Source organism: Thermosynechococcus sp. (assembly GCF_046299655.1).
GTDB lineage: Bacteria > Cyanobacteriota > Cyanobacteriia > Thermosynechococcales > Thermosynechococcaceae > Thermosynechococcus.
Genome location: NZ_JBKBHZ010000001.1, coordinates 221,328 through 278,657, shown reverse-complemented (window position 1 = coordinate 278,657; position 57,330 = coordinate 221,328). Strand labels below are relative to the sequence as shown.

Sequence of the window (57,330 nt, the reverse complement as noted above, 5' to 3'; positions counted from 1 at the left end):
TGCTACCTTTGCCGAAATTGACGCCAGTACCTATGATGCCTTAGTCGTGCCGGGCGGGCGAGCGCCAGAGTATCTGCGCCTCAACCCACGGGTACTAGAAATCACCAAGCACTTTGGCAAGACCCAAAAACCCATTGCCGCAATTTGCCACGGTCTGCAACTTTTGGCCGCAGCGGGGGTGCTTGTGGGTAAAACCTGTACCGCCTATCCGGCCTGTGGTCCTGAGGTGGTGAGTGCCGGGGGAAACTTTACCAGTGTGGCCGTAGATGCGGTGGTGGTAGATGGAAATCTTGTAACGGCGCCAGCTTGGCCTGCCCATCCGCGGTGGTTGGCGGCATTTTTAGAGCTTTTGGGAACCAAAATTAGTCATTAGGGTCACTAGGAAACTGTTTAGGATGCAGTGGCATGGCGATCGCCCTCAGCCAAATTGCCCAATATCTGCAACGGCACCAACTGAATTATCGGTTAAATCTGGCCAACCACCAAATTATCACGGGCGTCAATGGCGATCACCTTGAACGATTTATCGTCATTATTGAGCTAGAGGAGGGAGGTGAGTTTTTTAAGCTCTATGCCCCCAACCTTTTGCCGGGGATTAAAACCCACCGCTTTCGGGATGCCATTTTGCAAACCCTGCTGTGCATTTCGTGGCAAACCAAGATGTTGCAGTGGGAGTATGACCCCGAGGCGGGTGAAGTGCGGGCAATGATTGAATTCCCGATTGAGGACAGTACCCTTACCGAACGACAGTTTTTTCGCTGCTTGGGGGCACTGGTAGAAATTGTTGACAATACGGTGCCTCGGCTACGGCAGTTGGTGCAGGCCGAACCTCCCCCTCCAGATGCGGATCTGGCTATGGGGGAACGTCTCCTACTGACGATTCAGGAAGAGGCACCGGGGCTACTGGATCTCATTGCTCATGCCCTTGAGGCTCGTCGCCAGCGGAGTCAGATTAATTTAGATTTGGGGTAGGAGGCAGGGGGGCTTGCCGGGCATAGAAGCGGCCATGTTTTACTTCAATCAACCCCTGACACTTCTCACAACTAAAACGCCATTGCTTCCGTCGAGGAATTTTCAGCGGCTGATGACAATGGGGACACTCTCCTTGCCATACCTCCTCCTCAGCGAGCATGCACAGGCTGCCCACCAGCAGGGGTAGGCCAATAATCACTCCTAAAAGCGTGGCACAAAAGCCCAACCCCATGAGGATGCCCACTATTGCCGTTGCCCTTGTTAGGCCGTTGCGGGGCACCCTTTCCAGCGTTGGTGTGGTGTAAATTTCTGACTCGGAGGGGGGCGGCGGCGATGCTCTGGCTGTTTCAGATGGTGGGGTTTCTTGTGTCCTGTCTGCCTGAACTTGCGGCGCAGGCTCAGCCTCTAACCAAGGATCAACGAGGGGGGGATAGTCAACAGGTTCTTGAGCTTGGGGCGGAGCGTCGGCGGTGGGAGCAGAGGCGATCGCCCTCCCAGGCGAGGATTCAGCTTCAAAGGGCGTCTCAACTGGTGCACTGCTCTCAATTTCTAAGGTGTCTAGGGCGGCAAGGTCTTCAGGGGTCGGTTCTGGGAAGTTGTACTCTTCAATGCTGACTTGCGCTGGAGTAGCTTTAGAGAGTTCAGGAATCCCAGGAACACTTGCTTGGGCTTCTGGTGTTGTAATGCTCTCTTCTTGGGCTTCAAGCGGTTCTTCCACTGGGCTAGACAATGGTTCAACGGCAACTGTTGGGGCGGGCAATGCCCCTGAGAATTCACCAAGGGGGTCAGATTCAAGGGGGTTGCCCTGAAGGGTGGACAGATCAGAGGTGGGTTCCCCACGGTTGACATCTGGCAATTCAGAGGGGGTGTTGGAGTCAGAGGCAGTTGCCAAATTGGCTGCGCTCCTGTCTTCTTCCGTGGCAATTTCTGGAGGCTCCTCTGCGAAACTTTCTTGCAGCTCATTGATGGATTTTGCCACTGTCCCATCCCCCCCATTGGTAGCAACTGGCTCTGGGAGAGCGGCTACTTTGGGGGCAACAGTATCGCTATGTTCAGGTGTACTCTCTGCTGGAGTGGGCTGTTCCTTTTCTTGGGGCGATCGCGCCATCGTATCCTGACTTTCAGGGGTGGCAGACTCCTGTGAGGTCGTAAAAGCGGACATCAAATCCAGCAGCGTCGGTTCAGGGGGAGATGGCTCAGCGGTTTGTGACTCTGCGATCGCTGGCGGCGGGGGTTGAACTGCGGGTATGAGTTGTAATGAAAAATGACTTTCCCAGAGGGGAACGCCCAACACCCGTGACTCAATAAAAACCCGTTGAATCTTCGGCAAGTGCAATCTTTCCAAGGCAGTGTGGATTAGGGTTACGGCTGCCCCTTGATTGAGCATTTTTTCTGAATGCAGGGTAATCATTAACTCCTCGGCCTGACGTACCACGCTGGCCTTTACCCGCTTGGGCAGCAGAACCGCATTTAGCAGCGTACCAATCGCACGGGGGTCGCCCTGTCGCGCAATGTCGAGCAAACGGGAGTCACTCATATCCGCAATGTCAATGAAATTAGGGTACTGCTAGTTCTAGCCTACTGCGATTTCGAGAGGGTGAGGCGGGGACTCCCAGCGATCGCTCGACTAGCCTATCTATCAAACGCCATTTATAGGCTTAGCTGTTGAAAAAAATTGGAAAAAATCCCTTCGGCATCAAGGACATCCATACCATTTTCTGAAGCGGCGGCTACAGGATCCTTGCTTTGTGCGTTACCCTTTCGGCGTAACTTACCTTTTCGGGGATTTTGGTAGGGCTATACGGGGGATTGAATAGCCCGAACTACGCTTAGTTTAGCTAAGGGATAGCCAGATGACAACTCCTACAAGCGGGCAAATTATTACACACAATTACAAGCACCCACTAGACTGGGAAAAAGATGTTCAGAAGTTTCAGCAGGGCATGACAGCGGCAATACGCTCCACGGATTGGCAACTTTTACAACGCCTAATTCCTTACCTCAAGCCCTATCGCTGGGGACTGCTGGGCAGTGGTTTGCTCTTGATTCCCTTGGCGGCAGCAGCGGCATTACAACCCATCATCATTGGTCAGGCGATCGCCTTCCTCAAGGGGGAAGAGAGTACGTACCACTTTTTGAAAACTTTGCCCTTGACCCAAGGGATTGATCTACTGAGCATCGCTCTGCTGCTGACGGTGGTGCTGCGCTTTGGGATGCAGGCAGTGCAAGGGTACTGGATTCAAAAAATTGGCCAAAACATTACGGCCGATATTCGCCATGACTTATTTGACCACGTCCTGCGATTGTCCTCGCGCTTTTTTGACCGCACCCCCGTCGGCAAGCTCATTACCCGTTTGACCAGTGATGTGGATGCTCTAGGGGATGTATTTGCCACCGGAGCGGTGGGGGTTCTTAGCGATGTCTTCTCGATGCTGGTGGTCATCCTGACGATGTTTTTCATTGACCACCTGCTGGCAACGCTGCTGCTGGCTCTGGTGCTGCCGATCACCGCCCTGATTATCTATTTTCAACATCGCTATCGCGTGGCCAACTATAAATCCCGCGAGGAACTGTCGCTCCTGAATGCCGATCTTCAGGAAAACATCGTTGGGATTACGGTGGTGCAACTGTTTCGCCGTGAGGCCTTTAATAGCCAACTGTTTCGGCGGCGCAATCAACGCTACATCAAAGAGGTGGATCGGACGATTTTCTATGATGCGGCGGTATCAGCGACGTTGGAGTGGATTGCCTTTGTGGCGATCGCTGGGGTTCTCTGGCTGGGGGGCGCCTTGGTGGAGCAGCGCACGATTGACTTTGGTACCTTAGCCACGTTTATCCTCTTTTCCCAGCGGGTGTTTGATCCATTGCGGCAGTTGGCGGAGAAATTTACCACGGTGCAAGCAGGCTTAACCGCGATTGAGCGCATTCACGATTTACTCTCAGAACCCATTGAAATTCAGGATCCCGATCGCACCTTTTTGCCTTTGCCCAAGGCAGAAAATACAGCCGTTGCCGTTGAGTTTCGCGATGTCTGGCTGGCCTACAAAGACGACGACTATGTCCTCAAGCAACTTTCCTTTCAAATCCATGCTGGTGAGAAGGTGGCGATTGTAGGTCCCACGGGCGCGGGCAAAAGTTCGATTATTCGATTGCTCTGTCGCCTCTATGATCCTACGCGAGGTGAAGTCCTCGTTGGTGGTCGCAATGTTCGCGAATTCACCCAAGCAGAATTGCGACAGCACATTGGCGTGATCTTGCAGGACAGCTTTCTTTTCTCTGGGGATGTCAAAAGCAACATTGCCCTTGGTGATGACTACACCCTTGGCGACATTCAACGAGTAGCCGCCGAAATGAACATTGCCGACTTTATTGAGCAGTTGCCCCAAGGCTATGATACCCCCCTGCGGCAGCGGGGCACGAATCTGTCGGCAGGACAGCGGCAACTGTTGGCCTTTGCGCGGGTAGCCATTCGCAATCCACAAATCCTTGTCCTTGACGAGGCAACCGCCAATTTGGATGTGAGCACAGAGGTGATGATTCAGGAGGCCTTGAACCGCCTGTTGGTGAATCGAACCGCCATTATTATTGCCCACCGCCTTGCCACGATTCGCCATGTGGATCGCATTTTTGTGCTCAAACGGGGACAACTAGTGGAGCAGGGCACCCACAGTGAACTGTTGGCTCGCAATGGGGTATATGCCCATCTCTACCGGTTGCAGGCATTAACGGAGGAGAAAGCTCCTAGGCAGGATGCCTAGTCCCTTGCCGAATCCACAACAACAGCGGCAGCCCCAGCAGTTGCAGCACCACCGATGCCAACACCAATAGCCCCAAGGAGCGATCGTAGAGGACGCCCATGAGTAAGCTGCCTAGAAACCAAGCGAGGCCATAGCCAGTGCTGAAAATCCCATAGGCCGCCCCCCGCCGTTCTGGGGGGACGAGGTTAGCAACGATCGCCCGCACGATGGATTCTTGGGCACCCATGCCAATGCCCCACAGCACCATGCCCCAAATTACGGCAGAACTCAGGAAAACCAAGGGAGCAAAGCCCACCGAAAACACGACCGCAAGGATCAAGGCTAGGATGCCCATACGATCTAGGAGGTAACCAAAGAGCAGGGCAGCAACGGCGTCAACCCCCATCGCCAAGGCATAGAGAAGCGGAATTTGACCGGTTTGCAGACTGTCTGCCTGCTGTAAATGAAAGGCAATCAAAGGAAAATCCACATAACCGGCCCCCAGAAAGGCCACAGCTAAGAGGTAAATCCAAAACAGCGTTGGCAGTCTTTTGGTATCCAGATCTTGAACCACGGTTTCAAAGTCCCGTGGCGCTGGGTACCACTGCTGCGTTACCAATAAAACGACCAACCCCATCAGGGCAGGGATGGCAAGAACAGCAAAACTCCATTGATAGTGCTGGGTGAGGGCAAAGACGCCGGCCACCAGCAACGGCCCGACGACAGCACCCACTTGATCCATCGCCTCATGGAGACCAAAGCCAAAGCCGCGACCCACTTGACTGGCACCATAGGAGAGCAAAACATCGCGGGGCGGTGTACGAATCGCTTTGCCAGTGCGCTCGGCAATCATGAATCCCGCTAGGACTTCCCAACGATTGGCCAAGGCCATGAGGGGCACAGCCAAGGTATTGATGGCGTAACCCAAGCTGGTAATGCGCCAATAGGCACGGGTGCGATCGCTCACATAGCCAATCACAAGGCGCAGGCTATAACCAATGAACTCCCCCAACCCCGCCACCAAGCCCACGATAGTACCACTTGCGCCCAAGACCCCTAGATAGGCTCCCGTCAGACTGCGTGCCCCTTCATAGGTAGCATCGGCACAAAGGGAGACCAGTCCCAAGAGGATGACAAAACTGAGAGCGGATCCTTTTTTGCCCAACACGCTTCACTTCTCCTTGTCAGAATGTTCACAGTATAGTGGTGAGGAATTGGTAACGGGCGATCGCGATGGCAGATGCACTCAGCGCAGCTAGCCCCTTAGTCATTTGGACCAGTCTGGGGTTCATCTGTGGCCGCTGGTTGCCGGCAGTGATTCCCCAATGGTTAGGACGCGGTCTCTATTGGGTCGGGGTGCCCATTCAAATTTTTGCCTTGGTGCGACAGACCAACTTCGCAGGACTTATTTGGTTGGCACCGGTGCTGGCCTTTGTGGCGCTGATTGTCGGCTATACCCTTGCCCAAGGCCTCTACCATTGGCAGAAACGTTACTTTCAACCGCAATGGCTGCAATACACCCCCCCCTTCATAACAAGTACAGTTCCCGAAGGAGAAAGTCGCCGCTTTCAGGGGAGCTATCTGATTGCCAGCATTCTCGGCAACACCGGCTTTGTGGGCTTGGGGGTTGCGATTCCTCTTCTAAGTGCCACGGCGTTGCCCTGGGCAGCCTTCTATGCCATTACCCAAAATGCCCTCGGTACATACGGCTTAGGTTCATTCCTTGGTCAGTACTACGGTAAGGGCAATGATCAACCTTGGTGGCGAGCCTTGGCGGTGATTCCAACGGTGCCGACCCTTTGGGCATCAATGGCGGGCTTTGCCACCCATGATCTTTCCTTTCCCGAGGCGATCGAGAGATTGTGTGAGATGGATATACACTGGGTGATTCCCTTTGCCTTTGTTCTCACAGGAATTCGCCTCAGTCGGCTCCCCGGCTGGCAGAGCTTTCGCATGGCGTTGTTGCCTATGCTAGTGAAGACGCTGTTACTGCCGCTGACGATGCTGGCGATCGCCTATGGTTTAGGCTTGCGGGGGGATGCGTTGCTGGCGATCGCCCTCATGAGTGGCACGCCGACGGCCTTTGCAGCTTTGATTTTGGCGGAGGAATACGAACTGAACACTGAGATCCCGCCAGCAGCCATTGTGCTCAGTACCTTAAGTTTTGTTGTGGTGCTGCCCCTGTGGGTTACCCTGTGCCGCCAGGTTTTAACATAACGCGAAGGATGGCTATCGTTTGCCAAGAACGGTGGCACACTTAAAATTAACCAATTCATGTCTCACCCTCTCACGAGTTTTCCTATGACCAATCCCCAAAGTCCTCCTCCCCGTGTGCCCAGTTCACCTCCGATGCCGCCGCCCCGTCCGCCGATGGGCGCGGGTGTACCGCCGATGCCCCCCAAACCTGAAATGGCACCTCCCCGTCCTGCACCCCCCCCACCGCCCCCCCAACGAGGCATGCCCCCCCGACCGATGCCACCGCAGCCAGGAATGCCCCAACAGGCGGTAGTGACCCAGCCGATGCCGACACCCGCCGCGCGTATTTCTGGCCCCACGATGGAACAACTGGTGCGGGAAGCCTTTGAGAACGGGTATTCGGATATTCACGTTGGGGTAGGGGAAAGACCTCGTTTTCGCGATCGCGGGCGCATTGAGATGAGCAACCATCCCGTGACCGACGAGGAAACCTTTAACTATTGGCTCAATGAAATGCTCACGCCCCAGCAAATTGAGCAGTTTCGCACCCACCTTGAATACGACGGTGCCTACCAGTATGAGGGGCTGTGTCGCGTGCGGATCAATATCTTTGTCGCCCTCAAAGGCCCCGCCATGGTGCTGCGGTTAATTCCTGTGAAAATCCTGACGCTGGAGCAGTTGAATTTGCCGCCGGTCTTCAAAGACCTGTGTCACTACCACAAGGGTCTGATTCTGGTGACCGGGCCAACGGGTTCCGGCAAATCCACCACCCTTGCGGCGATGGTGGATTATATCAATACTGAGATGCAGAAGCACATTATCTCGATTGAAGACCCCATTGAATTTGTCCACCAAAGTCGCCGTTCGCTGATTCGTCAGCGGGAGGTGGGCATTCATACGCTGAAGTTTGACAATGCCCTGAAGGCGTCGCTGCGGGAAGACCCCGACATCATTCTGATTGGGGAGATGCGCGATCGCGAGACGGTGAATACGGCTCTTAAAGCGGCGCAAACGGGTCACTTGGTCTTTGGCACCTTGCACACCAACAGTGCAGTGAAAACAATTGAGCGGATTCTCAACCTCTACAACCCCGATGAACAAGGCCCCATGCGGATGCAGGTGGCAGAATCGCTGGTGGCGGTCATTGCCCAAGCCCTTGTGCGCACGACGGATGGTAAGCGAGCCGCCATTCATGAGATCATGATCAACACCGATGCCATCAAGGACTACATCCTGCGGGGTGAGGTAGAGGAAATCGAGGCGATCATTCCCCAATGTCGCTATGACGGCATGTGCACCATGAACCAGTGCCTCTACGAACTCTATGAGGCGGGGCGGATTGACGAAGAAACCGCCATCGAAAACTCCCCCAAACCCAACGAAATGGCGCAAATTCTGCGGGGTCGGGTCTAGGGAAATGGTTGGCCTCAGGCCTATCTTGTACAAGGGGTTGGCCCTCTTTACACCGGGGGAGGATGTGGTCTTTTGCCGTGATCCCTCCAAGCAGGGGCAGTGGCATCGATCGCTTTGCCAAGCCCTGCAACAACTCTTAGATTTGGAGGAGCTGCCCCTTTTCCTCTCCCCCTGCTATACAGCGGCGGTGGATTACTGGTTTGATGAGGAGCAGCAATGCCTGCGGGTGGCGGCGGAGGTCTATCCCTTAGCATGGCCCTATCGCCCCCTGTTGAATGCCCTGTTTGCGCCGCCGCATCAGCCGGCCTTGCCGTGGCAGTTGGTTCAAGATCCACACCATCCCTGCAACGCCCAAGCCCTAGAGGCCTACCGCAGTCGTTTTCCCCAACTGTGGGAACATCACCAACTGATCTATGATTTGCAGGAAGCGACGCCCCTGAGTAGTTTCGTGCCGCGTCCTTCCGAACCCGATCGCTATGTCTTTCGCCTGTATGTGCGCGGGGAAACCCATGCAGCAGAAGTGGCGCTGAAAAACCTCCATGATTTGCTGAGTCGATCTCTGAAGGTGCCCTATACGCTCAAGGTGGTGGATGTCACCAAGCAGCCAGAACTAGCCGAAGAAGATCAAGTGCAAGCCACCCCCACATTAGTGCGGGTGTATCCGCCACCGGTGCGCCGCATTGTGGGATACTTGGATCATCGCGATCGCCTCGAACGTTTGCTCAGCCCCTAAACTCATGACCAGTTCTGCAAAAGATCTTTTGGCTGCCGCTGCGGTGGAGCAAATCGAGGGAACCCGTGACACCTATGTGCCCTACCTGCGCCAAGTTTTTGCTGATGTGGTGGGGGAGGATGAAGCGGTCAGTGAGACCCGTGGTGGCTTAGGGGCAGCTCAAGCGCGTTTGGCTCAAATTCAGCCGCGGCGCTATAGCAAAACTCGCAATTTCTTGTCGGGGGCGGTGACGGGACTGTCGCCCTATTTGCGCCATGGGGTGATTAGTGTGGCGGCAGTGCGCGATCGCCTGCGCGAAGTCGTAGCTCATCCCCATGAGGCAGAAGCCTTACTACAACAATTGGCATGGCGAGACTATTGGCAGCGCCTCTATGCCCGTTGGGGCGATCGCCTGTGGCAGGACATTGAACCCTATAAAACGGGCTGGCAAGCAACCGATTATGCAACCGACTTACCCCCGGCGTTAGTTGCGGCGGAAACCGGCCTTGCCTGTATGGATGCCTTTAGTCGTGACTTGCAAGAAACGGGGTACTTACATAACCATGCCCGCCTGTGGCTGGCGGCCTATGTGGTGCATTGGTGTCGGGTGCGCTGGCAAGCGGGAGCCGCTTGGTTTTTGCAGCATCTCCTCGATGGCGATCCGGCAAGTAACAACCTCTCATGGCAGTGGGTGGCCAGCACCTTTAGCCACAAGCCCTACTTTTTTAACCGCCAAAACCTCGAACGCTATAGCGAGGGCAAATACTGCCGCCAGTGTGGAATGGCCACTCGCTGTCCCTTTGATGCCACCTATGAGGAATTGGAAGCCCGTTTGTTTCCCCACAAGTAGCGTTATTGAGGAGTAGGCTTGAGAAGTTTGCGCAGAATCAAGCAGTTGCCCCTATTCCCCACGCGCTGATAGGCCAGTTCATCGGTGATTGTTGCTAAGAGGCGCAGTCCCCGTCCCCCTTCGGCATCGAGAGGAATTTGGGCGGGCAGCGTTTGCAGTTTGGCCATCAGATCAAAGGGGTCGCCCTGATCCCAAATGCGCAATTCAATTTGAGTCTCCCCAAGGGAAAGATCAATGCGAATCGGGGTATCCGTGGGGCGATCGCGATGGGCATGGCGAACAGCATTAGTGAACCCCTCGGCAAGAGCGAGTTCCAATTTCAACCACTCTTCAATGGGCAGCGTCGTTGGGCGGTACTGATTGAACCACGCCAAGAGAGCCTCCAGTTGGGTCAGGTCACTGGTCAGGGTTAGGGAAACCGTGGTGAAAGGAGGCGTCATAGGCTAGGTTGTTCTTGTTTTGTTTCTAGATATAGCCCCCCAGAGCGATCGCCAGTTGGGGGGATGACAAAGACCCTTGGGAAAGAACCGCGTACCGAGGATAATCAGCAACCCATAGAGCATCAGACGCCCATCGCGGAAAAAGGCAGCCACTGCCGTTGGCCAATAGGGTTGATCGGCGAGTCCCCGCAGCAGTTCCGGTAAGGCTGTAAAGAGCATCCCGCCAGCGATCGCCCCCACAAAGGTTCGATTGCCTCCCACCAGCACCGCCGTCAGGGCCAGCACCCCCGTATCAAACGTGCCCTGACGTGGATTCCACGTATTCAAAAGATGAGCAGCCAAGACCCCCGCCACCCCCGCTAGCATCGCCCCCAAAACAAACCCCAAGACTTTGTAGCGAGGGGTATCAATGCCAAGGGTCTGCGCCACCAACTCATCGGCACGAATGGCTTGCATTGCTTTGCCTGCGCGGCTCTGTTCCAAGCGACCGATGGCGATCGCCACCCCAATTAACAAGGGCAGCGTCAGCCACAAGTAACCCAAGGGCGTACTAAAGGGTTGGGGAATGCCAAAGATACCGATCGCCCCGCCAGTGACCTCCAGATTGAGTGCCAGCACCCGCAGCACCTCCGAGAAGGCAATGGTGGCGATCGCAAAATAAATGCCCCGCAAGCGCAACACGGGCACCCCTAACCCCCATCCCACCAAACCACAGACAAGAGCCGCCAACACCATTTCCCCTAGCACCAAGGGCACTGGATAGGGGTTAAGCCCTGCAAAAACATGGGTTGAAACCAAGGCTGCAATATAGCCGCCAATGGCATAAAAGGCCGGAGTAGCAAGGGAGAGCTGGCCACTCATTAGGGGCAAATAGAGGGATAGTGCCAACATCGCCCCTAAAGTCATCGAAACCATCAAGAAATCGTAGGTGCCCAGCCAACCCCCCATAACCAGTGCTACAGATCCACCGCACAGGCCGGCCCAGTGGCCGCTACAAGCTGCTGCAACTCGGCAATAATCGCTGCTTCGAGAGTTTTATCCTCCAGCCGAATTGTCAGCCGCGATAGCCGCAATGAAGCCGTTATCCGACCACTGGGGAGATCTAACCATACCAGCTGCTGAAATTGGCGACAGCGACCGCCATAGCGTTGGGCAAGAGTGGTGAGTTCCTCGCTGGTGGGCGATCGCCCCAAATCCACATCCACCACCCATGTACCCCCACATTCCCGCCGTTTAGAAAGTTGAATTGGCATTGCTTAGAACTGACCTATCGGCGTTGGGCATAGAATTCGCACCAAGGATCCCCCTTCTCCCGTGCCTTCACCTCTACCCCTTGAAACACACCGCCCCGCTGAAAAAGACGATTGTAAAAGGCCTCATCCAAAACAGGTTTCTGTTGAATGCGTCCGTTATAGACAATGTTCATCATGGCAGGCACCGCCCCTTGGGCAAAATAGCAGGCCGGTTGGGCAGCGTGGGGATAGGAGGCCAAAAAGTAGTTCGTTTCATAGTTGCCATCAATCGCCACGCGGCAGGATTCATTCCTGACCACCTCTAGGGCTTGCCAACGCCCCCACCCCAAACTACTGGCAACGGCATAGGCTCCATGAATCCAATCGGTATCGGTGTTCAACATGGGGCCAACCACCGTTTCCCACTCCAAAGATTCCATAATATTGCCAAAGGTGTAAAAGACACAAACATGACCTGACTCCCGAATCAAGGCCTGTCCCACTTCTAGAAGCTGCGGATCCACCTTTTGTAGCTCATCGAGGAAGCGGTACTGAATGCGGTTGTAGTAGTTGGCGGGCATTCGCGTTAGCAGCACGTTAAAGGCGCGGATTTGGCCATTGGTATCCCCTTCAAGGGGCAGTCCCCACAGCGCTTCATTGACCGCTTCATAGTCCACACTGGTGTCTCCTTTAGGAAAAGGGACGGGTTGATCAATCAGCTTGCCCATCTGTGGACTCGGCGTCAGGGAGCGAGGCACTGCTGCCTTTGTCACCTGAATAATGCAGTGATCCTGCCGTGTTACCGCCATACAACTGGTTTCTTCGGCCACGTAGGTACCCAGCGCCGCAAACGTCGCATCTAGGGCTGCCGCCACATAACCCACCGCTAGATGATCAATAGGTTTTGTACGGTTGACCTGCTCACCGTATTTCCCTAGCCAGCCCTCTGCGTAGTGGGAGTGGGTTAATTTTACCTCGCCCCCTTGTTCTGTTACCTCAAAGTTGAGACGCCCAAAGCCCAAAAAGCTAAAAATGCGTGCTGCCGTGGTAAGGCGTTCCGCTGGCGTTTGCACTCCCAAAGTATTAAAGGCATTGGCAAGCAGACTATAGAAAATTTCTTGGGCTGAGGTTTGCAAAATACTGACCCCATCAATCCAGTCGGGGTCTTCAATCGTCTGCTGGAGAAATAGATTGTAGTGGTGGCAGTGGAAAATCACCGGCTCACTAAAAAAAGCGACCAGCTTCCGAGGGCGATCAATGTACAGATGCTCAAACATAGGTGCGAATTTTTTCTTGAGTTTCTAGTTAAGAATAATTCAACAGCACTAGGGAAGTGTAATGGGGAGACGTTCCACGCCCAAAAGATCAGCCACACCTTTATAGAGAATGCGCACTTCCCGTTCATCCAGCTGACCTTTCTCCAGTCGTCCACGGTTCAGACCCGTTTTCAACGACAGCCGCAGTGTCACAAAGTGGGGATCCGGCGCATAGCGGCGGGCATAGCTGAGCAGCAGTCGGACAATAGAGGTGGTGTTGTCCTGCACAGGGGGCAGGAGGGGTTTGCCATCGGCCAAGATCGCGTTAATGCGCTCCGAGACTAGCTTCAAGTTTGTGCTACCCTTGGTGAGAAACAGGACAAAGTAAGGAGCTTTGCTAAAGGCCCTGATCACTAGGCGTACCTCTGCCGAACCAGCTAACAAATAGTCTGCCTCAGAGGCAGAATCCACCACTTGGCACACGCGATTATTGGCTTGCAGCAGATCGCTGGCATAGGCTCCAAGGGAGTTAAGAGAGTCATTTTCAAGGTGATTGCCGCTGTAGCTAATTCCGGCAATGGTTGCCCCATCGGTCATGCGGCCAATTAGAACAGCTAACACACCCGGTAGGCCGGCAATATGCTGCTCTAAAACACTCTTGAGGGTGCGCATTAAAACTTACCTCCTCCTGAGAAAAGTTAAGCTGTGATTAACTATGGATAGTACAAGGGTCATCCATAGTTCTCCATCCGTAGAATTTCGGATATTGTTGCCCATTTAACAAAAATGGATACCTCTTTCGTGTAAAGGGATTTTCCAGACTATTCCCCCTAGGAGTCAGCCATGACTACGGCAACAGAACTGCCCATTCCCGAGTTCTTTGACCCTGCGAAAGTGGCTCAGGTGTGGCGCGTTCCCTACCAAGAACGAGCAGCGCAGGCTCGCCAATGGGCACAGCAGTACCGAATTCCGCCGGCGAGGGAAGATCAGCAGCGCACAATTCTCTTGCTCATTGATGTCCAGAATACGTTTTGCTTGCCGGAGTTTGAGTTATTTGTCCAAGGTGCAGTTGCGGACAATCAACGCCTCTGCCGCTTCATCTATACCCACCTTGCCCGCATTAGCGAGATTATCGTTACCCTCGATACCCACACCGCTAGTCAAATTTTCCATCCCCTCTTTTGGATAGATGCTGCCGGAGAACCACCGCCACCCCTAACCACGATTACCGTTGAGGATGTTGAGCGCGGCCGCTGGCAACCCAATCCCCATCTGCTGGCCTCCCTCGGCATGACTAATCAAGAGAGTTTACAGGCCTATGCCCGGCACTACGTGACGCAGTTAGCCGCCAAAGGCAAATTTCCCCTGACGATTTGGCCCTACCACGCGATGCTGGGGGGGATTGGTCATGCCTTGGTGTCTGCTGTGGAGGAGGCCTGTTTCTTTCACACGGTGGCGCGCCAGCAGCAAACCCGTATCGAACTCAAGGGGAACCATCCGCTGACCGAAAATTACTCAGCGCTGCGGCCAGAGGTGACCCATGACCCCCAAGGACATCCCCTAGGGCCGGTGAATACAGCGTTGATTGAGCATCTACTGGCGGGCGATCGCCTAATTATTGCCGGTCAAGCCAAAAGTCACTGTGTTGCTTGGACGGTGGCCGACCTGCTCGCTGAAATTCAACGGCGCGATCCTCGGCTGGCGCAGCGGGTTTATCTCCTTGAGGATTGTATGTCCCCCGTCGTCGTGCCGGGGATCGTGGACTTTAGCGAAGCTGCCAATGCCACCTTTGCCGAGTTTGCCGCTGCCGGCATGCACCGCATCACCACGACCACTGCTCCTTGGAATCTTTAGTTGATCTAAAGACTCACCACTTCTGAAAAGAGACGGTTTAGGATCGGGGCTAGACGCATCCTCACTAAGGAGGGGCAATGACTGACTACACCGCCCACGAACAAGCCCTTGATCGCGACTGTTTGACCCTATCTCGCCACGTGCTCCAGCAACTGCAAAGCTTTGACGCCGATGCCCAAGACCTCAGTGCCCTCATGAATCGGATTGCCCTTGCGGGTAAGCTCATTGCCCGTCGTTTGAGTCGCGCAGGTCTGATGGAGGGGGTACTGGGCTTTACGGGAGGGGTGAATATTCAGGGCGAAGATGTGAAAAAAATGGATGTCTATGCCAACGAAGTCTTTATTGCCGCCTTCAAGCAGAGTGGTCTCGTCTGTCGCCTTGCCTCCGAGGAAATGGAGAAGCCCTACTACATTCCAGAAAATTGCCCCATTGGCCGCTACACCCTCCTCTACGACCCCCTTGATGGTTCCTCCAATGTGGACATTAACCTGAATGTGGGGTCAATTTTTGCGATTCGTCGCCAAGAGGGTACGGATTTAGACGGCACCGCTGCTGACCTGCTGCAAAATGGCCACAGGCAAATTGCCGCCGGCTACATTCTCTATGGCCCTAGTACGATGCTGGTTTATTCCATGGGCAAGGGTACCCATGTCTTTGTCCTTGACCCCAGCCTCGGCGAGTTTATTCTAGCGATCGAAAACCTGCAAATTCCCGCTAGTGGTTCCATCTATAGTGTCAACGAAGGCAACTTCTGGGCATGGGAAGAACCGATTCGCAACTACGTCCGCCATGTCCATCGCCAGCCCGGCTACAGCGCCCGCTACAGTGGTGCCCTAGTGGGGGATATTCACCGCATCCTCATGCAGGGGGGTGTCTTTCTCTACCCCGGAACGCAGAAAAATCCGGCGGGGAAGCTACGGCTGCTCTACGAAGCAGCACCCATCGCTTTCTTGGTGGAACAAGCCGGTGGCAAAGCCAGTACGGGAACCCAACCCCTCCTCGATGTCGTGCCTGATCATCTGCACATGCGCACACCGCTGATTATTGGCAGCCCTGAGAACGTTGCCCTTGTGGAATCCTTTATTCAGCCAACCCCGGCCAACGCAACCGTGACACAGGTGTAAGCCATGGTAACCCTCTTTGAAAATCCCCTGCGGGTCGGATTACGCCAAGAGCGCACCCCAGAACCACTGATTTTGGTGATCTTTGGGGCTAGCGGTGATCTCACCCAGCGCAAGCTCATCCCCTCCATTTATCAACTAAAACTGGAACGCCGTTTGCCTCCGGAACTCACCATTGTGGGTGTGGCGCGGCGAGATTGGAGTGATGACTATTTTCGCGAGCATCTGCGTCAAGGGGTCGAGGAATTTGGCGGTGGCATTCAGGCAGAACCGCTGTGGCAGGAATTTGCCCAAGGCCTGTTTTACTGCTCTGGCAACATGGACGATCCTGCTGCTTACACGAAGCTGAAAACCCTGCTGGCCGAATTGGATGAAAAACGTCACACTCGCGGCAATCGTGTCTTTTACCTTGCGGTCTCACCGAACTTTTTCGTTGAAGCGATTCAACAACTGGGAGCAGCAGGGCTGTTGAGCGATCCCCAAAAACATCGTTTGGTGATTGAAAAGCCCTTTGGCCGTGATCTCACCTCTGCCCAAGCCCTTAATGAAGTGGTGCAGTCGGTGTGTAAAGAAGAGCAGGTTTACCGTATTGACCATTACCTCGGCAAAGAAACGGTTCAAAACCTGATGGTGTTTCGTTTTGCCAATGCCATCTTTGAACCCCTCTGGAACCGTCAGTACGTGGATCATGTGCAGATTACCGTTGCTGAAACGGTGGGGGTTGAAGACCGCGCGGGCTACTATGAAACCGCCGGTGCCCTGCGGGACATGGTGCAAAACCACATGCTCCAGCTATTGGCTCTGACCGCCATGGAACCCCCCAATGCCCTCGATGCCGATAGTCTGCGCAATGAAAAGGTGAAGGTTCTGCAAGCTACCCGTTTAGCGGATCTGGATAACCTCGATGCCTGTGCCGTGCGCGGCCAATACCGAAGCGGCTGGATAAAGGGCAAAGCTGTGGTGGGCTACCGCGAAGAACCGAGGGTGAGTCCCACCTCTACTACCCCCACCTATGCGGCACTAAAACTAGTCATTGATAACTGGCGCTGGCAGGGCGTGCCTTTTTATTTGCGCACCGGCAAACGCTTGGCGAAAAAAGTTACCGAAATTTCAATCCAGTTCCGTGAGGTGCCCCTGCTGATTTTCCAGTCGGCAGCCCGCCAAACCAATCCGAACATTCTAACAATGCGCATCCAACCCAATGAGGGCATTGCCCTGCGCTTTGAAGCTAAGATGCCCGGTTCCGATTTGCGCACACGCACGGTGGAAATGGACTTTAGCTACGGCTCCTCCTTTGGCATGGCAACGGCGGATGCCTATGCGCGGCTCTTGCTAGACTGCATGCTCGGCGATCAAACCCTCTTTACGCGGGCGGATGAAGTGGAAGCTGCTTGGCGGGTGGTGATGCCGCTCCTCACTGCTTGGGATACCCCCACGGATCCCCACACAATTTCCACCTATGAAGCGGGGACATGGGGGCCAGATGCGGCAGAAGCCCTAATTAATGCCGATGGCCGGCGGTGGCGGCGACTCTGAGGTTTGCCCATCATAGAAATCAATGTCGAACTTCTTCGCCCCTTTACGAAAAAAACACGACAAAAACACGACAGAACTGGGTACCTAGGTATGGCAACTGAATCCACTCCCCTCGTAGCGCTCCAAGATCCTGTGGATGTCTCCTTGGAGGATATTGAGCAAAGTTTGCGGCAAATTTGGCTCAGCCACGGCGGCGATGGCACCACGCCAGCAGCAGTGCGGGCAACGACCTTTACGCTCGTGGTCTATGAGGCGGATGACACCCAGCAACTGCTGGCGGCCTTGGGGTACTACACAGGCCCCATTGATGGTATCCTTGGCCCACGCATGCAGTCGGCGATTCGGGCGGCTGAGAAGCATCACAATTTGCCCTTGACGGGTCGCATCACGCCGCAACTACGGCAGGCACTGCAACAGGAATATGCCCAAGGCACGCGCCGTAGCGATCGCTATGCGGTGGATATGCGCGGTAGTGGCATCGCTGACGCGATCGCCAGCCAAAATCCCTGTCGGGTGATTGCCCTGTGTCCGACCCTTGGCGAAGATACCGGAATTACCGCCCAAGTGGCTGCCTACTGCCCAATCAACAAAAAGGTGCGCAGTTCCCTCGTCTGCTGTGAATACATTACCCTCAAGGGCACCCATCACGCCTTCCAGCGGGTGGAACCCCTGTTGCAGTCTTTAATCATTCGTGAGCTACCCCGCTTTTTGTGGTGGAAGGGGGACTTGTTCAACAACTTTGAGTTGTTTCAAACCCTTGCTCCCCAATTTAGCCGGGTGATTGTCGATTCCAGTGAGTTTCTCGATCCGCTGCGCGGCCTGCGGGCGATCGCTCCTTTGCTTGAACAGAACCTTCCTCTCGCAGATTTGAACTGGCGCCGTCTGGGGGCATGGCAAGAACTGGCCGCCGAAGCCTTTGATCCGCCGGAACGCCGTTTGGTCATCAAGGAAATTGACGAGGTGGTCATTGACTACGAAAAGGGCAATCCTGCCCAAGCCTTAATGTACCTTGGCTGGTTAGCCTCCCGGCTACAGTGGCAGCCGCGCCAGATCCGCTACGAGAGCGATGATTATGATGTGTATCATGTGGAACTTGTGGCTGCCGATGAACGGCTCATCAAAGCTGAATTGGCAGGGATTCCCACGGGTGACCCTGGCCTTGTGTTGGGGGATTTGATTGACCTCAAGCTCACCTCCTCCAATCCCCAAGCTGATTGCTGTACAATCATTTGTTCAGAAACCCGTGGCTGTATGCGCATGGAGGCTGGGGGCAGTGCCCAAATGTGCCGTACCTACCACGTGTCTCCCCTGAGTGATCTCACGGCTGAGGTGCTTTTGAGTCAGGAGCTGCAGCGCTGGGGACAGGATCTCCTCTACAGCGAGAGTTTTGGCGTTGTCTCTCAGATGCTAGCCTTGATGCCCTAGCATTAGATCCCATGACCGAAGATTTTCGCCTTGTCATTGACCTCAGTGTGGTGCTGGGGGCAGCGGCAGTGGGGGGGCTATTCGCAGCTTTGCTGCGACAACCAATCCTGCTGGGCTACCTTTTGGCGGGTATGGTGGTGGGACCCACAGGCTTGGGACTCCTCAAGGAAGTGCCCCAAGTGGAAGGTTTGGCACAATTGGGGGTGGCCTTTTTGCTCTTTGCCCTCGGGGTGAGCTTTTCCCTCGGTGAGATTCGGAAAGTCCAAGGGGTGAGCTTGGGGGGCAGTGCCCTGCAAATTCTCCTGACCATTGCCGTCACAACGCTCATTTCCGTGGGGATGGGCTGGGTGAGTTCCCCCAATCAGGGCATTTTCCTCGGTGCTGTTCTCTCCCTTTCTTCCACCGCTGTGGTACTGCGCAGCCTGATGGATCGCAATGAGCTGGAGTCGATCCAAGGGCAAATTATGCTGGGCATTTTGGTCGTCCAGGACCTAGCAGTGGGTTTGATGATTGCGGTTCTCCCAGCCCTGAATAAACCCGCAGAGGAGTTAGGACTTGCCCTTGGACAAGCCGTACTAACCATTGCTTTCATTGCCGTGGGGGCGATCGCTGCGGGTATCTGGTTGCTGCCCCCTCTGCTGCGGCTCTTGGCCAAAACAGAAAGTCGTGAGCTGTTCCTGTTAGGAGTTGTTGCCCTCTGTTTGGGGATTGCCCTGCTGACGCAGTATTTGGGACTTTCGATTGAGATTGGTGCCTTTATTGCGGGTCTGATGATTTCTGAGGTGGAATACGCCGATCAGACCCTTGACTATGTGGAATCTATCCGCGATGTCTTTACCACCCTCTTTTTCGCCTCTATTGGCATGCTTATTGATCCGGTATTTCTCTGGCAGCACTGGGATCGCATTATTGAACTGGTCAGCTTGGTGATCCTCGGCAAATTTCTGATCACGACGCCGATTGTCAGAATCTTTGGCTACTCTTGGAAAACCTCCCTGCTAGCCGGGATTGGTCTTGCCCAGATTGGGGAATTTTCCTTTGTGCTGTTGACAGCAGGGCGAGGCTTAGGCTTAGTCTCCCCCCAGGTTTACTTACTAACTCTCGGCACCACAGCGGTGACTTTGCTAGTGACCCCCTTTTTGCTGAGATGGGTACCCGTGGTGTTGGAACTGCCCCTACTGCGCCGTCTCTTCAAGGAGGATGAAATTCTGGACATGGACTTAACGGGGTTGCCCCAGCGGAATCATGTCATTGTCTGTGGCTATGGGCGCGTCGGCAAGAGTGTGGTGAAACTGCTGCAAAAACAAAATTATCCTGTTTTGGTCATTGAGCAAAGTGAAACGGTTATTAACGAAGTGCGAGAGGCGCGCCTCCCCTACATTTACGGCAATGCTGCCAGTGCCACGATTCTTGCTAAAGCGGGGGTAGATCAAGCGTTGGGGATGGCGATCGCCCTCTCGGATAGTATGAGTACCCGCCTCTGCCTCAAGCGTGCCCTTGAGTTTGCCCCCGAACTGGATGTCATTGTCCGTGCCAATAGCGATCGCGACATTGAGTTGCTCTATCAATTGGGGGCACGGGAAGTGGTGCAGCCTGAATTTGAAGCCAGTCTGGAGTTGGCTGCGCATCTGTTCTTTACACTAGGCATGGGTGAGCGTCACATTCAGCAGCAGGTACAACAGGTGCGCGACAGCCACTACGCCAATTTGCGGGGCGACACGCCGCCGGAGGGAACTGCCCGTCTTCTGCGGCAAGCGGCTCAGGATATGAATAGTCGCTGGGTGACCGTCCCTGAGGATTCTCCCATTCGGGGCATGAGTCTTGCGGAAATTCAACTGCGCCAGTTGACGGGGGTGACTCTGTTAGCAATTGTCCGTGCTGATGGAACGGAGGTGGATTATCCCAGTGGCGAAACCCGTCTTCAGGGGGGCGATCGCCTGCTGATTGTTGGTCAGCCAGCAGAGTTTGAGGCTTGTGAAGCCCTGATCAATGGCCGTGTCAGTGTGCCCCAAGGGGAAACCTTGTTTCTTTGGATCATGTTGCCCAAAGAGATTGGCGAACAACATCGCACCATTGCTGATCTGTATTTGCCTGAGACCGTAACCATCCGTGCTCTGCGGCGGGAAGGAACGCTGCTCTTGGAACCCAAGGAGGACTGTCCTTTAATGGCGGGCGATCGCCTCCTCCTCACTGGCCCTGTGGACGCTCTCCAGTGCATTGGCGATCAACTGCAAGCAAGATCCACTCCCCTGCCACCGTGAGCGCGCAGTAACCAGCGCAACTGATAAACATATCGCGCGGTTGTTGCCACTTCTTGAGCAAATTGTTCGCTCTGACATTACGCTCGACTTTGGCATTGACTGATTGCACCGCCTGTTGTAAAGGATTCGTTTCCTCCCGCAGCTAAGCACTGATTTTTCTAATTTGTTGCCGCATCTGTCAGAGCAATATTGCGGGTCATCGTGGCCACACCCGTGGACAACAAACCGTAAGACGGCCATCTTGCCCCTGCCGCAGCAATTGCCAAGCCGCCACGAACCACCGCCGTAGTTCCGCCATGGAGTGACCCCGATAGCGACAAACCACCCCCCGCACCAAGGCAGTGACACCCATCTCGCCCTGTATCTCGCTGGCCAAGTCCCGCAGTCGCTGCATCTGCTGCGTACTCACTTCCCTACCTACCCAAGCCAATGTTCCCATGAGGGGACATCCCTGCAAGGCGTTCATTGCTGTCAGCATCGTTGTTGTACCCTCAATCCGCTGGCGATCAATCCACAGAGGCACACCCCCCTGCCACACTTCTGTATGGGAACGCCAATAGCCACGATTAAAGACTTCACCGCGAGCTGTACGGCCAAAGCGGGTCATCTCCCAGAGACCCACCTGTCCTTGAGGGGCAAGATCAATGCGCAAGCGTTGGTGAAATTGGGCACCCTCAAAGACAATTGTTTCTTGGGGCAGCCATTCTAAAACAGCGTTATCGGCAACATGGCAGTGAATCGTTTGCTGCACAGGGATTTGAGCACGGCCATAGACTTTGGCAGCGGCAGCGGTCGTCAACAGGGCACGGCACTGGGCTTCAAGGGTAATCTTTTGGCGCAGGCGATCGCCCCCCACATAGCCCCCGGCCGTATGCAGGATTACACTATGGCAAATTGGCTTGCCCTCCGGATAAAACGACCGTTGCAACTTTAGAGGTGCTGAGGCATAAGCCCGCACAGGAATCGTTTGTCCTTGCCGCCAAACGTAGGCCAACTCCAATTCGCCTAACCAGCCGGGCACGCCGTCTCAGCCCCCCACTGTCGCTAGGGATTGTCGCTGCTGTTGTACTTGGAGATAGACCAAAAGGGCATTGATGTCCGCCGGATTGACCCCCCCAATACGGCTGGCTTGACCAATGGTGAGGGGGCGGATGGCACTGAGTTTTTCCCGTGCCTCCATTGAAAGGGTGGGAATAGCAAAGTAATCCAAATCCGCAGGCAGTGGACGCTGTTCTTGGCGGGCGATCTGCTCAACTTCCCGTTGCTGCCGTTCAATGTAGCCGGCGTATTTAATGGCAATTTCCACCGTCTCTTTCTCTTGGGGGGTCAAGTCGGGATTCCCAAGGCCATGGCGATCCAGTAGGTCGTAGTGTACCCCCGATCGCCGCAGCAACTCATCAAGGGCAATGGCACTCTTAATTGTTTGCCCCGTCGCGGCCACAATTGCTTCGCCCACAGGTTCATGGGCTTTAATGCGCGTAGTCTGGAGGCGCTGGGTCTCAGCCGCTAGGCGCTGCTGCTTGGCTTGAAACACCTGCCACTGGGCTTCACTCACCAAGCCAATCTCATACCCCAAGGGCGTAAGCCGCTGATCGGCATTGTCCGATCGCAAGACCAAGCGATATTCCGAGCGGCTAGTGAGCATGCGGTAGGGTTCCCGCAGTTCCTTCGTGCACAGATCATCAATGAGGGTGCCGATGTAGCTCTCTTGACGTGGAAAGGTGATCATCGGCTTGCCCTGCACAAAGCGAGCCGCATTGATCCCGGCCACAATCCCTTGGGCGGCTGCTTCCTCATAGCCGGTGGTGCCATTGATTTGCCCGGCACAAAACAGCCCCTGAATCTTTTTCGTCATCAGGGTGGGAAAGCACTGGGTTGCCGGCAAGTAGTCGTATTCCACCGCATAGGCCGGACGCAGCATGATGCAGTTTTCTAGACCCGGCAGCGTGCGCAACAGTTGCAGTTGCAGCGGTTCCGGTAGTCCCGTGGAAAAGCCTTGGATATAGAGTTCTGGTGTATCACGGCCTTCGGGTTCAATGAAAATTTGATGGCTTTCCTTATCAGCAAAGCGGACGATCTTATCCTCAATGCTGGGGCAGTAGCGGGGGCCTTTGGCCTCTACCCAACCGCCATAGACCGGCGTCAAGTGGAGATTCTCACGAATGAGCTGGTGGGTGGCCGGGGTTGTGCGGGTCAAGTAGCAATTCATTTGTGGGCGCTCTACCCATGCTGTGGGGTCAAAGCTAAACCAGCGTACCTGCTCATCGGGGGGTTGCGGTTCCATCTTGCTGTAGTCCACCGATCGCCGATCCACCCGTGCGGGCGTTCCTGTTTTTAGGCGATCCACCTCAAAGCCGAGCCGCGCTAAGGTTTGGGAGAGTCCTTCGGCAGCAAATTCGCCAGCACGACCCGCAGGCATGGATTTGTTCCCCACCCAGATACGACCCCCCAGGAAGGTTCCCGTCGTCAAAATCACCGCGTGGCAGCGAAAGGCGACACCAAAATAGGTTTCCACTCCAATCACTGTGTCATTGGCATCGAGGACTAAATCCGTGACCATGCCTTCGCGCACAAGCAAGTTGGGCTGATTTTCCACCACCTGCTTCATGACTGCGCTGTATTCGCGCTTATCGGTTTGCGCCCGCAATGCCCAGACGGCTGGTCCCCGTGAGGCATTTAGGAGCCGCTTTTGCAGATAGGTGCGATCGGTCACACGCCCAATTTCGCCCCCTAGGGCATCCACTTCGTGTACCAGTTGCGATTTTGCCGGACCACCCACCGCAGGATTACAGGGCTGCCAAGCAATTTTATCCAAGTTGAGGGTCAGCAAGAGGGTACGACAGCCCAACCGTGCCGTTGCTAAGGCCGCTTCACAGCCGGCGTGACCGGCACCCACAACAATGACCTCAAATTCATCCTGAAACGCAGGCAGCGTTGACATGGCGATTGCACCCTAGGCTAGCAATGATTTAGAAGAACGTGGCGCTACTGGAGAACCCCGATAAGAGTTGGACAATAAATTGCAAGAGGAAGAAGGCAATAATCGGTGAAAAGTCAAGGCCACCGATGGGGGGAATCAGACCCCGAAAGAGATTCAGGTAGGGATCCGTTAACTGACTGAGAATCGAAAAAGGGGGATTGTACCAGTTGATATTGGGAAACCACGACAGCAGAACGCGAATCAGCAGCACAATTAAGTAGATCTGCAAAAAGTTCGCAATCCCCATCAACAGGATGGGCAACACAGGTGCCTCGGTCATTGGTCTTCCCCTTGCAAATTCAAGTGCATCCCTTATTGTACCAATGCTGGCAAGAAGCTAGCCCCAGCAGTCATTTTCCCTCGCTAGACTAGGCAATAGAAGTTTCTGCATTCATTCCCATAAGGTTATCGCTCTGCCCCTGCAGAGGGGAGCGATCGCCAAAGGATAAAGAGATAGAGGCCTGTCCGACAGCGACTTTGACTGTTTTGGGCGGGTTCCATCCTTGGGAAAAGGGCTATATTCTGGATTGCGGCGTTTTCATTGACATTCAACTGACGTTCAGGGGTTCAATATGTTACAGATGTCGGCCACGGGTCATACACTGGTGGGCACCTATGCCCTAATTGGATTTACTATCTCTGGTTTATCGTTTTTGCGGGCTTGGGTACAGCGGCAGTACAAGGGGTCTGTCCAACGTTTGAAGGAACAGTGCGATCGCCTGCACCGAATTGTTAGCGAGCAAGCCCAGCGTATCGAAGGGTTAAAGGAACTGGTCAGCCGTAGCGAACAGGAGCGCGATCGCCAGCAGCAAGAAATTGAACAATTGCGCTCTGAGGTGGAACGGCTGCAAAACCGCTGTCAAGAGCTAGAAGAGCAGCAGGAGAAACTGCAAACTCAAGTGAGGGACTATCGCCAGCAGGTGGCAGAATTAACCAGTGCCCTCAACACCAGCCAAGCGGAAAATGAAGCGTTACGGGACAATTGCGATCGCTATCGCCAAGAGTTGGAAGTTGCCTACCAGCGCAGTACTCACCTTGAAGAGGAATATGCTAGTCAAACGGCGACATTGACTGCTTCTTTAACTACAATGGAAGACATCTGTCGCGAAAAAGAGGCAGAGCTAGCCGCCTGCCATGCCACGGTGAGCGATCGCGAGCGCGAAATTGAAGGTCTGCACCATGAGATTGCAAATCTTAACCAAGAAGTCGAGCAGCTTCAGCAAACCGTTGAACACCTACAAACCCAGAAGCGAGGGGGGAATATCTACGCCCAATGGCTGACATGGCTCAGCAGCACCGTGGCGATCGCGGCTCTAGTACTCAACCTTGGGCCTTGGAGTCCCCTGTGGGCAGCCATCTATTCTCACTTACCCATGTTTTCCTAGAGAATGAAGCTCACACCCCCTGCTGAGGCGAGGTGGTGGTGTCAATGCTAACCTGAGACTTGAGAGTCCACAGATCACACAAACAAGCCGACCCTCTAGGCGAGTATCGGGAACGTTTGCCCACATACTCCTCACTGTCCTTTTGGCAAGTGAGCTGAAGAATCCCTCTGGCAGCGATGTTTTGACTGCCATTCAGATCGCAGTTATAGCGTTTGCCAGAGGATCGTTTTTGGAATCCCGATTCACCACTCCAGAACCGTCATAGGCAAGTTTTGAAGTGTAGTACCAATTCAATTTGAAGATGGTGCTAATAAAGGGTGGGTGATGAATGACTACCTCCTCTGAAAATTGAGCACTCTGCTTTCCGTCCTTTGAGACCTGCTTATTAGTCTCAACCTTACAAAGAACTGGTATTAAGGATTTTAATATCTGATCAGCAATGACTTTCACCAGTGGTACCACGACTGAATTACCAAACTGCTGATAGACTCTTGTATCACTCACTACAATCTTGAAGGAGTCTGGAAACCCCATCAAGCGAGCACACTCCCGTGGCGTTAGGCGGCGTGGATTGTTATTCTCTTGGGGAATTAGAATTTCTGAACCATCTTTGTAATATCTTGCACTTAATGTTCGGGTTACTCCCTCCAAATCTACGAGGCCATCGCCAAATCCATTCCCGCGAGCACGATGCAATTTAGCATAATTCTGCAAATACTGCCACAGGCGATCGCTCAACGTATACTTAGCATCCACAGAGGGTTCTAGAATATCTCTCACTCGATGTTTTTGAATGGGTAGATGAGGGAACGTAAATTCCAGAGGTTCCCTAAAGCCGACGATGAAATCCTAGGGCGTTGTGCTTGCTCACACCCGCAATGCTAAAGGGTTGACAGGGAAACCCTGCTAATAAGATGTCATGGTCGGGAATTTCCGTCGAGGCGATTTGGGTAATATCTCCTGCTGGTACTTCACAAAATTCGCTGCATAGCTTATCCGAGCAAACTTGTTCCACTCTGAGCTAAAAACACAACAACCGCCTGCTTGGGTAAAACCGAGCCGCATGCCACCGATGCCGGCAAATAGGTCAATAAAGGTTAGCTGCCCCATAACACATCGGAGTAAGCGTCGTCTTTTTCATTCTATGGCCTAGGTATTGGCACTTAGCCATGTGATTGCTTGCCGTAGCCATGCCTCTGGATCGCTATTCTTGGCAAGGGTACTCGTTTGGCTGACGGCTGTGAGGGCAGCTTCAATCTCGCGATCGCTATAGCCCAAGGCTAAAAGCGTCAACTCCAGTTCTTCACGAATTGCTTCCGTAGGCAAGCTAGAGGGAGCTGTTGTTAACCCCGTTTCCTGTCGCCAAGCACTCAGGGCGGCTTTCAGTTCCAAGGCAATCCGCTCAGCCGTTTTATTGCCCACCCCCGGTGCGCGGCTGAGACTGTGGGTATTGCCACTCACAATTGCCTGCACCAGCTCTGGCAAAGGTAGCGTATCCAGCAACGATAGTGCCATCTGTGGCCCAACCCCATTGACACGAATCAAACGCAAAAAGAGATCCCGCTCCGCTGCCGAGGCAAAGCCATAGAGGAGCATCTGATCCTCACGCACACTGAGATGGGTAAAAATCTTCACCACCTCAGGACTCGGTGGATATGCCTGCAAAAGACGGGAGGTAACCAGCAGGTGATAACCGACGCCATTTACCTCGAGGATCAGCGCAGAGCGATGGGCACCGGCCGATTCATGGCTGACAACCGTTCCTTTCAGGTAGGCAAACACTGTCTCTCTTTAATTCGAGGGAGTGGGCAAGCCGATGATGAGATTCGAACTCATGACCGCTCGATTACGAATCGAGTGCTCTACCGCTGAGCTACATCGGCATTAAAGGCATTATTTATGCTAGCACGATCGCCCCTAGGACGGGCAGGGCAATGGCAAAATTTTTGCGATCGCGCGCTTGTGTGCATTTGCCCCAAGGGTTAAAATAGACGATTGTGTTAATTAACGAGTTAAGAAAATCACTTGGCAAACGTCGTCGTTGTTGGTGCCCAGTGGGGCGATGAAGGCAAGGGTAAAATCACCGATCTCCTGAGCAAGTCTGCCGATGTGGTAGTCCGCTATCAGGGCGGTGTCAATGCAGGTCACACGATTGTCGTCAAAGACCAGACCCTGAAATTGCACCTGATTCCCTCGGGAATTCTCTACCCCGATACCCAGTGCATCATTGGGGCAGGAACCGTTGTGGATCCTAAGGTGCTCCTTGAGGAACTAGAACAACTGGAACAGTTGGGAGTGAGCACGGAGAATCTGCTGATTGCAGAAACTGCCCATGTGACGATGCCCTACCATCGCCAGTTGGATATTGCGGCTGAGGAACGACGTGGCTCGCGACGGATTGGTACCACGGGACGGGGCATTGGCCCCACCTACGCCGATAAATCGGAGCGTGTAGGCATTCGCATGTTGGATCTGCTGGATGCTGAGCAGTTGGCCGCCAAGCTGGAGTGGGCGATCGCCCAAAAGAATTTGATCCTCGAAAAGCTCTACGGACTGGCTCCCCTCGAACCCCAGCCGATCATTGAAGAGTACTGTGCCTACGGTGAGCGCCTGCGATCGCACATTGTTGATGGTTCCCTCGTGTTGGATGATGCCATCCGCCGGCGGCGCAATATTCTCTTCGAAGGTGCCCAAGGCACCCTTCTAGATCTTGACCACGGCACCTATCCCTACGTCACCTCCTCAAACCCTGTGGCCGGGGGCGCCTGTGTGGGGGCTGGCATTGGGCCGACGATGATTGACCGCGTCATTGGTGTTGCCAAAGCCTATACGACGCGGGTGGGGGAAGGACCCTTTCCCACAGAGTTGCTGGATGAGGTGGGAGAACTTTTGGGCGATCGCGGTGCTGAATTTGGCACGACAACGGGACGGCGCCGCCGCTGTGGCTGGTTTGATGCCGTGATTGGCCGCTACGCTGTGCGCATCAATGGTCTTGATTGCTTGGCAATTACAAAGCTCGATGTTTTGGATGAGTTGCCAGAGATCAAAGTCTGTGTCGCCTATGAGATTGACGGTGAGCGGTGCGAACACTTCCCGAGCAACGCCCTCAAATTTGCCCGCTGTCGTCCCATCTATGAAACGCTGCCGGGGTGGCAGCAATCCACCCGTCATTGCCGCTCCTTGGATGATCTGCCAAAGGCGGCATTGAACTATCTGAAGTTTTTGGCTGAGATCATGTCTGTGCCCATTGCCATTGTCTCATTGGGGGCAGAGCGCAGCCAAACCATCATTGTTGAGGATCCAATCCATGGTCCCAAGCGGGCACTCCTCAAGGATGATGGCACCCAAGTCCATCCCGTTTTATCTTAATTGGAGTTGCAGCAATGTCTCGTTCCTTAGCTATTGAGGGGCAACTACGCCCTGCCAATGCCAAGCCCAATACCTTGCGGCGTGAAGGCAAAACTCCTGCTGTTCTTTACGGGCCTAGCCTTGAATCCTCCATCTCCCTAGTGGTGGATACCCATGCTGCAGAACTGCTAGTGCGGGATGCCCGTCCCCAGAAAACGCCGATTCAGCTTTCAATTCCCGATCTGCCGTGGCAGGGAATGGTGGTGCTCCAAGAGGTGCAAGCCCACCCCGCCAAGGACACCCTCTACCACCTCTCCTTTTTAGCTAAGCCTGAAAACTAGGCTGCGAGAGGGAATTTGCTATAGTGGGGATATGTTAAGTGATTGTTAACAATGCCAGCCACGCTACTTCGGTCTGCGGATCTTGCCCACCTTAGCTATTCCCCCCAAGGCGATCGCTTTGATGGCTCTTGGGAATTTCCCCTTGCCACGCTCCTTGGCCTAGGGCGAGCTGCGGGCGCTGATTTTGTGGAGATTTTTCTCGAGCGCAACCACTATCTCAGTGCGCTGGTTGAGGACGATCGCCTCACGAGTGTCTCGCCTCGCCTGAGTTTAGGGGCAGGGATTCGTGTTTTTCGGGGTACCAGGGATTGCTATGTGAGCACCAATGACCTCAGCTTCAAGGGGTTGCGGGCGGCTCTCGAAAAAGCGCTTGGCTTAATGGGGTTGCTCTTACCCAGTCCCCAAGCCTATGTGCCTGAAATCCACCTTGAGCTGCTGCGGGACTATGCCCAAGGCCGCAAGGAAGGTTGGCTGGCCGCCTGTAGTTCTATTGCGGAAGTGGCCGATATTCTGCTGGCGGGGAGCGATCGCCTGCGCCAGAAAACCCAGCATCTGCAATCCCGCCGCCTCAGTTATTTTCGCGATTGGCAAGAGGTGATGGTAGCTGCCAGTGATGGCACCTTTGGTCGGGATATTCGCCTCACCCAGTCGGCAGTGGCCTCGGTTCTCTGTGCCGATGGTGAGCACCGCGCTTCGATTGGTGAGCGCAATGGTGATACCGGTAACCCTAGCTTTTTGCGCCAGTGGGACTACACCACCTTAGCCGATACCGTTGCCGAAGCAGCGGGCAAAATGCTCTACGCCGACTACGTGGAATCGGGCACCTACCCCGTGATCATGGCCAACCAATTTGGGGGCGTGATCTTCCATGAAGCCTGTGGTCACCTTCTAGAAACCACTCAAATTGAACGGGGCACCACCCCCTTTGCCGATAAAAAAGGCGAAAAAATTGCCCATGAAAACTTAACCGCTTGGGATGAAGGCATCACCAGTGGTGCTTTTGGCAGTATTGATATGGACGATGAGGGGATGCCGACGCAGCGCACATTGCTGATTGAAAATGGCGTCCTGAAAAACTTCTTGAGCGATCGCGCGGGTTCGATGCGCACAGGTCACCCGCGCACGGGTAGTGGTCGCCGCCAAAACTATACCTACGCCGCCGCTTCACGCATGCGTAATACCTACATTGCCCCCGGCGAATACACTGTTGAGGACTTAATTGCTTCTGTGGATCGCGGCCTCTACTGCAAACGGATGGGCGGAGGCAGCGTTGGTGCGACGGGGCAATTTAACTTTGCCGTGGAGGAGGCCTACTGGATTGAAAATGGCCAGATCAAACACCCCCTTAAGGGAGCGACCTTGATTGGCGAAGCCCAAGAAATCATGCAGCGAATTTCCATGTCGGCCAATGATCTAGCGCTTGCCCCCGGTTTCTGTGGCTCGATTAGCGGTAGTATCTACGTCACCGTTGGTCAACCCCACATCAAAGTGGAGGCCATTACCGTCGGTGGCCGCTAAACTGATTACCTGCAGTTATGGGTTTGAGTAGAAATACCTAAAGATTTTATATGTGAATTTTTGTGACTCTCGCTACATTATCATGGAATAAGAGAAGCAAAGGCAGTTCAGCTTTTTAATCGCCCTCACCGCTTTGTGTGTGCCTTAACTTCTCTTCTGAGACAAAAACATTGGACTGAATGACCAGTAATCCACTGGTCTTTTTTTTTGGGCTTTTTTTGGGCATTTTTTGTGTTTTTGCAGCTCCCTTGGTTAGGCAGCGGCAGGAGTTTTTATTTGGCCAAGGAGTTCGTGGAGTTCTTCGCCCTCAATCACTTCTTTTTCCAAGAGTTTTTGGGCAATGGTTTCGAGAAGGTCACGGTTTTCCTTGAGAATACTCAGCGCCTGCTGGTGAGCTGACTCAACAATTTCCTTGACCTCGCGATCAATCGCTTGCGCCGTTTCCTCACTGACTGCCCTTAGCATCATGCCATTATTCGTTAAAAAGCTCGACTGTTGCTGCTCAAAGGCAAGAGGGCCAAGAACTTTGCTCATGCCGTAGCTGCGCACCATTCGCTCTGCCAAATCCGTTGCCCGTTGCAGATCATTCGCTGCCCCAGTGGTGATGGTGCCAAAGACAATCTCCTCTGCCGATCGCCCCCCCAGTAATGTGGCAATCTGCGCCCGTAACTCCTGCTCATCAAGGAGGAACCGATCCTCCGTTGGCAACTGTAATGTGTAACCAAGAGCTGCCATGCCACGGGGCACAATGGAGATTTTTTCTACCCGACCACTGCCCGGCAGCGCACACCCCACAAGGGCATGACCCACTTCATGGTAAGCAACAATTTTCTTCTCCTTATCATTGAGGACACGGCTTTTCTTCTCCAGACCCGCCACAATCCGTTCAATCGCTTCGGCAAAGTCCTGCTGTGTCACCACTTCCCGCTGATTGCGCGCCGCCAATAGGGCTGCTTCGTTAACCAAGTTGGCCAAGTCTGCACCGGCAAATCCGGGCGTACGGGCAGCGATCGCGTGCAGATCCACTTCAGGGGCCAGTTTCACCTTTTTGGCATGAATTTTCAAAATGGCCTCCCGACCACTCAAATCGGGGCGATCCACCAACACTTGGCGGTCAAAGCGGCCCGGCCGCAGTAGGGCTGGATCAAGGGTTTCTGGCCGGTTGGTTGCGGCAAGGACAATCACGGTTGCTCCACTGGCATCAAAGCCATCCATTTCCGTGAGCAATTGGTTCAAAGTTTGCTCCCGCTCATCGTTCCCGCCATAGAAGCCGGCACTGGAACGGGACTTACCAATGGCATCCAACTCATCAATAAAGACAATACAGGGGGCTTGCTTTTTCGCCTGCTCAAAGAGATCCCGTACGCGGGCAGACCCCACGCCCACAAATAGCTCGACAAACTCAGATCCCGAAATCGAGAAAAAGGGCACATTGGCTTCGCCAGCAACCGCTTTGGCCAGCAGGGTTTTCCCAGTACCGGGTGGCCCCACCAGCAACACTCCCTTGGGAATGCGGGCACCAATTTGGATATAGCGCTGGGGATTTTTCAGAAAATCCACAATCTCAACCAGTTCTGCTTTGGCCTCCTCCACTCCGGCCACATCATCAAAGCGAATGCCCGTGTTGGCACCCTCGACATAGACCTTGGCACGGCTTTTACTGATGGAGAGCACCCCCTGCGGGCCGCCTGCTTGGCGACTGGCAAAGAATTGAAAGATTAATACAAACACAATCGGCGGAATCACCCAACCGAGGACATTCAACAACCAGCTATTCCGCGCTGGGGGAGCAGCAGCAAATTCTACCCCTTGCGCTTCTAGCCGTTTGGGCAACTCTAAGTCAAAGATGGGGGTGGTGGCTAACACTTGGGCGGGGCGATCGCCTTCGGGTTTAAGTTGGTAAAGAATCTCATTTTGGCTAATATAGACCCGACTCACCTCTCCTTCTTCCACTTGGTGAATAAACACACTGTAGGGAACTTGAGGTGGGCGGGGTGAAAACAACTGCGGGAAGAACAGATTTAATAGGAGAAAGCCAACCCCTAGCAATAGCAAAAAATTACCAATTTGACGACTGCGCGGTGCTTGCGGTGAGTCCTTGATAGCCATAACAAATGCTCCCCTGCGGTCACTTATTGTTCATGGTGACACTTGGGGGGGAAGAAGGGCAAGGGTAGGAATTGTAATATTCCTTTACTGCCGACTTTGGGAGGATTCAAGAATGCCCAACAGTTGAGTGAGGGAGCGGGCAAGCTTTTGATACAATATCAACAGACTTCCTCTCTTTTGCATCGTGGAATGGCTGATTTAAGTACACTCAAACGCGATTTCTCTCTGTTGCGCGATCGCCTGGGTCATACCCAGGACTATCTTTGACCCGGCGGCATTAAACGCCAAGATTCGTGACCTTGAGCATACCGCCGCTCAGCCCGACTTCTGGAATGACCAAGCAACCGCCCAAGTCACATTGCAACAGTTGACCGAAGCGAAAGACGTCCTCAACCAACTTCAGCAGTGGCAACAAACCATTGAACATGTGGAAACAGCGCTGGAACTGCTGGAGCTAGAACCCGATGAAGGGTTGGTGACAGAAGCCACTACGCTGCTTAAAGAATTAGATGCCCAGTTGAGTCGCTGGGAATTGGAACAACTGCTCAGTGGCCCCTACGACAAAAACAATGCCATCCTCACGATTAATGCTGGGGCTGGCGGGACTGATGCTCAGGATTGGGCAGAAATGTTGCTACGCATGTACACCCGCTGGGCGGAGCGCCACGGTTACCAAGCCCATCTGGCCGAGCTATCGGAAGGGGAGGAGGCGGGCATTAAGTCAGCCACCCTAGAAATTCGCGGCCGCTACGCCTACGGTTATCTGCGCTCAGAAAAGGGCACCCATCGCCTTGTGCGCATTTCTCCCTTTAATGCCAATGGTAAACGGCAAACCAGCTTTGCCGGCGTGGATGTGATGCCAGAACTGGATCAATCCGTGACGGTGGAGATTCCCGAAAGCGATTTGGAGATTACCACCTCCCGCAGTGGGGGCAAAGGGGGACAAAATGTGAACAAGGTGGAAACGGCAGTGCGGATTGTCCATAAACCAACGGGTATTGCTGTACGCTGCACCCAAGAGCGATCGCAATTGCAAAACAAGGAAAAAGCCCTTGCCATTCTCAAGGCAAAGCTATTGGTGATTGCCCAGGAGCAAAAGGCCAAGGAAATTGCCGATATTCGTGGCGATGCCGTTGAGGCCGCTTGGGGCAACCAAATTCGCAACTATGTCTTCCATCCCTATCAACTGGTCAAAGATCTGCGCACCGAGGTGGAAACCACAGCCATTCAAGAGGTGATGGATGGTGACCTCGATCCCTTTATCCAAGCCTACCTGCGGCAGCAAACGGAGGAAGCCAGTTAAACAAAAATAAACAAAAAACTCCCCCGAGGGGGAGCAATTGCAGTTTAGCAAATGGGAGAAAAAACCTAAATCTCGACCACACCCCCTGCGGCCTGCAAGCGAGCGCGGGCACGACGAAAGGCTTGGGTGGCTTGAATCTTGGCCTGTTTGGATTCCCCCTGTTCGGCTTTGGCGAGGGCGGCCTGTGCCGCAGCAAACTCGGCCTTGGCTTTTTCGAGATCAATTGTATCCCCGCGCTCCGCACCGTTGACGAGGATCGTCACTTCGTTGTTCTCAACTTCGGCAAAGCCTCCCATAAGGGCGATCGCCACCCATTCGCGGTCTTGGCGCACCCGCATCACACCAATTTCCAAGGCGGTTAGGAGGGGGGCATGATTTGAAAGAATACCCAATTGCCCCGTTGTGCTGGGCAAAATCACTTCCTCAGCGGGGGCATCCCAAACAGTTTTATCGGGTGCAATTACCCGGACGGTCATCACCATAACGCTTCCCTTGCCACTCAATAATCAAAGGGCGGGTTGCCCCACCCTGTATGGACACCTGTGAAACCTAGGCTTTGAGTTTTTCAGCCTTAGCTTTGGCTTCTTCGATATTGCCCACCATGTAGAAGGCTTGCTCGGGCAGATCATCCAGCTCGCCGCTGAGGATCATCTGGAAGCCTTTGATGGTTTCTTCGAGGGTGACGTATTTGCCGGGGGCACCGGTGAACACTTCCGCCACAAAGAAGGGCTGAGACAGGAAGCGCTCAATTTTGCGTGCGCGCGCCACTGTCAGGCGGTCTTCCTCAGAGAGTTCATCGAGACCCAAAATGGCGATAATGTCCTGAAGCTCTTTGTAGCGCTGGAGAGTGGCTTGGACGGCCCGTGCCGTTTGATAGTGCTCCTCACCCACAATGTCTGGCTGCAACATGTTGGAGGTAGAGCCAAGGGGATCCACAGCCGGGTAAATCCCTTTTGCGGCTAGACTCCGGGAGAGCACCGTTGTCCCATCCAAGTGGGCAAAGGTTGTGGCCGGCGCAGGGTCAGTCAAGTCGTCCGCAGGCACATAGACCGCTTGAATCGAAGTAATCGAACCTTCCGTGGTTGAGGTAATCCGCTCTTGCAGGGCACCCACATCGGTACCCAAGGTGGGCTGGTATCCCACCGCAGAGGGCATCCGACCGAGCAAGGCCGACACCTCAGACCCGGCTTGCACAAAGCGGAAGATGTTATCAATAAACAACAGCACATCCTGCTTGTTGACATCGCGGAAGTATTCGGCCATCGTCAGCCCCGATAGACCTACCCGCATCCGCGCTCCCGGCGGTTCGTTCATTTGACCGTAGACAAGGGCGATTTTCGATTTGCTGGGATCGTCTTTATCGATCACGCCCGATTCAATCATTTCGTTGTAGAGGTCATTGCCTTCGCGGGTACGTTCACCCACGCCAGCAAACACCGACACCCCACCGTGTTGGGTGGCAATGTTGTTGATTAGTTCCATCATGATCACGGTCTTGCCGACACCCGCACCGCCAAAGAGGCCAATTTTACCGCCACGGCGATAGGGGGTGAGCAGGTCAATCACCTTGATGCCAGTTTCAAACACCGAGGGCTTGGTTTCCAATTGTGTAAAGCTGGGGGCAGGACGGTGAATGGGCAAGGCTTCAGTAGCATTAACAGGGCCTTTTTCGTCCACGGGTTCACCCAGCACGTTGAAAATGCGGCCAAGGGTGGCTGTTCCGACAGGCACACTGATGGGAGCACCCGTGTCCACGACTTCCATTCCCCGCACTAGGCCATCGGTGCTGCTCATGGCAACGGCACGGACACGGTTATCGCCAAGGAGTTGTTGCACTTCACAGGTGACAGCCACGTCTAAACCAGCCTCGTTTTTGCCTTGAATCCGCAGGGCGTTGTAAATAGAGGGCATTTTGCCGCTGGGAAACTCAATGTCAACGACAGGGCCAATGACCTGAGTGATAAAGCCTACATTGGTTTGTTCTACAGTTGCGACCATGGACGTTTGCCTACTGTCTAGTTAAGTTCATTTGCGGTTCTTCTTTTTCTAGAAAGCGATCGCTCCCTAGAGGGGGACAACGATCCAAAATCCAGCCTTGGTGCAAGTGCACCACAATACACCGTACCACTAATAGAGCCTTTTTCCATCGGATTCGGGAGGATGCAGCCAGAAAGGAAATTGACAACCCCCGCGATCGCCCTAGCTAATAATGAAAAAGGCAGCAGAGTCGTCATTAGCCGACGACTTCAATTTCGTCCTCAAAAAACCAAGTGCTGGAGCGATCCTCAAAGGTGACAATGACGCCAACCCCACTGCCATCGGTCATCTTAAAACCAGTAATTTGACCCACTTGACCGAGTTTTTGAATGATGTCTTGGGCGACGCGATCGCGAATTCGACAGACGCGCACTTTTTGCCCCACGTCCATAGCAACTCCCAAACTTTGTATAATCCTTGAAAATCGTACCAAGAAACCGTCACATTCACACGGGTTTGTCCTATGGGTCGTCTGCGGGTTGGGCTATTGTTTGGAGGTCGCTCACGGGAGCATGAAGTTTCGGTGGTCTCGGCGGCAGCGATCGCTCAAGCCTTTACCGAAGGCGACAATCGCGATCGCTATGAGGTGATTCCCATCTACATCCAAAAAGATGGCCGCTGGCGCGTCACAGACCGCGTTGGCATCCCCGATGGCGAAGCACTAGAGGACTCCCTGTGGCAGTTTCCTGCCGTTGCTGAAACCATTGACGTTTGGTTCCCCATGCTCCACGGCCCCAATGGGGAAGATGGTACGATCCAAGGCCTGCTGGAACTGATGCAACGCCCCTATGTAGGTTCAGGAGTGGCGGCCTCCGCCATTGGTATGGACAAAATTCTCATGAAAACGGTCTTTGGGGCTGTGGGCTTACCCCAAGTGCGCTACGTAGCACTTCAGCGCAGTGAGCTGTGGTCGGATCCCTGTCGCTACAACCATTTGTGCGATCGCATTGAAACCGAATTGGGCTATCCCTGCTTTGTGAAGCCGGCTAACCTTGGCTCCTCAGTGGGCATCTCCAAGGCCAAAAATCGCCAACAACTCACAACTGCCCTTGAGGCCGCTGCCGAACTGGATCGCCGCATCATTGTCGAAGCGGGTGTGGTTGCCCGTGAGCTAGAGTGTGCCGTGCTTGGCAATGATAAACCCCAAGTCTCGGTGGTGGGGGAGATTACGTATAACAGTGAGTTCTACGACTACGAAACCAAATACACTGATGGCCGCGCCCAACTGCATATTCCTGCGGAGATTCCCGCAGCGGTGAGTGAGCAGATCCGCACAATGTCCCTACAGGCCTTTCAAGCCCTTGATGCCGCTGGCCTTGCCCGCTTTGACTTTTTCTATGTACCCACCACTGGGGAAGTCCTGATTAACGAAGTGAATACGCTGCCGGGGTTTACATCCCTAAGTATGTACCCGCAACTGTGGGCAGCCAGTGGTGTGCCCTTTCCAGAATTAGTCCATCGCTTGGTGCAGTTGGCGCTGGAGCGGCACGGTTAGCGATTCACTCCGTAAGGTAAAGAGTCATGAAGGCACTGAATCCAGACCTTGACTTTCTCACTAAATAACTTTATAGTCATATAAGACTATAGGGTGGGTGTGTTATGAAGCAAGTGTTGAGGGGCAAGCCCAGTCAGTGGGCAACGATTTGGCTATTTTTCTTGATTGCGATCGGTGGCCTCTGGTATCCGTGGCTGGGGTACCTCATGCTGGCCATGATGCTGGGTATTCCTGTGCTAGCCTATTTTCGCAGTCGCTACTGGTGTGGCAACCTCTGCCCGCGTGGTGCGTTCCTAGACATTGTGCTTTATCACTTTAGTCCCCACCGTCCCTATCCCAAGCTCTTCAAAAAACAAAGTTTTCGCTGGGCTGTGTTTAGCTTCATCATGACTGTTTTTGCGATTCGCATGACGTTGGCATGGGGCAACTGGGTGGCGGTGGGTGGCCTCTTTGTCAATATGTGCGTCGTTACGTCCATTGTGGCGATTCTTTTAGGGATCATCTTTAACCAGCGGGCGTGGTGTGCGATTTGTCCGATGGGCACACTTCAAGAGTCCTTGGGCAAATTGGGAAGTGGCCAGACGAAGGCAAAAAAAGCCAGTGCTAAAGCCACAAAATTGTTACCCCCTGTGGAGTAAGCGCGATCGCTAGCATTAACTAGAATTAAAGTATCCACTGAGCACAGCAACCGACGTGAATAAACTGCAAGAGTGGGGCTTTAGCAAAGACTGGTGGCGCAACCAGCGGGGAGAATTTTGGGTCATTGGCCAAACGGTGCTCAGCATCGGCTTTATTCTCTTGCCGGTGGTACGAGTGGCTACCCTACCCTTTGCGGTGCGTCTAGGCTTGACCCTTGGCTTGGGTCTGATTGGCCTGAGCCTCGGCATTGGCGGTTTGTTGAATCTGGGAAACAACTTGACACCCCTACCCCATCCCAAAGAAGACAGTCAGTTAGTGACCACAGGGGTCTATGGTTGGGTGCGCCATCCCATCTATAGCAGTGTCGTCTTTTTGGCGTTGGCCTATGCAGCATGGCAAATGAGCCTTTCCCACGGGCTGGGGGCGATCGCCCTTTTCATTTTCTTTGACCGCAAGGCGGCTCAGGAAGAACAGTGGCTGTCAGAGAAGTTTAAGGATTACCCGACCTATCGGCAGGTGGTGAAAAAACTCATTCCTCTTCTTTACTAGATTGATGTCCTTTTGCTGGAAGACTCCTTGCCGCAGACTGGATATAGGGTAGTTTATCCCCACCGCCCTCTTGCGGAAGTTCTAATGGATGTTGTCCTCTGTCATCAAATTGCTGATTTTGATACCCTTGGGGCAGCCGTTGGTTTAACGCGCCTTTATCCGGGCACCAAAATTGTCTTGACCGGGGGTACTCACCCCAAGGTGGGGGAGTTTTTGGCCTATCACCGCGATGAATACCCTCTCATTGAAGCCAGAGCCGTTGACCCTAGCCAATTACGGCAGATTTGGGTGGTGGATACGCAGTGGCGGCGCCAATTGGGTCAAGCAGCAGGATGGCTGGATCAACCCCAAGTCCAAATTGGCCTGTACGATCACCATTTAGAGATGGCGGGGGATATTGTCCCACAGCAGCAATGGCTAGAACCCGTGGGGGCAACCAGCACCATTATTTGCGAACAGTTGCAGACCGCAGAGATTCGCCTTACGCCCACAGAAGCAACGGTTCTCGCTTTGGGGATTCACGCCGATACGGGTTCATTCACCTTTGAGCAAACCACAGTGCGGGATGTGGAGGCCTTGGCGTGGCTGTTGAGTCAAGGGGCAAATCAACGGGCGATCGCCACCTATGCCGAAGACAGCTTGAGTGAACACTTGCGGCCTCTACTGCAGCAGGCATGGGCGAATCTCCAGCAAGTGGTTCATCAGGGTTACCGGCTCGGCTGGGTACTGCTGCACACGAAGGAGTATCTCCCCGGCCTCTCGCGGTTAATCACCCAATTGGCCGATCTCAGTGAATGCGATGCCATTCTCCTTGGACATCACTATCGCCGAGATCATCTTGCCATTATTGGCCGCAGCCAAATTCCCCATGTCAATGTTGCCCACTTGCTGGCTCCCCTAGGTGGGGGAGGGCATGCCCAAGCGGCTGCTGTAACCACGACCACAGACAATCCAGAGGCGCTCCTCAAAGCCCTATTTGAGACCCTCAAAGAACAAATCCCCCGTCCGCCAACGGCGGCAGAACTCATGTCCTCCCCGGTACGAACCGTTCGCCCCGAAACCCCCATTGCCGATGCTCACCGCGTCTTGCTGCGCTATGGCCACTCCGGTCTATCGGTGGTGAGTGCTGAAGGGGAACTACAGGGGATTATTTCACGGCGGGATTTGGATGTAGCGCTGCACCATGGGTTTGCCCATGCTCCAGTCAAAGGGTATATGAAAGCACCCGTGCGCACGGTTTCCCCCACAACGTCCTTACCAGAGATCCAAGCCCTAATGGTGCAGTACGATATTGGGCGGTTACCTGTGGTCAATGATCAAGGCGACCTTGTCGGGATTGTTACCCGTACCGATGTGCTGCGCCATCTCTATGCCCTTCGCCGCGAAATGGAAACAGTTTGCCCCTTGCCCACCCTAAATCTTTACGAGGCACTGCAACAACGACTGCCGGCGCAACTGTGGGTACTCCTGCAACGGGCAGCAGCGATCGCTAAGGAACGCGGCTGGCAACTGTACCTTGTGGGCGGCGCAGTGCGGGATCTACTACTCGCGATCGCCCAAGGAAATCACCATTTACCGACACGGGAGTTTGACTTAGTCGTAGATGGGGTGCAACAGGAAGAAGCCGCCGGCGTGCATTTGGCACAAGCGCTCCATGACCTCTACCCAGAGACCGATTTACAGATCTACGGTCAGTTTCAAACCGCTGCCCTCCACTGGCTGAAGGCCTCCCCCTTGGCAGGCTTTGCTGTGGATATTGCCACTGCTCGCAGTGAGTTTTATCCCTATCCGGCCGCGCATCCGGAGGTGGCCGCCAGTTCGATTCGCCAAGATCTCTACCGCCGCGACTTTACCATCAATGCCCTAGCCATGCGCCTGACGCCACCGCGCCACGGGGAGGTTCTGGATTTCTTTGGCGGACGCGAGGACTTGCAGCGGCGACTGATTCGGGTGCTCCATCCCAATAGCTTTATTGAAGACCCGACGCGGATTTTTCGAGCTGTGCGTTTTGCTGTGCGCCTTGGCTTTGACCTCGAACCACAAACCCGTCAATACATTGAATATGCCCTGACCAGCGGTGTCTTTACCACCCGCGATCGCCTTTCAGGCCTGCCCCGAAGGGGCAATCGTCCCACCTCAAAACGGCCTTCCCTACAAAGTCGGCTGCGCAATGAACTGCGCTATATCCTCGAACTGCCCCTTGCGCCAAATGAACACTTTGGCGGTGAGCGTGCCTTGACAATGTTGGCGGAGTTGGGTGCCCTCGAGTGTTTGGATCGTCAAGTCACCTTTGATGAGGCGGCCAAGGTGCGCTTGAAACTGGTCTGGGAGTGGTGGCCCCAGATTCCTGAGCGGCGGGAGTGGCAAAGCTTTCCCCTCTGGGAGCTAGAACTCTTGGCCTTGATTGTGACCGTCCCTACAGCGGGGGCGATCGCCCGTCAACTGCAACTGGGGGAGCACATCTGTGAATGGCTCGACACTTTTCCTAGCTTGCAAGAGCAATGGCAGACATTGCGGCAGAGCCAGCAACCGCGCAGTTGCTACTGTGACTTTTTAGAGCGTCAGCCTTTACCGGTCATTGTGCTGTTGGCAGCGGTGCAGCAGGCGCAGGGTTGTGAAGCCGATTTAGGGGATGTTGTTCTATTGCGGGAGTATCTCTGGCAGTGGCGATTGCAAAAGCCGCCCTTAAATGGCCATGATCTGCAACAGTTGGGCTATCCTCGCGGACCCCAGTTACGGCAAATTCTCCTTGCCCTGCGATCGGCGATGCTCGATGGCCTTGTCAGCGATCGTGCCAGTGCCATTGCCTATGTTGAAGCCCATTTCCCGAAACTATGAATTGGTTTCGCGCCGTGATTGGTCAGCCGACGGCTGTTGAACTCTTGACCCATGCCCTTAATCGCCAGCGACTTGCCCCTGCCTATCTCTTTGTTGGACCTGAAGGGGTAGGCCGCGCCCTCACTGCCCGCTGTTTTCTGCAAGCGATTTTGAAGGAGGAAAGCGACCTCAGCAACCACCCAGATGTCCTCTGGATTGAACCCACCTACAGTGTGCAAGGGACGCTCTACACCCGTCGCCAACTCCTCGCTGCTGAGAAGGAGATTCCCCGTAGTGCCCCCCAGATTCGTCTAGAGCAGATTCGCCACCTCAGCCGTCACCTCAGCCAACCGCCTATGCGGGCGCCGCGATCGCTGGTGGTCTTGACCCAAGCCGAAACCATGAACGAAGCCGCTGCCAATGCCCTGCTGAAAACCCTTGAGGAACCGGGGCGCGCCACGTTGATTCTCATTGCTCCCAGTCCGTCAGCGCTCTTGAATACGATTGTTTCCCGCTGTCAGAAAATTCCCTTTTATCCCCTCAACCGTTGCGATCTCGAACAGGTGCTGAAACAGGTGGCGCCCCCTGAGTTTTGGCATCAGGTTACTCCCGCCCTCTTGGACTTGGGAGCAGGGTCGCCGGGAGCCATTCTGCAAGCATGGCAAACATGGCAAGAAATTCCTGAGGCATTCCGCCATCTCGGTGAACAACTGACTGCCCCCCTACCTGTGCAAACTGCTTTGGAATTGGCACGGGACATCACGCAGTCCCTCGATGTCGAACGGCAGCTTTGGCTTCTCAGTCTAATGCAGGAGCAACTTTGGCAAGGGGGACAATTCCCCCAGTGTGTTGCGGCGCTTCAGCACTTAGAGCGTGCCCGCCAGTATTTGCAGCAGTACGTTCAGCCTCGCCTCGTCTGGGAAGTGCTACTGATGCAGTTGGGGACAGTGTGATAGGCTATCGGCAGCAGTTGGGAAGATGACAGGATCAATCATGGCGAAGCAACAATGGCTGGGGGCGATCGCGATCGCCCTGCTCCTAGGGGGATGCCAGTCAGCAATGAGTCGCTTAGAATCACCGGCAGTTGCCCGTCCAGAGCGGGAAGGGGTCGCCGCCGATGTGGCTGTGGCACGCCTGGCACCACTGGAAACTGGGACAACCCTGACGGGTACCACGCGCCCCTACCGTGAAGTGATGGTGCGATCGCAGGTGGAAGGTCAAGTGATTCGCCTTGGCGTGGATGTGGGCGATCGCGTGCAATCGGGGCAACTGCTGGCGGAGGTGGATCCCGTTGTCCTGAAAAACGCTGTCTTTGAAGCAGAAGCAGAACTAGCTGCCCGCCGCAATGAAGTCATCCAGGCCCAAGCGGCCGTCAATCGCGCCCGTACAGCCGTTGAGGAAGCCCGTCTTACCCTCCAACAGACGGAGAGTGATGCTCGCCGCCTTGAAACCCTGCTGCGGGATGGTGCCGTCTCAGCCCAAGCAGCGGAACAGGCACGCACAACGGCACAAACAGCACGGCAGGTACTGCGGTCTCGCGAAGCAGAGGTGGTGACGGCTCAACAGGCGGTGGCCGTTGCCCAAGGTCGGGTACAAGCCCAAACTGCCTTTGTTCAACAGGCACGGGCACGCTTGAATCAAGCCCTCCTGCGATCGCCCCTCAATGGCGTGGTGCTGGAGCGACTCACAGAAGTGGGCAACCTGCTGCAACCGGGGGGAGAGGTACTGCGCCTTGGCGATATTCGTCAACTCAAGGTTGTGGTGGAAGTCTCGGAACGGGAATTGGCAAGATTAGCTCCCGGCCAAAGAGCAACGGTGACGTTTGATGCTGTGCCCAACCGCACTTATGAAGGGCGTATTACACGAATTTCACCTGCGGCCGCCGATGCCCGTCTGATTCCTGTGGAAGTGGTGATTGACAATGGCGATGAACGCTTAGGCAGTGGTTTACTGGCACGGGTTGTTTTCCAAGGAGCGAATGCGCCACGCCTGATGATTCCCCAATCCGCCCTCAAGGGCTTCGAGGAAGGGCAACTCTCCTCACGGCAAGGCAGCGTTTTTGTGGTCGTGGGCGATCGCGTGCAGGAGCGGCAAGTCACCCTTGGCCAACGGCGAGAGGGGAACGTGGAAATCCTCAGTGGCTTAAATGCGGGCGATCGCTATGTCGTCCGTTCGGGTCGCCCCCTGCGGCATGGGGATAAAATTCGCCCCAGTATCCTCTCTGAAGGCTAAGTTTATTGGTGCACGATCGCTGGGGTTTCGTAGGGCTGCCACGAATGCAGTGCGCGTAGCTGCGGTGTTTTCTTTTGCTGGTGCGCTTCCATGCGGGCAAGCACATCATCGAGGATATCCACTGCTAACCCCACATAGGGGCCTTTGTTGAGCATGACACACTCCGCTCGCTCCGCCATTGCAGCATCGGTGATTTCTGCCCGCGAGGGCACACCTTTTTTCACCAAGTTTTCAAGGACTTGGGTGGCCCAAACCACGGGTACATGGGCAGCTTCACAGAGCCAGAGGATCTCCTCCTGCATTTCCGCTAGACGTTGGTAGCCAATTTCAACCGCCAAATCCCCCCGCGCAATCATGACGCCAAAGGGTTGCCGCCCCGCTGCTTGGATGATCATTTCTGGTAGTGCCCGAATCGCTTTCGGGGTCTCAATTTTGGCGATGATGCCCATCTGATCAGCGCGATCGCCACAACAATGCTCCAGTTCCCGTTGCAGTAGGGCAATATCCTCGGCGGACTGAACATAGGAGTAGCCAATAATATCGGCATGGCGGCAAGCAAAGGCCAGATGCTCGCGATCGCTCTCGGTCAGCGGACACAGGCGCAAATCACTGTCGGGGAAGTTCAAGCCCTTGGCCAGTTTCAGCCGCTGCCCTTCCTTGCAGTGGGTAATGGTGAGTTCCACCCCTTGGGCATCTTTGCTGACAATGCGACCGCCAATGTGACCATCGTCAATCCAAACCCGCTGCCCTACCTCTAGCTGGGGCAAAATTTCTGGCAAGGAGCAGGTGAATTGCGGCATTTCTGCACCATCAGGGCAAATTTCCGTTGTCAGCCGCAGGCGATCGCCGCTGTGAAGGCGCACCATTTCTGGAAAAATTCCATCAATGCGGGGTTTCGGTCCTCCTAGGTCCATAAGAATTTTGCAGGGTTGACCCGTCAGATAGCTGGCCGCTCGCAAATACTCAATCATCACCTCCCAAGTGGCAGGGTCATCGTGGGCACAGTTGATGCGCGCACAGTTCATCCCCTTGCGCAGGAGCGTAATACTCCATTGCGGATCCGTGGCCGCCTGTGTGGGGAGGGTCACCATAATGCGCACATGGCGCTTGCCACGAATTGGGCCAAAGAGTTCTGCCGTTTGGCGGCGCAGTTGGCGATCGCCCGCAAAAAAAGCCTCTAAGGGGGGGCGGGGGGGCAGTGCCTCATGGGCATGGCACAGGGCGCCGAGGGTATTGATCACCGCATCCAAGTTAGGGAGCACCCGCGACTCGATCCGTCCTAAAGACGATAACCCCCAAGGCATCAAGGCCATTTGAATAGCGCGCAGATCCCGCCAGCGCAAGGCCAAATAGTAAGCAAGATTGCGGGCACTAGGTATAAATTCGGATCGCTTAATTTTTGATTGCCACTGTTGAAAACGGGCTTCCCCCTCTTTGGTAATTTCCTGCCGCAGTTCTAACAGGCTATGGAGCAAGGCAATGGGTGAAACGGGTACCGTTGGTGCCTCCAGCAACATGACCGCCTCCTAGATGGTTTTTAAGGAATTTCATGATTGGATTTAACTCATTGCAAAGCCACACTTTATAAGGGTTGGTGAGAAATTTAGTGATTTTTGAAAACCATTGACTGGTGGCTTAAGAATACTCCTCACTGAAAAATATAAATAAACACTTCTTTACATCAATGGTCTGCAACGAACAGTTGGGTAAGAACCGTAGTGCTTTTTGACACCACTCTATCTATCTTTCAGTATATCTGCCGACCTCTTGACGGGAATCTTAATTTTCTCTGAAGCCAAAGCATTAAGAGTTACTACAAGCGTTGCAAAGAGATTTCCCAGTTCTGTTATGTTCTCAGTAGAGAGGTTGATTGTCTTGCCTTTACCAGTGCCCCTATGGATCGTTATCCTTCGTTGCAATTACTCAAATACTCCTATCGGTCCGCAGTGGCTTGGTGCGAAGAACACGGCTGGACAGATCTCTTTATTGAGCAGTACCAGTATTGGGCATTTCCGCCGGGGGGAGTGATGCCCCTGCCCTTGCCCACTGAGGGGCTGCAATGCATTGAACTGCCAGTTGCCCTCTCGCCGCAACAACGACGCCTACAGATGTTGGCACTGGCGATCGCCCTAATCACCACGGGCTTGAGTGGCTGGCTGCAGTCTTTGTTTCCCTTGGTCATCGGCTTTAGCTGCTGTGCCCTTTTGATTGCCGCCCAAGAACCCTAGGGGGGATTCCTGATACACTGAAAAGCTGGCCTGCACGCTAGCGCATCCCCTTGATGGATTCATCCTCAGCAATAGAACTGCCACCTGTCTTGGGGAATGGGATTCAGTTCTCCAGTCCCGGCCGTTCCTTTAGCTATGAGGTGGTGGGTGCCTGTTGTCGCCTTTTTGACCGCGAACAGTTGCCTTGGCCCTGTTGTCGCATTGCTTGGCGCAGCAAAGAACCCAGTTGGCGACGCATTGGCCGACGGCTTGTCCTTGACAGTGCCACCAAACGGCATCCCAGCTATTGGGTACGCCACATTGAAACGGGCACCATGATGGTGATTACGCTCTATTGTGTAGAGCTAACCCCTAGCGATCGCCACTGGTGGTACGGCAAAGGTTAAACTTCCTGAGACTTATTGAGAAGGAATTGCAAAAGCGATGGTTTAATTCTAGAATATCTCTCGCTTGCACTTAGGAGAAATTCTCAACTATGGAGAAAATCAGTCGCCGTATGTTGCTGGGCATGGGCGCCGCAGCGACCGCCTATGTTGCCCACCACCTCTGGAATTCCCAGACCGAATCCAGCACTGCTCAAGAGCGGCCAGCGCGCGGGGTCATTAATGTCTATTCGGCACGGCACTACGACACTGATAAAGCCCTCTACAATGGTTTTACGCAGCAGACGGGGATTCGCGTCAACATTATTGAAGCAGAAGCCGATGCGCTAATTGAACGGATTCGCAGTGAAGGTACTCGCTCACCCGCTGATGTACTCATTACAGTGGATGCCGGTCGCCTGTGGCGAGCACAGCAAGCCGGTATTTTGCAGCCGATTCAGTCAAGGGTACTCAATAGCGTTGTGCCAGCGAACCTGCGGGAACCCCAAGGACACTGGTTTGGCCTCTCACGGCGAGTGCGTGTCCTGATTTACAATAAATCCAAAGTGAATCCCAACCAACTCTCCACCTACGAGGATTTGGCTAATCCCCAGTGGCGGCGGCAGATTCTCACTCGCAGTTCCAGCAATGTCTATAACCAATCCCTAACGGGGTCACTGCTGGCCATTCATGGTGCCCAAAAAACGGAACAATGGGCGCGGGAATTAGTTCAAAACTTTGCCCGTCCGCCGCAGGGGAATGATACCGCTCAAATTCGTGCCTGTGCGGCGGGTGTTGGCAGCATTGCGATTGCAAATCACTACTATCTAGCTCGGTTAATTGCCTCAGATAAGGCAGAAGATCGTGCAGTTGCTGAGAAGGTGGGCTTGTTTTTCCCCAACCAGCGCGATCACGGTGCCCACGTGAATATCTGTGGGGGTGGTGTGGTGGCCGGTGCCCCCAATCGCCAGGCGGCAATCCGCTTTTTGGAGTATCTGGTGAGTCCCAAGGCACAGGAAATGTTTGCGATGGCCAACTTTGAGTATCCGGTGCGCGCTGGTGTGCCGGTGCATCCCATTGTGAAACGGTTCGGCAATTTCCGGGGGCAAACTGTCAATGCCGCCGTTTTTGGCCGCAATAATGCCGAGGCCCTGCAGATTATGGAGCGGGCTGGGTGGCGCTGAGGGTCTAGGGTCTAAAATGAGCGATCGCCCCCCTAGATCGCTGCTGTGTCTTGCCAACTCATTGCCTATACGATTCTTCTCGCTGCTGCCCTCCTTGACTTTGGCCTTGGGGATCCGTGGGGCTGGCCGCATCCAGTGCGCTGGATGGGAGGATATATCCAATTTGTCAGCAACAGGTTCAACCATGGCCAAGGCTGGCCAATCTGGGCACAACGGTTGGGAGGGGCAGTGCTGGCGCTCAGTTTAATTACGGGGTCTGCCCTCATCAGTTGGGGGATGGTGGCACTGGGGATGGCGATGTCGCCCCTCCTTGGTTGGGGAATTGCGGTGGTGGGTACTGCCAGCGGCTTTGCGGGTCGTAGTCTGCGGGATGCAGCAATGGAGGTACTCGCACCCTTGAGGGCTGGCAATCTGGAGGCGGCACGCCAGTCCTTAGCGAAATATGTGGGTCGCGAGACTGCTCAGCTAGAGGCGCCGGAGATTCTACGGGCGGTGCTAGAAACCGTGAGTGAAAATACCACCGATGGCATGATGGCACCACTTTTTTATGGGGCGATCGCCACCCTTTTTATGCCGCAACTGACCCCCCTTCCCCTTGTCATGGCCTATAAAGCCGCCAGCACCTTGGACTCAATGATTGGTTACCGCGAGCCACCCTACACCCACTGGGGATGGTTTGCTGCCAAGACCGATGACGTGCTTACGTGGTTGCCCTGTCGGCTGCTCGTCTTTCTGGTTGCCCTTTGCTCTGGGCAGTGGCAGCGAGTGTGGCAGTGGTGTTGCCGCGATGCCCCCAAGGATCCTAGTCCCAATTCCGGTTGGAGTGAGTGTGCCTATGCAGCCGCTTTCGGAGTACGTCTGGGGGGCACGAATACCTATCGCGGCACGATAAAAGTGAAACCCTTTTTGGGAGAACCGCTGCACCCGATTGATCAAAGCATTATTATGTCTGCCCTTCGTTTGAGTTGTCGCTTGTATTTGATCACTCTCATGAGCACAGGGGGGTTAGTCTTGCTGTGGAGCAAAGTGTTGTCCATTTAGCAGTTCATCTTAGCCAGAATCGTTTAGAGGAGATGGATTAAGAAATAAAATTGGTGTTTCTCCCACCACCATATTCAACGCACGCAGTTGATTCTTAAGGAGTTGCGTGTCCTTGGGGGGCATTACATTGGATGGCTTTAGCACAAGCTATGCGTCATTGAATGATTTTTGATCGCTCATTTATCACTGATATTGCAGGCGATCGCCAAGATCAAGCGATCATCAAAGCCATCATTGATCTGACCAAGAGCCTCGAAATCCCCATCGTGGCCGAGGGTGTAGAAACTTGGGGGCAAGGGCAACTTCTCCAACACCTTGGCTGTAAAGCCATTCAAGGCTACCTGCTCACAGAGCCACTCCCCTATTCCCAAGTGATCCACTGGTCAATTCCTCGAATGCGGTTGAGATGACGACAGCTAATCTCTCCTCCTGAAGGCTTTGATTGCGACTTGTGGGTGCGAATGATAGGTGTTTGAGCTAGCATAGAACGACTGTATCAGGATAGGGGTACGATGATTTATTGATTGGCAACTCCAGTTCCCTAGATTGCCGCCCCTTAACCCCCACCTGCTATGCGAGGATCAGGGAGTGCAGGCTAAGTATATTCCATGTGTACCTATTCCAATGTGTGCCTATGCGGTTTTACTGGCTGAGTGCGGCAAGTTGTCTGAGTATGATGTTCTTGACGGTGGGCTGTCAAGCGGCAACGGTGCCGTCAGCACCCGCAGAAGTCGCTGCAACGGTTACATCGTCCCCTGTCGCTGCATCTCCCCTGTACACCGCGCTGGATGAGTTTGGCCAGCCCCAGTTTCAAGTGGATGGGCGGAACCTGTTTCGCGATCGTCCCCTGCCCTCCCATCGCATTAGCACCGCCCCCATGAAGTTGCTACAAGTGTTGCGTAGCACTCGCCAGTATTTTCAAGACTTTAGTGACACAGACCCCATTACTCAGCGGGAGGGCATTCTGGCAACCAAGGGGGTCACGCTGCCCCAAGTCCTCGACACCCTAGACTTTATGATTGCAACACTCACAGAGGATATCAGTCGCCGGCGCCCGATTCGTTTACAAGATCCCACATTTATTAATCAGCACTTTCGTGTCATTCAATGGCTGCCCCACAATCCCCGCAATCCAAACCAAACTGAGGAATTGCGCCTCACCAACTACGCGATATTTACCCATCGCGGATCACGCACCCGCTCGGAGACCTACAATACGGCACTTTATGCACTGCCACCCCGTGTTCCCGATCAACCTGAGGACTTATTTTATAAGCAACTGACAAAACAACAGGTACTGGAAGGGATTTTTGAATCGGGTGGTTCCCTCTATGGACGGGTAAAGCCTCTGGCCTACTTGACGAGGAGAGGGCTTGAGGATGCCCTGATGCAGGGGACAATTCTCGTGCAATTTACCGATGGCACTGAAGCCTTTTTCAATGTGGATCGCAACAATGGTCTTCCCTTTGCCAAGGGGGTTTCCCCCTACGATCAGCGCCGCTACTGGTATTTTCGCCAGGTGGCCGCCATCAAGGGCTATGGCAGCACTATTGAAAATAAAATCAATATTCAACCTGAGGTGACCTTTGCGGGGGATGTCTGGAATATCGGTCTGGGGCGCGTCGTGGTGATTGAGGATACGCGGGGCAGGCAACCTAAACTGCGCCTTGGTGTGATTGCCGATACGGGGGGAGCCTTTATGCCCAATCTCTATCAGTTGGACTTTCTAGCAGGCATTTTTCCTGACCGTGCCAGCTATCAAGCCGCTGCCCGTCACCTACCGGATCATGTCCGTGCCTATATTTTGATTAAGAAATAAGCCTAGCGCTGGCCAAGAAATTTGTGGGTTTGGGGAATGACGCGCACATGGGTCAGCCGTGCCTTGAGTTGCCCTTGCCATGCGAGAACCTGTGCGGGGGTGGGTGGGGGGGTATAGCGACCGGTACCGATGGGGGTGACAGGTTGGAGGAAGACAGGGATATCGGGATTCACGCTGGCCACAAGGTCACTGAGACGATCGAGATCAGCAGGGTCGGTAGTTTCGGAAATAATTACTTTACAAAAGACCTCGACAGGGGCGCGATCGCACAGGCGCAAAAAGGCTTCATGGGCTGACCAATGGCACTCCCCACTGACACTGGGGAGCTTGATGTCCATACCCACGCTATCAACATAGGGAAGAATCTGCTCCAGTGCTTCTGGATGATGTCCGCCGGTTTCAAGGTAGAGGGGCAGGGAGCTATGGGCTTTCAGCAGGGGCAAAAATAGTGCCAGTGTGGCAGCATGGAGCAGCGGTTCACCACCAGTGAGGCTAATACTGTCATGGATGGGCGGTGTATTGAGCTGCTGGACAGCTTTGAGAATATGGGCAGCAGTCACGGGGTTGGCAACGGTTTGAAAGTGGCGATCGCCCGCTTGTTCTTCAATCAGGGCATGGGCGGGAACAAACCACGTATGAGCACTGTCACAATAGGTGCAGCGGAGATCACAGCCTGCCAAGCGAATAAAAATTTGCCGACACCCCACATTGGCGCCCTCCCCTTGAATCGCTGAGAACAGCTCCACCAAAGGAAGCGTGATCTGGGCAAGGGAAAAATGATCGTTCGTTTGCTGCTCTTTTACAGAAATCACAGGGGATGGGCAAGCCTGATCACAGTCGGGCATTCTTTTCGATAGTACCTTAAAGATAGTTAGCGTGTTCAGTAGGTCAGTGCTATGTCTGCCCACCGTTTTGGCCTTTCGTGGCTAGTCCTCGGTACCTTGGCAATGGGGATGGGTGCCCTGCCAATCATTTTGCCATCGTTACCTGCTGTTGCCCAAAATCCCTCTAGCCAAACCAGTGAGTTTGATCGCTACATGCAGCGGGGGTATCAACTGACTGCCAAGCGCGACTATCAATCGGCTTTGGTGAATTTCCGCCGTGCCCTCAGCTTGCGTCCCGCTGACCGCTATGCCCTCACGGCCATTAGTAATGTGGAGGCCTATATTGCTCGCGATCGCTACGCTGCTCAATCACGTAACCACCTTACCTTTGTGCCCCCGAATCGTGGCATGCCGGGGCAACGAGTCGCAGGTGCCACACGCTTTGGTGAATGCACCCAAGGCTCCCTGACAAAAATCGTCGCCCTTGTGCCCGATAACAACTTGGGGACGACGGCGGTGGCCAATCCCAGTCTCTTTTTCTTTGTTCCCCAAAGCACGGCCAAATCGGCGGAACTGCTGCTGCTTTCAGAAGCAGGGGAGCTGCTATTGACCCAGCAAGTCCCCCTAAATGGTAAAGCCGGTATTTTGCCCGTGAGGGTAGATGCCGCTAAGGTAAATCTGCAGCCGGGGCAAAAATACCAGTGGATCTTCTCCCTCACCTGTAAGCCCAATGAACCGGATGCCAACCCCTTTGTGACGGGTTGGATTGAGCGGGCCGAGTTAGACAGGAACCTTACCAAAGTAATCACTACAATCCCAGCGGCTGATCGTCTGCCCCTTTTGGCCACCAGTCAGCTCTGGAACGATACCTTGGCAACCCTTGTGGAATTGCAGCAAAGCAATCCCAATGACGCTACAATCAAGCGGCAGTGGCAGGATGTCCTCAAGAGTGCGGGCATTGATCCCCAAATTGTCAATATGCCCCTGTTGCCCTAGGGACTCCTGTGCTGATATTGAGGGCGGTTGGCTGAGAACATTCCCCACATGAAGTTGCACTAGGATAGAAGGTAGGCTGCGTTGATTAGGAGTGTGCGCCATGCTAAAGGTAACGCGATCGCCATTTCCCCTTTGGCTAACTAGTATTGTGCTCCTTGGAGCGATCGCCCCTCTACCTGCCTTGGCACAACGGGCGGCGGGTGACATTGTGATTATTGGTAACTCTCCCAATGAGTGGGGGCGCAATCAACGCTACTGGAACCATTTACTCAACCTTTCAGGGGCAACGGCAGCCGCCTCTACACCGACAACCTCAGAAACTCCCCAAGAAGTCGATCCTAAAGTTTTGGAACAGCAGCTCCTGCGCAATATCCGCGTCGGTCAGCCGCAGCTTCAGCCTGTCCTCAAATTACCCGGTTCTTCAGTGGTGACAGGCACCGTGACGAACAATAACCGCCAACCCGTAACCATCCAAGCCATTAACTATGAAGTGGTGGGTGCCAACGGCGAGCTTCTGCAAACGGGTGCGGCGACTCCAGAACCGTCAACAGTCGCTCCCGGTCAGACGGTGACATATCAAAAAATGCTCCCTAATGTGCCAGCGGATATTGGCGCACAGGTGCGGTTGAGTCAGCCAGCGGTAGTGCTGCAAGGGGGTGTCTAGACCCTTTCGTCTCGGTATCACCGGGGGGATTGCCTGTGGTAAATCGGTGGTGGCTGCCTATTTGCAGCAATGCTATGGGGTGCCCATTGTGGATGCCGATGTATTAGCGCGGCAGGCGGTTGCCGTCGGCACACCCATTTATCAAGCCATTGTTGATCGTTATGGGGGTAAGATTTGCCGTCGTGATGGCAGCCTCGATCGCTCTCGCTTGGGGGACATTGTCTTTGCCCAGCCTGAAGAGCGCCAATGGTTAGAGGCACAAATCCATCCTTGGGTAATTGCCAAGATGGAGCGAGCGATTAACACCTGCGATCAACCCCTGATGGCCTTGGTCATTCCTCTGCTCTTTGAAGCGCACCTTGAAGGCCTTGTGGATCATATATGGGTAGTGGCCGCCACACCGAAGCAACAATTAGACCGTCTTCAGCAGCGCGATCGCCTCTGCGCACATGCAGCCGCCCAACGCCTAGCCAGTCAACTGCCCCTAGAGGAGAAAATTCAGCGGGCAGACATAGTGCTCTGGAATACCGGCTCTCTTGAGGAACTTTATCGTCAGGTGGATCAGGCCTTTTCCCTACTGGGCAGAAATGGCAAGGGAAGTTAGCCCCATTGTCATCTGTTGCAGGAAACTTTCTGGATTAATCGGCAGGGGAATGTAGCGATCGACCCCTTGATAGTTCCCCTCTGCTCCCAAAATGAAAATCTTGAGTTGCTCAGGAGTACAGCGTTGCCGCAACTGATCCACCAGCTCCTGCACATCCCCATAGCTAAAGGGTTCCGCCAACAAAACCGCCATAGGGGTGAGTGCTAGCAGCCGCTCCACTTCACCATCCACCAGCCAAATCACCTGATAGCCTGCGGTGGTCAAAATCGAACAGATCAGCGTGGCAGTGGCCTCATCTTCACTCACGAGCACAATCCGCCCTTCAGGCTCCACCAGCATATCCGTTGTTGCTAAGGGTGGGACATCCAGCTTGTGTTTTGGGAGTTCTGACACAGGTTCTGAGGGGATTGCCGGCAGCCCCACCGTGAACGTACTGCCTTTGCCCTCAGTGGACTCGACCTCGATCCAGCCCTGGTGCAAATCCACCCACTGCTTGGTAAGGGCTAGCCCTAAACCTGCACCTGTGTAGGCCCGACCAAAGGAGCTATCCAACTGCTGAAACTTTTGAAACAGTAGGGGTTGCAGGTGAGCAGGAATGCCAATGCCATTGTCCTGCACTTGGAAAATCAGTTCATCCTCTCTCCACCATGCCCGCAGGATCACTTCCCCCATGGCGGGGGTAAACTTAATAGCATTGCTGAGCAGGTTAATCAGAATTTGCTGAATGCGGCGATAGTCTCCCCAAAAGCGATCGCGACTAGGGGGAATCATCAGTTGGTGGTGCAGGTTCACCTGATGGCGATGGGCTTGGGGTTTGACGACTTCTATGCAGTCTGTACACAGTTGCCGAATCGAAAAGGTGCTGCGATGCAGGTGCGATCGCCCGAATTCCGCCTGAGAGAGATCGAGAATACTGTTGATCAACTCCAGTAGGTGCGTGCCACTCTCATGGATAATTTCCAGATATTCCCGCTGTTTTGCCGCATCAAGGGGCCAGCGTAATAGGGTGGCGGAAACCCCAATGATACAAGTAAGGGGTGTGCGCAGTTCATGGCTCATGGTGGCCAAAAAGTCGTTTTTAATGCGATGGGCAGCTTCCATGGCACTGAGAGCTTCCCGCAGCGCTTGGGTGCGTTCATTGACCCGCTGTTCGAGGGTGGCCTTTTGCTGTTGGAGTTCGCTGTAGAGTTGGGCTTGATAAATGGCAATGCTCAGGTGTTGACTGAGGTGAGTGAGAAATTCCACCTCTTGGGGTTGCCACTGGCGGGGGCGATCGCACTGGTGGGCAATGAGCACCCCCCAGAGTTTTTCCTGAACCAGAATTGGCACAATCAACCATGCCTTGATCTGCCAGCGGGCGGCAAAGGACTGGAGACAGGGCACTTCTTTGTAAAACTGCTCAATGTTGCTCACAACAATGGTCTCGCCACGACTTAAGCGCTGATAGCTGCTGCTGGGTAGGGCTGACCACTGCCAACAGTCATCCCATAGCCCTAGAACAGATGGAACACTCCCATTGCGGCAGGATTCATAGGTAATTTGCCCGTGCAGTTCCCCTTGGGTCTCACCGAATTGCCCCACCAGCAACCGATCCACATGCAAAAACTCACGAATGCGATCCACAGCTGTTTTCAGGAGTTCAGGCAGCTCAAGGCTCTGGCGAATCTGGGTTGTCACCTGGTGCAGCAGTCGTTCTTGGGCTTGGCGTTCGTTGAGGGCAGCCGTTACCAGGGGTTGGCAAGTTTGGCACTGGGCAGTGGTTTCTTCACTGAGGACAGCCATGAGGGCGATCGCCAGATCAGCGGGCAGCAGGGGTTCCTGAGTATTCAAAGGAGCTAGTTGCCGCAACACTGTACGGATCAGGGGGCGGCGGTTCACAGGAACTTGGCTGCGGATTTTGCGTAAAAAGCGGGCGATCGCCCTAGGGTCAGTCAGAATTTCCACCCGATAGGCACTCATCTGCGGTACGGGTTCTGCCTGCAACAGCAGCGCAAAGGTCTCTGCCACAATGACGAGAAAAGGGGCATCGGCAGACGCTATAACATCTTCACGGCTAAGAACCGTTGCTCCACGCTGGCTAGCTTCTGCGAGCAAGACTGTGGCGATTCGCTCGTAGAAAAATGCTGGTAAAATTCGATCAAAGACGGGCTGGGGCATAGTTTTTGAAATTCAATGCTTGATCGGCTCATCGCAGGAAGTGGCATCAGCGTGCGGGGCGCGATCGCTAAAGGCTTTTCCCATTAATTTCTGTTGTAGCGCTTGAAGAGGAACAGAGGGAAAAGCCCACCAGTTTCTTTAATCGTCTTGTCAAGGTATGCATCGAATTCTTACATTAAGTGATCTTTCTGTTGCCACAGATAACCAGCAAGTTGCATTTCTACAGCAAAGCAGTGCGCCCATTGTTATTTTAACGGCAGCGGATACGGATATTGCCCTGCTGGCTCAAGCCTACAACCGACTGCCTGAGGACTTTCCACCACTGCGCCTTGCCAACTTACTGCATTTACAAGCGGCTGCCGCCATTGATGACTATGGCGATCGCGTCCTAGCGAAGGCTGAGGTTGTCGTGATTCGCCTTTTGGGGGGACGGGGCTATTGGAGCTATGGCCTAGAGGTGGCGCAGCAAATGGTCAGCGATCGCGGGGGGCAGTTGATCCTACTGCCGGGGGACGATCGCCCCGACCTAGAACTGATGAGCCTTTCCAGTTGGCCCCTAGCACGCGTGGATCGCCTCTGGCAGTACTTCTGCGAGGGGGGGCAGGAAAATATTCAGCGCGCTTTGGAATTCATTGGCCACTACGGCTGTGGTTGGGGGCAGCCTCCCCTGCCTCCCCAAAGGATTCCGCGTTGGGGCACCTATCCAATTGCCGCACCCATAGCCAGCGACTGGCCACAGGTGGGCATTCTCTTTTACCGCGCCCACTACTTGGCGGGCAATACCGTGGTGATTGATGCCCTCGCTCAGGCCGTGGTACAGCGACAACTGGCACCGGTGCCCGTGTTTGTTTCCTCCCTGCAGGACCCCGAAATTCAACGGGAGCTACTGGCGGCATGGCAGGGCAAGGTGCAACTGATCCTCAATACCACGGGGTTTGCGATCGCCAGAGCCAACGAGGCAACTCTGTGGCAGCAGTTGGATGTCCCCGTGTTACAGGTCATTCTCAGCAGCAGCACCTACGCGACTTGGCAAGAGCATCCCCAAGGGCTGACCCCCCGCGACCTTGCCATGCACGTGGTCTTGCCGGAGGTGGATGGCCGCATTATTACCCGTGCGGTGTCCTTCAAGGCCGTGTCGCAAATTCAACCAGAAGTGGAAACAGCGGTGACCACCTATGCCCCAGCGGGCGATCGCCTGCAATGGGTGAGTGATCTGGCCGCCAACTGGCTCAACCTGCGCCGCAAAGCCCCCCGCCAACGCCGTATTGCCCTGATTTTGGCCAACTATCCCTGCCGCGATGGTCGCCTTGCCAATGGCGTGGGTCTGGATACCCCCAACAGCACGGTAGAACTGCTCAAGGCACTCCAGCGGGCCGGCTATGATCTTGGCGCCAATCCCCTCCCCCCAGACGGCGATGCCCTCATTCGCCACCTTTGCCGCTACTCCACCAACGATCCTGAAGGCCATTCGTGGCGCCTCCCCCGCTACACCCTCTCCCTTGAAGACTACCAGCGCTATTTTCAAAGGCTACCCCAGACCGCCCAAGCAGCCATTAACGAGCGCTGGCCATCGCCCACCGCCGACTTACCCATTGCGGGGGAGTGCTGGGGCAACATCTTTGTCGGTGTCCAACCCAGTCGCGGCTACGATCGCGACCCCAGCTTGAATTATCACGCCCCCGACTTGGAACCT

52 protein-coding genes, 1 tRNA gene and 1 pseudogene (1 of these 54 cut by a window edge) are annotated in these 57,330 nt (G+C 54.4%); 33 read left to right on the top strand and 21 right to left on the bottom strand.

Going from position 1 to position 57,330, the window contains the following annotated elements; all coding sequences use genetic code 11:
- Both ACK4HN_RS01475 and ACK4HN_RS01470 read left to right on the top strand, forming a co-directional pair.
- Positions 1-373, top strand: a 373-nt coding sequence (locus ACK4HN_RS01475) for a DJ-1/PfpI family protein (RefSeq protein WP_409877122.1), incomplete at its 5' end; no start/stop codon positions are given.
- A 32-nt stretch (positions 374-405) separates the two neighbouring features.
- A complete protein-coding gene (locus ACK4HN_RS01470) occupies positions 406-972 on the top strand; it encodes a hypothetical protein (protein WP_409877121.1) in 567 nt (188 codons plus the stop codon).
- Here ACK4HN_RS01470 and ACK4HN_RS01465 read toward each other — a convergent pair.
- On the bottom strand, positions 953-2,509 hold the full coding sequence (locus ACK4HN_RS01465) for a hypothetical protein (protein WP_409877120.1): 1,557 nt from the start codon (positions 2,507-2,509) through the stop codon (positions 953-955). The two genes, ACK4HN_RS01470 and ACK4HN_RS01465, sit on opposite strands and share 20 nt — an antisense overlap.
- A 406-nt stretch (positions 2,510-2,915) precedes the next feature.
- Between ACK4HN_RS01465 and ACK4HN_RS01460 the strand changes: the two genes are divergently transcribed.
- Entirely contained in the window at positions 2,916-4,730 is a 1,815-nt protein-coding gene (locus tag ACK4HN_RS01460; protein ID WP_409877118.1) for an ABC transporter ATP-binding protein, read from the top strand.
- Here ACK4HN_RS01460 and ACK4HN_RS01455 read toward each other — a convergent pair.
- On the bottom strand, positions 4,714-5,874 hold the full coding sequence (locus tag ACK4HN_RS01455; RefSeq protein WP_409877124.1) for an MFS transporter: 1,161 nt from the start codon (positions 5,872-5,874) through the stop codon (positions 4,714-4,716). The genes ACK4HN_RS01460 and ACK4HN_RS01455 overlap by 17 nt on opposite strands.
- Before the next feature lie 68 nt (positions 5,875-5,942).
- On the opposite strand from ACK4HN_RS01455, the gene ACK4HN_RS01450 reads away from it, so the two are divergent.
- The 4 genes from ACK4HN_RS01450 (at position 5,943) to ACK4HN_RS01435 (ending at position 9,880) form a co-directional block, all read left to right on the top strand.
- A complete protein-coding gene (locus ACK4HN_RS01450) occupies positions 5,943-6,926 on the top strand; it encodes an AEC family transporter (protein WP_409877117.1) in 984 nt (327 codons plus the stop codon).
- 84 nt (positions 6,927-7,010) lie between these two features.
- Positions 7,011-8,318, top strand: coding sequence for a type IV pilus twitching motility protein PilT (locus ACK4HN_RS01445; RefSeq protein WP_409877116.1), 1,308 nt, complete (start codon positions 7,011-7,013; stop codon positions 8,316-8,318).
- A 4-nt stretch (positions 8,319-8,322) separates the two neighbouring features.
- Positions 8,323-9,051: a circadian clock KaiB family protein gene (locus ACK4HN_RS01440; RefSeq protein ID WP_409870013.1), complete on the top strand. Its 729-nt coding sequence runs from the start codon at positions 8,323-8,325 to the stop codon at positions 9,049-9,051.
- Between the two features lie 4 nt (positions 9,052-9,055).
- Positions 9,056-9,880 carry an FAD-binding domain-containing protein gene (locus ACK4HN_RS01435; RefSeq protein ID WP_409870011.1) on the top strand — a complete coding sequence of 275 codons (825 nt, stop codon included), beginning with the start codon at positions 9,056-9,058 and terminating at the stop codon, positions 9,878-9,880.
- 2 nt (positions 9,881-9,882) lie between these two features.
- Here ACK4HN_RS01435 and ACK4HN_RS01430 read toward each other — a convergent pair whose 3' ends face one another.
- From ACK4HN_RS01430 to ACK4HN_RS01410, 5 genes are read right to left on the bottom strand one after another with little or no spacing between them, the layout of a single operon-like run.
- Positions 9,883-10,320, bottom strand: coding sequence for an ATP-binding protein (locus tag ACK4HN_RS01430; protein WP_409851559.1), 438 nt, complete (start codon positions 10,318-10,320; stop codon positions 9,883-9,885).
- Positions 10,321-10,323: 3 nt separating this feature from the next.
- Positions 10,324-11,268, bottom strand: coding sequence for a branched-chain amino acid ABC transporter permease (locus ACK4HN_RS01425; protein WP_409870009.1), 945 nt, complete (start codon positions 11,266-11,268; stop codon positions 10,324-10,326).
- An 8-nt stretch (positions 11,269-11,276) separates the two neighbouring features.
- Entirely contained in the window at positions 11,277-11,573 is a 297-nt protein-coding gene (locus ACK4HN_RS01420; RefSeq protein ID WP_409877115.1) for a hypothetical protein, read from the bottom strand.
- 14 nt (positions 11,574-11,587) lie between these two features.
- Positions 11,588-12,829: a hypothetical protein gene (locus ACK4HN_RS01415; RefSeq protein WP_409877114.1), complete on the bottom strand. Its 1,242-nt coding sequence runs from the start codon at positions 12,827-12,829 to the stop codon at positions 11,588-11,590.
- 48 nt (positions 12,830-12,877) lie between these two features.
- Positions 12,878-13,480, bottom strand: coding sequence for a hypothetical protein (locus ACK4HN_RS01410; protein ID WP_409870003.1), 603 nt, complete (start codon positions 13,478-13,480; stop codon positions 12,878-12,880).
- A gap of 171 nt (positions 13,481-13,651) precedes the next feature.
- Between ACK4HN_RS01410 and ACK4HN_RS01405 the strand changes: the two genes are divergently transcribed.
- The 5 genes from ACK4HN_RS01405 (at position 13,652) to ACK4HN_RS01385 (ending at position 21,005) form a co-directional block, all read left to right on the top strand.
- Positions 13,652-14,662: an isochorismatase gene (locus ACK4HN_RS01405; RefSeq protein WP_409877112.1), complete on the top strand. Its 1,011-nt coding sequence runs from the start codon at positions 13,652-13,654 to the stop codon at positions 14,660-14,662.
- Between the two features lie 77 nt (positions 14,663-14,739).
- Positions 14,740-15,786, top strand: a complete 1,047-nt coding sequence (fbp, locus tag ACK4HN_RS01400) for a class 1 fructose-bisphosphatase (RefSeq protein WP_409870000.1) — start codon at positions 14,740-14,742, stop codon at positions 15,784-15,786.
- Positions 15,787-15,789: 3 nt separating this feature from the next.
- Positions 15,790-17,319, top strand: coding sequence for a glucose-6-phosphate dehydrogenase (gene zwf, locus ACK4HN_RS01395; protein ID WP_409869998.1), 1,530 nt, complete (start codon positions 15,790-15,792; stop codon positions 17,317-17,319).
- Between the two features lie 90 nt (positions 17,320-17,409).
- A complete protein-coding gene (opcA, locus tag ACK4HN_RS01390; RefSeq protein WP_409869996.1) occupies positions 17,410-18,744 on the top strand; it encodes a glucose-6-phosphate dehydrogenase assembly protein OpcA in 1,335 nt (444 codons plus the stop codon).
- Positions 18,745-18,755: 11 nt separating this feature from the next.
- Positions 18,756-21,005 (top strand): cation:proton antiporter, encoded by a 2,250-nt coding sequence (locus tag ACK4HN_RS01385; protein WP_409869994.1) that lies wholly within the window; start codon positions 18,756-18,758, stop codon positions 21,003-21,005.
- A gap of 196 nt (positions 21,006-21,201) precedes the next feature.
- Here ACK4HN_RS01385 and ACK4HN_RS01380 read toward each other — a convergent pair whose 3' ends face one another.
- Genes ACK4HN_RS01380 through ACK4HN_RS01370 form a run of 3 tightly spaced genes read right to left on the bottom strand, consistent with a single transcriptional unit; the run spans position 21,202 to position 24,265 of the window.
- Positions 21,202-22,026, bottom strand: coding sequence for an urease accessory protein UreD (locus ACK4HN_RS01380; RefSeq protein ID WP_409869992.1), 825 nt, complete (start codon positions 22,024-22,026; stop codon positions 21,202-21,204).
- 6 nt (positions 22,027-22,032) lie between these two features.
- The gene (mnmG, locus tag ACK4HN_RS01375) at positions 22,033-23,946 is read right to left on the bottom strand and encodes a tRNA uridine-5-carboxymethylaminomethyl(34) synthesis enzyme MnmG (protein ID WP_409877111.1); all 1,914 of its coding nucleotides are present in this window, start codon (positions 23,944-23,946) and stop codon (positions 22,033-22,035) included.
- Between the two features lie 28 nt (positions 23,947-23,974).
- On the bottom strand, positions 23,975-24,265 hold the full coding sequence (locus ACK4HN_RS01370; RefSeq protein ID WP_250681866.1) for a YggT family protein: 291 nt from the start codon (positions 24,263-24,265) through the stop codon (positions 23,975-23,977).
- Between the two features lie 292 nt (positions 24,266-24,557).
- Here ACK4HN_RS01370 and ACK4HN_RS01365 point away from each other — a divergent pair, with 292 nt between their 5' ends.
- Entirely contained in the window at positions 24,558-25,370 is an 813-nt protein-coding gene (locus ACK4HN_RS01365) for a hypothetical protein (protein ID WP_409877110.1), read from the top strand.
- A gap of 192 nt (positions 25,371-25,562) precedes the next feature.
- Here ACK4HN_RS01365 and ACK4HN_RS01360 read toward each other — a convergent pair whose 3' ends face one another.
- The 4 genes and pseudogenes from ACK4HN_RS01360 to ACK4HN_RS01345 all read right to left on the bottom strand — a co-directional run bounded on the left by ACK4HN_RS01360 (position 25,563) and on the right by ACK4HN_RS01345 (position 27,253).
- Complete coding sequence (locus ACK4HN_RS01360) at positions 25,563-26,165, bottom strand: DNA cytosine methyltransferase (protein ID WP_409877123.1); 603 nt, start codon at positions 26,163-26,165, stop codon at positions 25,563-25,565.
- Positions 26,166-26,199: 34 nt separating this feature from the next.
- A pseudogene (locus tag ACK4HN_RS01355) lies at positions 26,200-26,435 on the bottom strand (DNA cytosine methyltransferase).
- A gap of 84 nt (positions 26,436-26,519) precedes the next feature.
- The gene (gene ruvA, locus ACK4HN_RS01350; protein ID WP_409868275.1) at positions 26,520-27,152 is read right to left on the bottom strand and encodes a Holliday junction branch migration protein RuvA; all 633 of its coding nucleotides are present in this window, start codon (positions 27,150-27,152) and stop codon (positions 26,520-26,522) included.
- 29 nt (positions 27,153-27,181) lie between these two features.
- Positions 27,182-27,253, bottom strand: a tRNA-Thr gene (locus ACK4HN_RS01345).
- 142 nt (positions 27,254-27,395) lie between these two features.
- On the opposite strand from ACK4HN_RS01345, the gene ACK4HN_RS01340 reads away from it, so the two are divergent.
- From ACK4HN_RS01340 to ACK4HN_RS01330, 3 genes are read left to right on the top strand one after another with little or no spacing between them, the layout of a single operon-like run.
- Entirely contained in the window at positions 27,396-28,739 is a 1,344-nt protein-coding gene (locus tag ACK4HN_RS01340) for an adenylosuccinate synthase (protein WP_409849886.1), read from the top strand.
- Positions 28,740-28,753: 14 nt separating this feature from the next.
- On the top strand, positions 28,754-29,059 hold the full coding sequence (gene rplY / locus ACK4HN_RS01335) for a 50S ribosomal protein L25 (protein ID WP_409868274.1): 306 nt from the start codon (positions 28,754-28,756) through the stop codon (positions 29,057-29,059).
- Between the two features lie 51 nt (positions 29,060-29,110).
- Positions 29,111-30,577: a TldD/PmbA family protein gene (locus tag ACK4HN_RS01330; protein WP_409868273.1), complete on the top strand. Its 1,467-nt coding sequence runs from the start codon at positions 29,111-29,113 to the stop codon at positions 30,575-30,577.
- Between the two features lie 252 nt (positions 30,578-30,829).
- Here ACK4HN_RS01330 and ftsH4 read toward each other — a convergent pair whose 3' ends face one another.
- Positions 30,830-32,686 carry an ATP-dependent zinc metalloprotease FtsH4 gene (gene ftsH4 / locus ACK4HN_RS01325; RefSeq protein WP_409868272.1) on the bottom strand — a complete coding sequence of 619 codons (1,857 nt, stop codon included), beginning with the start codon at positions 32,684-32,686 and terminating at the stop codon, positions 30,830-30,832.
- Between the two features lie 189 nt (positions 32,687-32,875).
- On the opposite strand from ftsH4, the gene prfB reads away from it, so the two are divergent.
- Positions 32,876-33,989 (top strand): peptide chain release factor 2 gene (gene prfB, locus ACK4HN_RS01320; RefSeq protein ID WP_409868271.1). Its coding sequence is split into 2 segments (ribosomal slippage): positions 32,876-32,950 and positions 32,952-33,989, totalling 1,113 coding nucleotides; the frame shifts between segments, so codons are not numbered across the junction.
- A 65-nt stretch (positions 33,990-34,054) separates the two neighbouring features.
- Here the strand turns inward: prfB and atpC are convergent.
- From atpC to ACK4HN_RS01305, 3 genes are all read right to left on the bottom strand, one after another.
- The gene (atpC, locus tag ACK4HN_RS01315; RefSeq protein WP_409868270.1) at positions 34,055-34,471 is read right to left on the bottom strand and encodes an ATP synthase F1 subunit epsilon; all 417 of its coding nucleotides are present in this window, start codon (positions 34,469-34,471) and stop codon (positions 34,055-34,057) included.
- A gap of 67 nt (positions 34,472-34,538) precedes the next feature.
- Positions 34,539-35,987: a F0F1 ATP synthase subunit beta gene (atpD, locus tag ACK4HN_RS01310; protein WP_409868269.1), complete on the bottom strand. Its 1,449-nt coding sequence runs from the start codon at positions 35,985-35,987 to the stop codon at positions 34,539-34,541.
- Positions 35,988-36,222: 235 nt separating this feature from the next.
- Positions 36,223-36,417 (bottom strand): DUF2862 domain-containing protein, encoded by a 195-nt coding sequence (locus ACK4HN_RS01305; protein WP_297048303.1) that lies wholly within the window; start codon positions 36,415-36,417, stop codon positions 36,223-36,225.
- A gap of 72 nt (positions 36,418-36,489) precedes the next feature.
- On the opposite strand from ACK4HN_RS01305, the gene ACK4HN_RS01300 reads away from it, so the two are divergent.
- The 6 genes from ACK4HN_RS01300 (at position 36,490) to ACK4HN_RS01275 (ending at position 43,758) form a co-directional block, all read left to right on the top strand.
- A complete protein-coding gene (locus tag ACK4HN_RS01300) occupies positions 36,490-37,521 on the top strand; it encodes a D-alanine--D-alanine ligase family protein (protein WP_409877108.1) in 1,032 nt (343 codons plus the stop codon).
- Positions 37,522-37,625: 104 nt separating this feature from the next.
- Positions 37,626-38,159, top strand: coding sequence for a 4Fe-4S binding protein (locus tag ACK4HN_RS01295; protein ID WP_409877107.1), 534 nt, complete (start codon positions 37,626-37,628; stop codon positions 38,157-38,159).
- 55 nt (positions 38,160-38,214) lie between these two features.
- Positions 38,215-38,709, top strand: a complete 495-nt coding sequence (locus ACK4HN_RS01290) for a methyltransferase family protein (protein WP_409868266.1) — start codon at positions 38,215-38,217, stop codon at positions 38,707-38,709.
- An 84-nt stretch (positions 38,710-38,793) separates the two neighbouring features.
- Positions 38,794-41,547, top strand: coding sequence for a CBS domain-containing protein (locus ACK4HN_RS01285; protein ID WP_409868265.1), 2,754 nt, complete (start codon positions 38,794-38,796; stop codon positions 41,545-41,547).
- Positions 41,544-42,479 (top strand): DNA polymerase III subunit delta', encoded by a 936-nt coding sequence (locus ACK4HN_RS01280; protein ID WP_409868264.1) that lies wholly within the window; start codon positions 41,544-41,546, stop codon positions 42,477-42,479. Before ACK4HN_RS01285 ends, ACK4HN_RS01280 begins: the two co-directional genes overlap by 4 nt.
- Positions 42,480-42,519: 40 nt before the next feature.
- Positions 42,520-43,758 (top strand): efflux RND transporter periplasmic adaptor subunit, encoded by a 1,239-nt coding sequence (locus tag ACK4HN_RS01275; RefSeq protein WP_409868263.1) that lies wholly within the window; start codon positions 42,520-42,522, stop codon positions 43,756-43,758.
- A gap of 2 nt (positions 43,759-43,760) precedes the next feature.
- Here the strand turns inward: ACK4HN_RS01275 and ACK4HN_RS01270 are convergent, their stop codons facing one another.
- The gene (locus tag ACK4HN_RS01270; protein WP_409868262.1) at positions 43,761-45,275 is read right to left on the bottom strand and encodes a pyruvate kinase; all 1,515 of its coding nucleotides are present in this window, start codon (positions 45,273-45,275) and stop codon (positions 43,761-43,763) included.
- 378 nt (positions 45,276-45,653) lie between these two features.
- Between ACK4HN_RS01270 and ACK4HN_RS01265 the strand changes: the two genes are divergently transcribed.
- The 6 genes from ACK4HN_RS01265 (at position 45,654) to ACK4HN_RS01240 (ending at position 50,392) form a co-directional block, all read left to right on the top strand.
- A complete protein-coding gene (locus ACK4HN_RS01265; protein WP_181496485.1) occupies positions 45,654-45,986 on the top strand; it encodes a hypothetical protein in 333 nt (110 codons plus the stop codon).
- Between the two features lie 53 nt (positions 45,987-46,039).
- Complete coding sequence (locus ACK4HN_RS01260) at positions 46,040-46,372, top strand: hypothetical protein (protein WP_409868261.1); 333 nt, start codon at positions 46,040-46,042, stop codon at positions 46,370-46,372.
- An 89-nt stretch (positions 46,373-46,461) separates the two neighbouring features.
- Complete coding sequence (locus ACK4HN_RS01255) at positions 46,462-47,532, top strand: Fe(3+) ABC transporter substrate-binding protein (RefSeq protein ID WP_409868260.1); 1,071 nt, start codon at positions 46,462-46,464, stop codon at positions 47,530-47,532.
- 45 nt (positions 47,533-47,577) lie between these two features.
- Entirely contained in the window at positions 47,578-48,573 is a 996-nt protein-coding gene (gene cbiB / locus ACK4HN_RS01250; RefSeq protein WP_409868259.1) for an adenosylcobinamide-phosphate synthase CbiB, read from the top strand.
- A 161-nt stretch (positions 48,574-48,734) separates the two neighbouring features.
- Positions 48,735-48,983, top strand: a complete 249-nt coding sequence (locus tag ACK4HN_RS01245; RefSeq protein WP_409868258.1) for an EAL domain-containing protein — start codon at positions 48,735-48,737, stop codon at positions 48,981-48,983.
- 224 nt (positions 48,984-49,207) lie between these two features.
- Positions 49,208-50,392 (top strand): hypothetical protein, encoded by a 1,185-nt coding sequence (locus tag ACK4HN_RS01240; RefSeq protein ID WP_409868257.1) that lies wholly within the window; start codon positions 49,208-49,210, stop codon positions 50,390-50,392.
- 2 nt (positions 50,393-50,394) lie between these two features.
- On the opposite strand, the gene ACK4HN_RS01235 is transcribed toward ACK4HN_RS01240, so the two are convergent.
- Complete coding sequence (locus tag ACK4HN_RS01235; protein WP_409868256.1) at positions 50,395-51,300, bottom strand: 7-carboxy-7-deazaguanine synthase QueE; 906 nt, start codon at positions 51,298-51,300, stop codon at positions 50,395-50,397.
- On the opposite strand from ACK4HN_RS01235, the gene ACK4HN_RS01230 reads away from it, so the two are divergent.
- The 3 genes from ACK4HN_RS01230 (at position 51,289) to coaE (ending at position 53,480) form a co-directional block, all read left to right on the top strand.
- Positions 51,289-52,212: a DUF928 domain-containing protein gene (locus tag ACK4HN_RS01230; protein WP_409868255.1), complete on the top strand. Its 924-nt coding sequence runs from the start codon at positions 51,289-51,291 to the stop codon at positions 52,210-52,212. The two genes, ACK4HN_RS01235 and ACK4HN_RS01230, sit on opposite strands and share 12 nt — an antisense overlap.
- Before the next feature lie 100 nt (positions 52,213-52,312).
- On the top strand, positions 52,313-52,876 hold the full coding sequence (locus ACK4HN_RS01225) for an FxLYD domain-containing protein (protein WP_409868254.1): 564 nt from the start codon (positions 52,313-52,315) through the stop codon (positions 52,874-52,876).
- Complete coding sequence (gene coaE / locus ACK4HN_RS01220) at positions 52,869-53,480, top strand: dephospho-CoA kinase (RefSeq protein ID WP_409868253.1); 612 nt, start codon at positions 52,869-52,871, stop codon at positions 53,478-53,480. The genes ACK4HN_RS01225 and coaE overlap by 8 nt, the downstream gene beginning before the upstream one ends.
- Here coaE and ACK4HN_RS01215 read toward each other — a convergent pair.
- The gene (locus tag ACK4HN_RS01215) at positions 53,451-55,637 is read right to left on the bottom strand and encodes an ATP-binding protein (protein WP_409877106.1); all 2,187 of its coding nucleotides are present in this window, start codon (positions 55,635-55,637) and stop codon (positions 53,451-53,453) included. The two genes, coaE and ACK4HN_RS01215, sit on opposite strands and share 30 nt — an antisense overlap.
- Positions 55,638-55,794: 157 nt before the next feature.
- Here ACK4HN_RS01215 and cobN point away from each other — a divergent pair, with 157 nt between their 5' ends.
- On the top strand, positions 55,795-57,330 hold the 5' portion of the coding sequence (gene cobN / locus ACK4HN_RS01210; RefSeq protein WP_409868251.1) for a cobaltochelatase subunit CobN. Its footprint extends 2,148 nt past the window's final position; 1,536 of the gene's 3,684 nt are visible here — the first part of the coding sequence; its start codon is at positions 55,795-55,797; the stop codon falls past the right edge of the window.

Bases quoted from the DNA above. Each gene is read 5' to 3' on its own strand.
- ACK4HN_RS01470 (WP_409877121.1), top strand. From the start codon at position 406: ATGGCGATCGCCCTCAGCCAAATTGCCCAATATCTGCAACGGCACCAA.
- ACK4HN_RS01465 (WP_409877120.1), bottom strand. From the start codon at position 2,509: ATGAGTGACTCCCGTTTGCTCGACATTGCGCGACAGGGCGACCCCCGT.
- ACK4HN_RS01460 (WP_409877118.1), top strand. From the start codon at position 2,916: ATGACAGCGGCAATACGCTCCACGGATTGGCAACTTTTACAACGCCTA.
- ACK4HN_RS01450 (WP_409877117.1), top strand. From the start codon at position 5,943: ATGGCAGATGCACTCAGCGCAGCTAGCCCCTTAGTCATTTGGACCAGT.
- ACK4HN_RS01445 (WP_409877116.1), top strand. From the start codon at position 7,011: ATGACCAATCCCCAAAGTCCTCCTCCCCGTGTGCCCAGTTCACCTCCG.
- ACK4HN_RS01440 (WP_409870013.1), top strand. From the start codon at position 8,323: ATGGTTGGCCTCAGGCCTATCTTGTACAAGGGGTTGGCCCTCTTTACA.
- ACK4HN_RS01435 (WP_409870011.1), top strand. From the start codon at position 9,056: ATGACCAGTTCTGCAAAAGATCTTTTGGCTGCCGCTGCGGTGGAGCAA.
- ACK4HN_RS01430 (WP_409851559.1), bottom strand. From the start codon at position 10,320: ATGACGCCTCCTTTCACCACGGTTTCCCTAACCCTGACCAGTGACCTG.
- ACK4HN_RS01425 (WP_409870009.1), bottom strand. From the start codon at position 11,268: ATGGGGGGTTGGCTGGGCACCTACGATTTCTTGATGGTTTCGATGACT.
- ACK4HN_RS01420 (WP_409877115.1), bottom strand. From the start codon at position 11,573: ATGCCAATTCAACTTTCTAAACGGCGGGAATGTGGGGGTACATGGGTG.
- ACK4HN_RS01415 (WP_409877114.1), bottom strand. From the start codon at position 12,829: ATGTTTGAGCATCTGTACATTGATCGCCCTCGGAAGCTGGTCGCTTTT.
- ACK4HN_RS01410 (WP_409870003.1), bottom strand. From the start codon at position 13,480: ATGCGCACCCTCAAGAGTGTTTTAGAGCAGCATATTGCCGGCCTACCG.
- ACK4HN_RS01405 (WP_409877112.1), top strand. From the start codon at position 13,652: ATGACTACGGCAACAGAACTGCCCATTCCCGAGTTCTTTGACCCTGCG.
- fbp (WP_409870000.1), top strand. From the start codon at position 14,740: ATGACTGACTACACCGCCCACGAACAAGCCCTTGATCGCGACTGTTTG.
- zwf (WP_409869998.1), top strand. From the start codon at position 15,790: ATGGTAACCCTCTTTGAAAATCCCCTGCGGGTCGGATTACGCCAAGAG.
- opcA (WP_409869996.1), top strand. From the start codon at position 17,410: ATGGCAACTGAATCCACTCCCCTCGTAGCGCTCCAAGATCCTGTGGAT.
- ACK4HN_RS01385 (WP_409869994.1), top strand. From the start codon at position 18,756: ATGACCGAAGATTTTCGCCTTGTCATTGACCTCAGTGTGGTGCTGGGG.
- mnmG (WP_409877111.1), bottom strand. From the start codon at position 23,946: ATGTCAACGCTGCCTGCGTTTCAGGATGAATTTGAGGTCATTGTTGTG.
- ACK4HN_RS01370 (WP_250681866.1), bottom strand. From the start codon at position 24,265: ATGACCGAGGCACCTGTGTTGCCCATCCTGTTGATGGGGATTGCGAAC.
- ACK4HN_RS01365 (WP_409877110.1), top strand. From the start codon at position 24,558: ATGTTACAGATGTCGGCCACGGGTCATACACTGGTGGGCACCTATGCC.
- rplY (WP_409868274.1), top strand. From the start codon at position 28,754: ATGTCTCGTTCCTTAGCTATTGAGGGGCAACTACGCCCTGCCAATGCC.
- ACK4HN_RS01330 (WP_409868273.1), top strand. From the start codon at position 29,111: ATGCCAGCCACGCTACTTCGGTCTGCGGATCTTGCCCACCTTAGCTAT.
- ftsH4 (WP_409868272.1), bottom strand. From the start codon at position 32,686: ATGGCTATCAAGGACTCACCGCAAGCACCGCGCAGTCGTCAAATTGGT.
- atpC (WP_409868270.1), bottom strand. From the start codon at position 34,471: ATGGTGATGACCGTCCGGGTAATTGCACCCGATAAAACTGTTTGGGAT.
- atpD (WP_409868269.1), bottom strand. From the start codon at position 35,987: ATGGTCGCAACTGTAGAACAAACCAATGTAGGCTTTATCACTCAGGTC.
- ACK4HN_RS01305 (WP_297048303.1), bottom strand. From the start codon at position 36,417: ATGGACGTGGGGCAAAAAGTGCGCGTCTGTCGAATTCGCGATCGCGTC.
- ACK4HN_RS01300 (WP_409877108.1), top strand. From the start codon at position 36,490: ATGGGTCGTCTGCGGGTTGGGCTATTGTTTGGAGGTCGCTCACGGGAG.
- ACK4HN_RS01295 (WP_409877107.1), top strand. From the start codon at position 37,626: ATGAAGCAAGTGTTGAGGGGCAAGCCCAGTCAGTGGGCAACGATTTGG.
- ACK4HN_RS01285 (WP_409868265.1), top strand. From the start codon at position 38,794: ATGGATGTTGTCCTCTGTCATCAAATTGCTGATTTTGATACCCTTGGG.
- ACK4HN_RS01280 (WP_409868264.1), top strand. From the start codon at position 41,544: ATGAATTGGTTTCGCGCCGTGATTGGTCAGCCGACGGCTGTTGAACTC.
- ACK4HN_RS01275 (WP_409868263.1), top strand. From the start codon at position 42,520: ATGGCGAAGCAACAATGGCTGGGGGCGATCGCGATCGCCCTGCTCCTA.
- ACK4HN_RS01270 (WP_409868262.1), bottom strand. From the start codon at position 45,275: ATGTTGCTGGAGGCACCAACGGTACCCGTTTCACCCATTGCCTTGCTC.
- ACK4HN_RS01265 (WP_181496485.1), top strand. From the start codon at position 45,654: ATGGATCGTTATCCTTCGTTGCAATTACTCAAATACTCCTATCGGTCC.
- ACK4HN_RS01260 (WP_409868261.1), top strand. From the start codon at position 46,040: ATGGATTCATCCTCAGCAATAGAACTGCCACCTGTCTTGGGGAATGGG.
- ACK4HN_RS01255 (WP_409868260.1), top strand. From the start codon at position 46,462: ATGGAGAAAATCAGTCGCCGTATGTTGCTGGGCATGGGCGCCGCAGCG.
- ACK4HN_RS01245 (WP_409868258.1), top strand. From the start codon at position 48,735: ATGATTTTTGATCGCTCATTTATCACTGATATTGCAGGCGATCGCCAA.
- ACK4HN_RS01240 (WP_409868257.1), top strand. From the start codon at position 49,208: ATGCGGTTTTACTGGCTGAGTGCGGCAAGTTGTCTGAGTATGATGTTC.
- ACK4HN_RS01230 (WP_409868255.1), top strand. From the start codon at position 51,289: ATGTCTGCCCACCGTTTTGGCCTTTCGTGGCTAGTCCTCGGTACCTTG.
- ACK4HN_RS01225 (WP_409868254.1), top strand. From the start codon at position 52,313: ATGCTAAAGGTAACGCGATCGCCATTTCCCCTTTGGCTAACTAGTATT.
- ACK4HN_RS01215 (WP_409877106.1), bottom strand. From the start codon at position 55,637: ATGCCCCAGCCCGTCTTTGATCGAATTTTACCAGCATTTTTCTACGAG.